The organism is Anaerolineae bacterium (assembly GCA_016931895.1).
Taxonomy (GTDB): Bacteria; Chloroflexota; Anaerolineae; order 4572-78; family J111; genus JAFGNV01.
This window is the reverse complement of record JAFGDY010000214.1, coordinates 1-42126: the sequence shown is the minus strand read 5'-3', so window position 1 is coordinate 42126 and position 42126 is coordinate 1. Positions and strand designations below refer to the sequence as shown.

Sequence of the window (42126 nt, the reverse complement as noted above, 5' to 3'; positions counted from 1 at the left end):
ACCCCTGGAGTGCGGAATTTATTCCGCTTTTTGGCAGAGGCAGAATGAATTCTGCACTCCTTCAACTGATTTGAAACACACCCTATTAAAAAAGGGGAAGATCTATGAAGATCAAAAGAAATTTGAATTTATTTGTTCTAATAGCGGCTTGCTTGGCGGGTGGCTTTTGGCTGGTTACCCAGGCTAAGGCCCAGCAGGGAGGGCGCATTGACGCTTTTACCTTTTTTATTCCGTATCCTGCGGAAATAATGGACGATCAGTTTGATGAAGGATTCGATCAAAGTTTCTTTGGGGAGGCTGCAAGTCAAATTGGTGATGATATTGAAACCACAATTTCCATTGCCGTGTATCGAGACGGTACCGTAGTTTACTACGACCATTGGGAGAACAGCCTGGAACCCGACCTAACATCGCCTATTCAAGTTTCTGGCAATGCCAGAACCCAGATATGGGGAGATAATGACCCGGCCAATGGCATCCCACCGGGTTTTGGCGCTGATGTGCTGAATGCGGGAGCCATCATTACCCTGAACAATGAGGTGGTATTAGATGCCGCCGGCACTCGTGATTCCAACCAGGTATTTTTTGATGGCGGCGATATGCTGACGGCCATTGGCGGCCCCATTTCTTTATCTTTGGCTCTCTGGCCAATTCAATTCCCCGAATATAGTAATCCGAATGGTCGTGACATTCGTATTCTGTACGCCGGTGCCTGGGAATTGTACCCCACCAATCAATGGGGCGCTAACTATATTATCCCTGTTGGAGAAAATCTGGTGGGAAGCCGGGGTGGCTTTGCGGTGGTTGGCTTGAATGTGCAGGCAGCGGTTGACGGTACCCGGGTAACGATTGATCTGGATGGCCCGGGGGGGACGGATTCCTTTGTGGTTACCTTAAATCGGGGCGAGCAGTTTACCCGGGTAGGAGACCAGGCGGGTATAGATTTGACTGATCTTGGCGGCGCAGACCCAACCAAAAGTGTGTTGACCGGCGCGATAGTCAGTTCGCAAGATATAGACCACCCGATCCAGGTGCATGTGCTTACAGCCAACCCCGGTTCTAATTATGAAGCGCGCGCTTACACTATTGTTCCTCTGGACCAATGGCAGAAAAACTATTTGGGCCCCCGCAGTTCTGATGGCGATTATTGGATTTTTAACCCAGATCAGGCCAACCCTCTAACCATAAGCGCCACAAGAGATGACGGCACATCTCAAAATGTGCCCGTATTGCCTTATAGTACAGCCAAGTATCCCCCTGCTGCCCTCATTAATAATCGTACCGGCATGCATTTTACCAATCTTAATGATAATCGTCCTTTTTACATAGTGGCTGCGTTTGATCAAAATCTTGAACAAGACTGGGGATATGCGTTGATGCCGGTTGAACGTTTGACCTCTCAATATTTGATAGCCTGGGGGCCCAGCCGGCGCCCGCCCCCGGCTGGTACTGGTAACGAGTCTCGGGTTTATGTTTCCGCTACCACTACAACTACCGTTTTGGTAGATTACGATAATGACGGCACTCCTGATAGAACTGTGAGTGTTCCGGCCCGGGCGGAAGTGTCCATTACCGATACCGTTGATCTGGATATGACCGGCGCGGTGCTTTATACCACTGATAGGACGCCGTTTGCGGCTGTTTGGGGACAAGACCAGGATGCTGACCGGGCGCTCCCTTCTATTGACGTTGGGACCAGCATTGTGCCCTTAACTTCGCTGAATGTGCAAAAAACCTTTGGCCTGGTTGAAGACACTGACTGTAGCGGTTCCATTACCTTAAATGATACGGTTCGGTTTAGATTATTTTATTTGAACAATGCTGCTTATAATATTAATGAAGTCAGGCTTCAAGATGTTTTGCCCTCTGGTGGACAACTTGCTTATGTGCCTAATTCCATGGTTCTCAATGGCGCGGCGGTGCCAGATGCGCAAGCCAACCAGCTTTTTCTGGCAAGCCTTGATACGGGCCCGCTCAGCGCTCGAGGAACTGGTGAGCTTACCTTTGACGCCGTGGTTAACAGTACCGGTGGAGCGATTACCAATCGCGCTATAGCCAGTTCGCGGGATATATCTTTGGATGACACGGTGACGGTGTTGGTGCCCACCGGCCCAATTACGCCTGTTTTGCTTATTGACAAAACCCTGGTGAACCCGGCTGATGGCATTGTGGCCCCGGGCCAGGCCATCACGTTTAATTTGACCATTACCAATGCCAGTAATATCACCATTACCAAGTTACCCTTACAAGATAATTTCAACGCAACTTACTTGACTTTCCAGAGTGCCTCAGTCGATCCCGATCTGGTAGGCACGGGTGTGATTAGTTGGCATAACCTTATTCCTGCCTTTGGCAACCTCACTCCAGCCAGCACGATTAACTTGCTGGTTGGGTTTACCGTCAACCAGGTTGCCACTTCAACCAACACTACCGTCCGCGTAACGGTTCCCGGCGCAGAACGCAGTGATGGCTTACCTCCTCTGGTCTGTCATAATGATGCTAATTTGAATATTTCTGTGCCACCACCCCCTGCCCCTCCACCACCCCCTGCCCCTCAACCAACACCAGACGACGACGATCCTCCGCCCCCCACCCCAACCCTTACTCCTACTCCTACCCCAACCCCCGCCTCCACGCCTATTGCCGAGGTCGTTCCTACGGCTACTCCCGTTGACCTGCCGGTCATGTTTTTGCCGGAAACAGGCATAACCAACGGGGCCAGAATTAACATGGTTGTTAATGGGGCATTATTAATACTGGGTTTACTGGGTATAGGTACGGCCATACTTTATGTCAGGCAGAGATCAAAAAAAGGTCATTAATCCTGGTTAAAACAAGTTTGACCACAACAACAAACCGCACCCAGGGTGATAAGGTGCGGTTTGTTCATTGATGATGACGGTTCCTGTGTTTCGTTTTTTATTTCAGGGTCAGTTCAATAACCGGCACCACTACGTTGGGTTTTTTAACCGGCAGGGTCAAAATCAGAGTATCATTGGATATTTGCATGTGTTCCAGTTGCCACTCTGGAATGGCGTCCAGCAGCACTTCGCTGCCATCGTGTAGAAATTGAGCGTATTTCACTTTGCCCGCCAATCCTTTTACCAGCAGATGCATGAACGGCCAGGCAAACACATGAATATAGAGTCTCTTGCCATTTTGGGTCAATCGGCAATCCTGCGGCGGGGTGAATTCACTCTGGGTGCAGCCGTAGATAGCGGCGCTGTTGACAGCCATCCAATCTCGGTAAACGGCCAGTGCGTCGAGCGCCCGCCGGTCAAACGTGCCGCGAGCGGTAGGGCCGACGTTCATCAGTAGGTTGCCGCCGCAGGCAACGGTGCTGATCAGCATGCGGATTAACTGGCCGGGACTTTTCCAGGTTTCTTCGTCGCGGTGATAACCCCAGGAACCGCTGAAGGTTTGGCAAGTTTCCCAGAGTACGGGTTGGCCCTTGATGCGAACCCACTTCGGGGGTTGGATTTGCTCCGGGGTGTAAAAGTCGGCGGCTTCAGGCAGGTCAAGCCGGTTGTTGAGCATGACGTTTGGTTGCAACTCACGGATGAGTTTGACCAGTTTCTCGCTTTCCCAATCTTGGCGGCCTTTGCCGGGCAGGCCCTGGTAGGCCCGGTTGGGGTAAGAAAAATCGCAGAAGAGTTCGTCAATCTGGCCAAAATTGGTGAGCAGTTCCCGTATCTGGTTACGCATATATTCGGCATAAACCGACATAGTGCGCGACGTATTCATTTTGGCGGCTGCGGGATGGTTGCGGAGGGGATGGTGGATGTCAATGGGAAAATCCGGGTGATGCCAATCAAGCAGGGAGTAGTAAAAACCAATCCGCAAACCCTCGGCGCGAAAGGCCTCCACAAAGGGCGTGAGCAGGTCTTTGCCGTAGGGCGTGTTGGTCACTTTGTAGTCGGTATATTGGGTATTCCACAAGCAAAAGCCTTCGTGATGCTTGGCAGTGATAACGGCGTATTTCATTCCCGCTTCCCGGGCCGCGCGCGCCCATTGTTGGGGGTGGTACAAAGTGGGGTTGAATTGTTCAAAATATTTTTGGTAATCCGCATCAGAAATCTCCTCACGGCTTTTAACCCATTCGTGCCGGGCGGGCAGGGCGTATAGACCCCAGTGAATGAACATGCCAAAACGGTCGTGGACAAACCACGCGCTGTCTCCGGGGGTGGGTTTGGGTTGTAACACTTTAATCCTCCTTGGATTGCGACTGATGAGGGCTGGATTGCCTCAACCAATTGTTTACCTTACCTTTTGATTGTATAACATTGGAAACCCAAATGCAATGGCTGGATTAGGTTATTTGTCAGGGACATTCGCCAGTATCCCCCCAGATTATTTGACAGAAAGAACATCAGTTCTTATAATTATTTTATGGACCTGCGCCAAAAAGTTGACACACTGGAGCAGGCTGCCGCCCTTGATTGCGAAGGGCCGCCCGCGCTCACGAGTCAAGAAAGAAAAGAACAATTCATTGCCCACAGTCGCGCTTACGTAACCCATCCGCAGCGGGGCAAAATTCCGGTGATGCGCATTATGCAAACCAGCGCCTGCGAGCGCAATTGTTACTATTGTCCCTTTCAGGCAGGCCGTAACTATCAGCGCGTCTCCTTAACGCCGGAGGAATTGGCCGAAGCCTTTGACCAGATGCAGCGCAAAAAGCTGGTGGATGGTCTATTTTTGAGTAGCGGAGTGGCCGGCGGCGGAGCCAGGGTGATGGATAAGATGCTGGCCACCGTGGAACTGGTCCGTCGCAAGTATGAATACATGGGCTATGTGCATCTCAAAATTATGCCTGGCGCAGAAACCGCCCAAATTGAGCAGGCCGCCCGGCTGGCCGACCGCCTCTCCATCAATCTGGAAGGAGCCAATGAAAACCGGCTGGCGCGATTGGCCCCCAAAAAGGATTTTTGGCAAGAACTATTGCCGCCGTTGTACTGGCTGCGCCAAAATCAACATCGCTTGGAGCCGTGGGTCAAGCGGCCCAGCCTGACCACCCAGTTTGTGGTTGGCCCGGCAGGGGAAGCCGACCGGGAATTGTTGACCACGGTCAACACCCTGTACCGGGAGGCCAATCTGGCCCGCGTCTACTATTCAGCTTTTAATCCTGTGTCCAATACCCCGTTTGAAAATATGCCCAAAACGCCGCCGTTGCGAGAGCATCGCCTGTTTCAGGCCGATTGGTTGCTCCGTTTTTACGGCTTTAATTTACAGGAACTCCCCTTTGATGCCCAAGGTAATTTGCCCCTCACCAGTGACCCTAAATTAATCTGGGCGCGGCAGTGTCTCCAGCACCCGGTAGAAATCAACCGGGCCAGTCGGGCCGAACTGCTGCGCGTCCCCGGGATTGGTCCCAAATCGGCGGAGGCCATTATTAATGCCCGGCGAGAAGGTTGCCTGAATGATTTGCAGCAACTCAAACAGATGGGGATATGGACCTCTCGCGCTGCGCCTTACATTTTGCTCAATGGCCGCCAGCCCGGTTATCAATTGCCGCTTTTTTCCTCATAAAACATTGCAGGTATCCCATTTCAGTCGGCAGAGAAATTCTCTGGCTTCACCATGCCCTCCTGTTTCAAAAATATAATCAACCTTCCGGCCCCATAGGAATATTTTTCCATTTCCTTTTAACCTTAACCTGGAGTATACTGATATTTGAGTGCTGACGTTCAGTGACCATCCTTGCGCCTTGTTGGGCGCGATGCTGTTTTACTAAGTGTCTTCAAGGATCATTTGAAATTGGTTTCTTGCCGTATCAGGTGGATAAAGAAATCCATGATGACTTACCTCGGCCGGGACAAACTAAAAAAGTGGACAGAGAACGGCGCAGTCGTCTTGGTGTGGCTGGTGCTTGTTTTTGTTTTGCTGTTCAGCCTGGCCAACTTATTCGTTTATTTGTTGGTGCCGGTTGATGGAAGCACCATCGCTGTACGAGAGGAACCGATCCAGGTTTTGGGTATCGCCTCAATAGAGCCGGGTGGTTTGCGCCAGGGCGATGTAATCCTCGCCATTCAAGATCATGATTTAGACTGGTGGCTGGACCAACGCTGGCGTACCTTGCCCGGCATTATCCAACGCCTCAACCATTCCCGGCCTATCACCGAGATCACCGTGGGCCGCAACGGCGAAACACAACCATTGTTGGTTCCGCTGGGACGGTCGCCTCTGGGACCGCCAGGCCGCCAATTTTTGATCCATTTTGTGGTTGGGGCCGCTTTTCTAATTGCCGGTTGGGTTATTCTTAAGGCGCGGGGCAGGGATTTGGTTGGCCGCGTGGCGGCGCTGGTTATGTTGCTGATGGCCCTGATTGAGCAAAATGAAATCCCCCCCGTATTGGGCGCCGAGTTGGGCTGGAGTTTGTTGTGGCTATTTATCCCTCTGCGCCTGCTGACTCGCTGGTTTACCTATAGCTACGTGCTGGTGTTTAGCTTTAGCTTTCCTCAACCCAAAGCCTGGTTAAAACGCTGGCCCTATGTAACCCTCCCCCTCCATCTCCTGAATCCGGTGGTCACGCTGGCTGTTATAATGAGCGTAGATGGAAACTTGCACCATTGCCATACTGTGGCCTATCCCTGGAGCAAGGCCATTTACAGCGTTTACTTATTGTTGGCCTGCGCCGTGTTGGTGCATACCTATTTCACCACTCGCGGCGTGGTGCCCAAAAATCAACTTCGCTGGATAGCTTGGGGCGCGGTGATGGCTACGCTGCCCAATGTTCTCTTGATGGATCTGCCTTACCTGTTATTTGGCCTGCGCCTGCTCCCCCAAGAAATTTCCAGCCTGTTACTACTTTTTGTTCCCTTTTCTGTGGCGGTGGCTATTTTACGTTACCGGCTGTGGAATATTGAATTAATCATTAAGGCCAGCCTGGTGTATGCCGCCCTGACCATTGTGCTGGGCATAGTTTACCTGGCTCTGGTGTTTACCTTTGTGGGGCTGTTGGGGCAGTCGTCGGTTGTGGCTTCAGGAACAGGTAACGCCAGCGTTTTTTTTGTTTCTGCTCTAGTAGTGGCCTTTTTGTTTACCCCCCTGCGTGATTATGTGCAACGCTTCATTGATCGCCTGTTTTACCGCAACAAGCTCAATTACGCCGCCATCTTGGCCCAACTGAGCCGGGATTTGGCCACCAGTCTGCTGCTCAATGATTGGCTGCAATTGCTCACGCAGACCATTCCGACCCGGCTCAATTTAAAAAGCGGGCGGGTCATTCTTGATGCTTTGCCGCCGCAAAACAGCCCTGAATATCATCGCTTAAAACAAGGGCGGCTGGTTTGGCTGCACGGCAGCGGAAGCGAGAGGCTATACCCCTCACCCCTGCATAGATTGCAGCAGGCCGGGATGTGGTGTTGCGCGCCGCTGCTATCGGGCGACAAATTGGTGGGTTTATACGGTTTGGGGCCAAAAAGATCTGGGGAATATTATCAGCGGGAGGAGATCAATCTGATCGAAACTTTGGCCCGCCAGGCCGGGGTATCCCTGGAGAATGCGCAATTGCACGAAAAATTAGCCACCCAGGCGCGCGCCCAGCGCGATCTGGAGATTGCGCGCCGCATTCAGTTAAGTTTGTTGCCCGCCGCAGACCCGGTGCTGGCGGGGGTGGAGATTGTGGGCTTTTCAATGCCCGCCGAGGAGGTGGGGGGAGATTTTTATCATTACCTCAAGTTTGACGACCGGCGGGTGGGCATTGCCGTGGGCGACGTATCGGGCAAAGGCGTGTCTGCCGCCCTGTTTATGGCGGTGACGGTCAGCTCATTGCAGGCCAAATCGCCCCACCATCTGCGCGCGCCCGAATTGCTGGCCGAGATGAACCGCTTACTCCACGCCCAGTTGAAAGGCGGCGTGAATACCGCCCTGCTTTACACCATTATCCAGCACCAGCCGGGGCAGGGATTGAATTTTAGCGCCAGCAATGCCGGTTTGATTTCGCCGTTATTGCGCCGCCAGGGGGATTGTCAATATATTGACGTAAGCGGTTTACCCCTGGGCGTGTTGGCCGAGGTAAAATATCGCGCTTACCAGTTTGACCTGCAACCCGGCGACCTTATTCTGCTGTGCAGCGACGGAGTGGTTGAGGCCATGAATCCCCGGCGCGAAATGTTTGGATTTGAGCGATTAGAGCAATTTATGGCCGGTTGCGACGGTCTGCCCGCTGCCGAGGTGGTTCTGCAATTGAAAAACGCCGTCACCGCCTTTGTGGGCGGGGCCAAACAGCACGACGATATGACAATGGTGGTGCTGCGAGTAATGTGATTGTGGTTTAATGCTGTACTACAATAGCCTGGCCCCCGCCATCGAAGAACTATTACCTCTGCTTATGGCTGGCGTTAAAACTGCAAAAATAAAGAATCAGTAGATCCAAATTTGGGCTGGTAGTCCGCACTTTAGTGCGTTTTTTTGGCATTAAAATGCCCACTCCAAACAACATTTTGGATCTACTGAGAATAGATGTTTACTTTTCACCATCTACTATTCACTTTTTATGATTAAGGAGGAATTCAATCCCATGACGTTTTCATTTCAACCCTATCTATTTACGCTTGGCGGGTTGGGCTGTTTATTGATTATCAGCGCGTGCGCCCAAGCAACACCGGCGGCCAGCAATTCGGCCTTGTCCCAGGTGACGCTTCCGAACTCGGAGGTCAGAACTCTCAAATCTACAAACACCGGCCGCACCTACGATCTTTACATCCGCCTGCCGGAGGAATACGCGCCGGATGAAGCGCGCCGGTATCCCGTGCTCTACGTGCTTGATGGGCAGTGGGACTTCAAGCTACTTGATTCCATCTACGGCGGTCTTTATTACGACAAGTTCATCCCTGAAATCATTATTGTTGGTATTACCTACTCCGGGGACAATCCGAATTACGAGGCGCTCAGAGCCATGGATTACACCCCGGCAGCGGAAGCCTCGTTGCCGGGTTCCGGCGATGCCGCCCAATTTCTGGCTTTTTTTAAGGAGGAGTTGATGCCCCTGATTGAAACACACTATCGGGCCGACGCCTCTCAAAGAGTGCTGATGGGCAGTTCGTTTGGCGGCCTGTTTGCTTTGTATGCCCTGTTTGCCGAACCGGAGCTATTTAGCGGATACGTATCGGCCAGCCCGGCCGTGCCCTTTGGCAACGGGGCTATCTTTAAGCAGGAAGCCGAGTATGCTGCCCAGCATCAGAACCTGCCGGTCAAACTGTTCTTGAGCGTCGGTGAATTGGAGGAGTTGGCTCCGCCGGTCAAGGCCTTCATAGAGGTTATGAACGAACGTGGCTACCAGGAACTCAAAATGGAGACACGAATAATTGAGGGGGAGCGACATTCGGGTAATAAACCGGAAGCCTTTAACCGGGGGTTGCGGTTTGTTCTGCAAGGCGAAAGATGAATGAAAATGAGAAGGAGGCCATAACATCATCCTAATTAACGTTTGGAATTTTTTCCAAAGCGGGATCAGAATATTGTTCTGATGCCGCTTTGGCTTTTACAGAAATCATGAAGACACCTGCGACGCGGCCTGGCTTTCTCTTTTGGGTTTATGTTCCCACTTTTTCCACAGCCCCACCGCCGAAATGCCGGCGGCCACAAACATCATCATTCCCACCAGAATGGCGGCATCGTGCAGACCCCGCACCAGGGCCGGGGCGCTCACGGCGTCAATTTCGGCGCTAATGGCCTGCCCGTCGTACATGGCGGCGCGGGCGGCAAAAATGGTCCCAATCACGGCCACGCCGGCGGTCTGGCCCAGGGTGCGGGTCATGGCCAGAAAGCCGGAGCCAACCCCCAGCCGCTGCTTGCCCACCGCGCCCATGATGGCGCTGTTATTGGGTGATTGAAACATGCCCATCCCAATCCCCAGCGGCGCAACGCGCAAAATATAGCCCAGAGTAGAGGTGTCTGTTTTCAGCGTACTTAGCAACAAAAAGGTGGAGGCAATAATTAACAGCCCGGTTGTGGCCAGGCCTCGCGTGCCAAAACGATCAGACAACGCGCCGCTCAAGGGTGAGGTGATAGACAACGCCAGCGGCAGTACCGTTAAAAGCAGGCCCACCTGGATGGCCTCATAGCCTAATACGTTTTGCAGATAAAAGGGCAAAATAAAAGACCCGCCCAGGGCAATGAAGGTCATAAAGCCGGTCAAGAGGCTAAAACTAAAGAGCGGATTGCGAAACATGGTCAAATTGATAATGGGCTGGACCACTTTACTTTCAACCCACAGAAAGAGAGCCAGGCAAAAAACAAAATTGACCAGTAAGGCCAGGATAACCGGCGCGGTGAACCCCAACCGTTGGCCCAGCGTCAGCGCCAGCAATAGGCTTAAAAGGCTGACAAATAGCGTGCCCGCCCCGGCAAAATCAAATCGTTGTTGGCCGGATGGTACATCCTCAGGCACAAAAGCCCGCACCATTAACACGCCAATAAAGCCAACCGGCACGTTGACAAAAAAGATGGCCCGCCAGCCAATAGTGCCAATCAACAGGCCGCCCAAGGCCGGGCCGGTGGCAATACCCACCGAGACGATGGTGCCCATAATGCCCAGGGCTTTGCCCCGTTCTTGAGGGGGAAAGGCGGCGGTGACAATACCCATCCCCAGCCCCGTCACCATTGCCGCGCCGATGGCCTGCACAATGCGAAAGCCTACCAGCCAACCCGCGCCGGGCGCAAGGCCGCACAGCATTGAACTGAGCGTAAAAATAACAAAGCCCAGGAGATAGATTTTCTTTTTGCCCCGGATGTCGGCCAGCCGGCCCATACTGAGCAGCAAACAGGTGATGGTGAGCAGATACCCCAAAATAACCCATTGAATGGTGGGAAAATCTGTTTGCAGCACTTGCATCATGGTGGGCAGAGAAACATTGATGATGCTGCCGTCAATGGTGCCCAAAAAAACGCCGGTGGCCACTGCGGCCATAGCCAGCCACTTGCGGGAGTAGTCGGGTTGAGGGGGCGCCTTTGCGGCACGGGTATGATTTGACATTCTTTAAGGTTTGCAGAATCGCACAACGATTTTCGAGAATCATTATACCATCCTGTGTGCCTGAGGGCTAAAATACATCTAAGGAAAAGGGGTTGATCTTGTCTCCTGGCAAACGAGATGGGTTCATATCAGCGATTCCCGGTTTGGCAGAAAGCCCCCCTCAATTTCCCCCAGCAGGGGGACGTTGGCCGGTTTCCCCCCCTGAGGGAGGAGTTAGAGGAGGACCACTAACTCGTAACGGGAATTATTGGTCAAACGACATCCTATCGTCATTGAACAAAAGGAGGGAACGATGTATTATAACAATGCAGCCAAAGGAATGATGAACCTTGCCATGGATTTTTGGAGAAACTAATGAGCAAAATTCGCCGGGCAACGCTGAAGGATATAGATGGCCTTGCCGCCGTGGTGCAAGCGGTATGGGGAGAAGCCCTTGATTTTGGCCTTTGTCGTGCGCATCTTAAAAGCGATACCACCACCGTTTGGGTGGCCGCGGCAGACAAAAAAATCGTTGGTTTTGTTTCGGCTTTTCTAACAAGGGGCCAGCATAACGTTCGCCGCTGGGAGGTTGATTTGTTGGCGGTCAGACCGGCCAGCAGGGGCCGGCAGATAGGGCAAAAGTTGGTTGAAGCCACCTGGCAGGATGCGCGGCAGCGGCAAGTCAACCTGGCCCGGGCCGTGGTGCGGATTGACAATATTGCCAGCCAGCGGACATTTGAACGGGCCGGTTATCTTACCGACGGCCAGGTATATAAATTGTTCTTGTGGTCGCCTGAAGCGGGTGATGGGGTAAACACGTATTTAAAAAATGTCACGCTGGTACCCGTAGACACCCTCACCTATCGCGGTTTGTGGATTGAGGGGCTGGCCGGTGGCGGAGTATCGGCAGACGAACAACGCCAGGCTGTAAAAACAGCCCAAATCCTGCTTGCGCAACAAGGTCGTTTGACTACCGGCGCGCTGATTGCCGCCGCTGATGAAGTACATTTAGCCGCTGATTTACGCGCCACCGCTATCCTGCATGGCGAGTTCCACTGGTGGCAAAAATCCGGGACGTTTATATGAACCTTAAAATTGTTAGTGTGCTATTGACAAAAACGGTTTTTAGGAGTATATTTAGTGTGAAATTAACACTAAGTTGTTGATTTATTTTTTAACAATAAATAGTGTAAAAGATACACTTTCGGGGTCGCCGTCACACCTGAAATGACTGCCGCCCGCACAAGACAATAGGTTAAGGAGGCGCAAGAGATGTACGTAATCATTTTGGCCATAACGTTTCTGATTTTGCTGGCTATCGGCGTGGCTGCGTTTCGCCGGGTAAAAACGCAGATTGTGCCGGAGGATAGCGTGGGCATTACCGTTGATCGAGACGGCTTTATTGAGCGGGTGCTGCCGGCCGGTCGGCACGTCCTTCGCCCTTTTGAAAAAATGGATTTTGTGGTTGAAACTAAGGCCAAGTTGGCGGCCGGTCAAACTACCGCTATTGCCGCCAGCGACGGCTTGTTGCTCAACGTCAATTGGTCCGGGGTGTATGCGTTGTCGCCTGAACTCATTACCGAGAAGGTCAGCCAGCGTTTGCGCGGTTTATCTAACGCCAACAGGGCGATTGCCCGCAACGTTGATATTTGTTTGCGCAAGTTGGTGGGCCACTACGCTGTGAAAGATATATTCAAACCTGCTATCCGTGACCGGATCGAACGCCAATTGGGTCAATTAGTTGCCGAACGGGTCAGGGGGTTGGGCATTGTCTTATCCAGCCTCAACCTGCAAGCCATTGAACTGCCCGCCGAAGTAGCCGAAGCTCTGAACAAGGCCAAGGCTATTGAAGCCCTGGATGAAGCCATTCGCCAGATTGACCCGACCACGCGTGAAGTGGTGCGGGGGGTCTACCAACTTGACGAAGTGCTCCGCTGGGACGCCTACCTGCCAACGCCTTCCCGGCTTACGGTCAAACGATTGGAGGCCATTGCCCGGTGAAATCTGGCGGCCGGCTTGAGAATGAACAAAAAAACCGATGCCGGAATGGACATCGGTTTTTGATTTGTCGGGGTAGGGCACTACGTTTCAGGGCGGTTGCGTCGGATCTTAAGGATGCCGGCCGCCGGCAAGATAACCAACATTACAGCGGCCAAAATGATGATCACCGCCGGCCTATCTGGCGACAAAGCACCACCTACGTTGGGCATACCTAAAATATTGCCGTATTCGTCCGTGTCCAATATTGTATCACCTGGGATCAATGTGCTAATTGGATGGTCGCCAGGCAGACGCAACTCTTCAACATCATCAGGGGGTACGTCGCCCCGATAAAACCCAAGATCAATATTTGGCCAGGTTTCAGCAAAGCCCCTTGACATAACCGTAATATTTGGATTAATGGGATAAGCATCAGGAGGTAATCGTAAATTGAGGGTGACAGGGCCTTCTCCCAGGTTGTTAAAAAAATAAAATCCATCTTTTTCAGAACCCCAGAATATTTCAAACCCGGGGCCTGAGGCCACAACGGGGACATCGCGGGAGCGAACGGCCGTCCACCCGCCCGGCCCATTAGGATCTGGATGAAATTCAAAAACATGTCCTTCGATACGAGTCTGCCGAAAATAATCAACGGTAAAGTCAGCACTAGGGTCGAACAACCTTTCAAAATCTTCAGCCGCTTCGCAGTCCTTTTCAAGTTGTTTAACGTCAACTTCAATCTCAGGGTCAAAAAAGCCTATTGTCTCAGATCCCTCAAAGGCATCACTATCTAAATCTACAATTAAAAGACTGTTTTTATCTATACAAACAAGATGATTTTGATTAGGTGGCCCAATGGTATCATCAGGGTCTCCAGCTTGAGCCGGGGCAACGTTAAAGAATCCTGGCCAGAGCAAAAAGACCAGAAAAAAGGATAGCCTCAATAGTTTGGATTTCATTATGGTCACTCCCGCCCAATAAGACTTTCCATAATATTCACTACTTCATTGTATCACAGGTAGGCAATAGAATCAATAACCCGCCTGATTTTAAGTTACATAATGTTTTACCTGGCCGCAGGGTGCGTCCAAAATTTTTGGAAGGTACAGGGGGGAATTGGGGGGACACCGTCTGTGTATAGCACAGATTCACACCCACCGGTCTCCTAAAATGTCGGACAGGCCCTGCCGCGAGGGGTAATTTTCTTTCATTTTTATGATGCTGGTATAATAAAAACAAATCCCGGAAAGCAACATTGATCATTCACATTTTTTTGGGGAGGTAAAACCATGCTTATTGTGCACGTATTTGTCCATGTTAAGCCGGACCAGGTGGAAGCTTTTAAGGAGGCTACTCTGGAAAACGCCCGCCGGAGTGTGGAGGAACCCGGCATTGCCCGCTTTGACGTTATCCAGCAGCAAGATGATCCGGCTCGCTTTGTTTTGGTTGAAGTTTACCGCGCGCCGGACGACCCGGCCCGGCACAAAGAAACCGCTCACTATCAAAAATGGCGCGATGCCGTAGCGCCTATGATGGCCGCGCCGCGCCGCAGCATCAAGTACGCCAATCTTTATCCTGACGATGAAGGGTGGTAGCCATGCAGTTTGAATTTGCTACGGCTACCCATATCGTTTTTGGCCCGGGTACGCTCCAAAAAATTGGCCCATGGGCCGCCGAGATGGGCCGGCGCGCCCTGGTTGTGGTCGGAAGCACTACCCGGCGGGCCGCCCCCTTGTTAGACCAACTCAAACAACAAAACGTAGCCGCCTTAACCTTTAACGTATCCGGCGAGCCAACCGCTACGTTGGTTCTGGACGGTGTAAAACAAGCCCGCGCCGCCGGGTGTGATCTGGTAATTGGCCTGGGCGGGGGCAGCGTGTTGGATACAGGCAAAGCCATTGCCGCCCTCATCACCAACACCGGCGATTTGTTTGACTACCTGGAAGTTATTGGCCGGGGGCAACCCCTTACCCAGGCGTCTGTCCCCTACATTGCCCTGCCCACCACCGCCGGCACCGGCGCCGAGGTCACGCGCAATGCGGTGTTGGCCTCTAAAGAGCATCAGGTGAAGGTGAGTTTGCGCAGCCCGTTGATGCTGCCGCGCCTGGCCGTGATTGACCCCGAACTGACCTACTCTATGCCGCCTGCGGTCACTGCCAGCACGGGCCTGGACGCGCTGACCCAGGTGATAGAGCCGTATGTGTGTAATACCCCTAACCCCATTACCGATGCCCTATGCCGCGCCGGCATTCAGCGGGCCGCTCATTCCCTGCAACGCGCCTACGAGGTTGGGCACGACGCGGCCGCGCGAGAAGACATGTGTGTCACGAGTCTGTTTGGCGGTTTTGCCCTGGCCAATGCCAAATTGGGCGCGGTGCATGGTTTTGCCGGCCCGCTGGGGGGGATGTTTCCCGCCCCCCACGGCGTTATCTGCGCCCGGCTGCTGCCTTACGTAATGGAGGCTAATGTCCGGGCCTTGCAAACTCGCGAGCCAGGCTCGCCCGCCTTGAGCCGTTACAATGAAATTGCCCAATTGCTTACCGGCCAGGCTACGGCCACAGCCGCCGACGGGGTGGCCTGGGTGCAAAAATTGAGCCAAATCCTGCAAGTGCCGCCTTTAGACAATTATGGATTTACCAGAGCCGACTTCCCGGCCGCCGTCGCCAAAGCCCAAAAAGCCAGCAGCATGAAAGGCAATCCCATTTTGCTGACCGAGGCGGAATTAACCGCCATTCTTGAAGCAGAAATGGCAAATTAACGGATCCAGACCGATCTGGGGGATCATAACGGTAATGCCGGTCTATAAACATGGCTCCCATTAGCCTAATTTCACACCCTGTGCTAAACTTACCCCTGAAAATTTAATTATCACCGCTGATAATCAAGGGCGAAGCAAGCCGGATTGATTCCGCTAATAAGCTTCGCCCTTGCTGTACCTGATTAACTTAAGACCGACCAATGACGAACGACGAACGACCGGTTTTCGTCATTGGCTGTTGGTCGTTCGTCATTGGTCGTTGGTCGTTCGCTGCAAATGCAACCCGGCCTGAGTAACGCTAGATAAAGGTAGTAAGATAGATGCCAACCAAGGGACACCCCCAGACCCTCTTTGAAAAAATTTGGAATGATCATATTGTGGCGGCCGAACCGGGCAACCCCGTGGTGCTTTATATTGACCTGCACCTTGTTCACGAGGTTACCTCACCCCAGGCTTTCACCGGCTTGCGGGAAAAGGGCCTCACGGTGCGCCGGCCCGATAAAACCGTGGCTACCATGGATCACGGTATTCCGACCACTCCGCCAGACGTCCCCATCTCGGACCAGATGGTCATTCGCCAGATCGGCCAGCTTGAAAAAAACTGCGCGGAATTTGGCCTCCCGCTGCATGGCATGCACAGCCCCACCCGGGGCATTGTTCACGTGATTGGGCCGGAATTGGGCCTGACCCAGCCGGGCATGATCATTGTTTGCGGCGACAGCCACACCAGCACCCATGGCGCGTTTGGCGCGCTGGCCTTTGGCATTGGCACCAGCGAAATTGAGCACGTGCTGGCTACTCAATGTTTGCTGCAAGTGAAACCCAAAACCTGCGCCGTAAAAGTCGAAGGAACCTTAAGCCGGGGCGTTTCGGCCAAAGACATTATTCTCAACCTCATCTCCCGCATTGGCATTGGCGGCGGCACCGGCTACGTATTTGAATATATGGGCAGCGCCATTCGCAACCTGTCCATGGAAGAGCGGATGACCGTTTGCAATATGTCCATTGAGGGTGGCGCCAGGGCCGGCATGGTGGCGCCGGACGATGCCACGTTTGACTACCTGGCCGGGCGCCCGCATGCGCCTCAGGGCAAAGCCTGGGAAACCGCGGTAGCCCACTGGCGCACCCTGCCCACCGACGAAGGAGCGATCTTTGACAAAGAAATTGTTATTGACGCCAATGCCCTGGAGCCGATGATCACCTACGGCACCAACCCCGGCATGAGCATACCCGTCAGCGGCGTTATTCCCGACCCGCAGAGCCTTAAAGACGTAAGCGAGCGGCAAACCCTGGAAAAAGCATTAGCCTACATGGACTTGCGACCCGGCCAACCATTGTTGGGCCACAGGGTTGACGTTGTTTTCCTGGGCAGTTGCACCAACTCCCGTTTAAGCGACCTGCGCCGGGCGGCGTCGCTCATCAAGGGACGCAAGGTTGATGAGAAAGTAAGAATGTTGGTGGTGCCCGGCTCGCAGCAGGTCAAACAGCAGGCCGAGGCCGAAGGGCTGGACAAGATTTTTAAAGAAGCGGGGGCGGAATGGCGCGAGTCCGGCTGCTCGATGTGCATTGCCATGAACGGCGACGAATTGGAGCCGGGGCAATACGCGGTGAGCACCAGCAATCGCAATTTTGAGGGTCGCCAGGGCAAGGGCGGGCGGACGTTTTTGGCCAGCCCCTTGACCGCGGTAGCGGCGGCGGTTGCGGGCAAGATTACGGATGTCAGAACGATGGGCTAAGGGCCACGTCAACATAGGCCACATTTTACGAGGTTAGCCAATGGAAAAATTCACTAAACTCACCGCCACTATGATCGTCATCCCCACCGAAAACATTGATACCGACCAAATTATCCCGGCCCGCTTTTTGAAGGTGACGGATAAACAGGGCCTGGGCGACGCTCTGTTTTTTGACTGGCGCTACCACGCCGATGGTTCGCCCAGAGCGGATTTTATCTTAAACACCGACCACGGCCGCCAGGCCAAAATTTTGGTGGCGGGCGATAATTTTGGTTGTGGCTCCAGCCGAGAACACGCGCCCTGGGCCATTATGGGCTACGGCTTTCGGGCGGTGATTTCAACCAGTTTTGCCGACATCTTCCGCAACAACTCCCTTAAGTTGGGGCTGCTGCCGGTGATAGTGGATGATGAAACTCACTGGCAGTTAAAAAGCCTGATAGAAGAAGAACCCAACACTACCGTATCTATTGATCTGGAACGGCAAAAACTAATCTTACCCGATGGCCGCCAGGTGGAATTTCCCATTGATCCCTTTAGCAAAACCTGCATTCTCAACGGCCTTGACCAACTTGGTTATTTACAAGGCCACGCCCCAAGCATTGCCGCCTACGAAACAACCCACCCGGAGCGGGTCAATACGCTAAAATGACATTTCACCCAAAGGTGACATCTGCCACTCTTAAATTCTTATAAAACGCCTAAGATAAAAAGAGATAGACAATACTCTTTGCTTCAAATTAAAAAATTTTACATAACAATAGTTGTTATTTGAAAGGAAGTAAAATCATGGCAACCGATATAGTAAAACTGCTTGGCGATAAAGCAGATGATTTGTTAGGCCACGTTTGTAAAGGTATTTCCAAGGAATCCCTGCATGTCCCTGGCCCTGATTTTATTGACCGCGTTTGGGCGCAGTCGGATCGTAACCCGCAAGTGTTGCGTAGCCTGCAAATGTTGTATAACACCGGGCGGTTGGCGGGCACAGGTTATTTGTCCATTTTGCCCGTTGACCAGGGCATCGAGCACACCGCCGGGGCTTCTTTTGCCCCTAACCCGGCCTATTTTGATCCCGAAAACATTGTTAAGTTGGCCCTGGCCGGCGGCTGCAATGCCGTGGCTTCTACTTTTGGCGTGCTTGGTTCGGTGGCGCGCAAATATGCCCACAAAATCCCTTTCCTGGTCAAGTTCAATCACAACGAGTTGATGACGTATCCGGCCAAATACGACCAGATTTTTTTTGGCAGCATCAGAGAAGCCTGGAATATGGGGGCTGTAGCCGTTGGCGCAACCATTTACTTTGGTTCCCAGGAGTCCAGCCGCCAGATTGTGGAAGTGAGCGAAGCCTTTGAATACGCCCATGAACTGGGAATGGCCACCGTGTTGTGGTGCTACCTGCGTAACTCAGAATTCAAAAAAGAGGGCGTGGATTACCACGACGCCGCCGATACCACCGGCCAGGGCAATTACCTGGGCGCTACCATCCAGGCCGACATCATCAAACAAAAACTGCCTACCAAAAACGGCGGTTTTAAGGCCATTGGCTTTGGCAAAAGCCATCCCAAAATGTACGGCGACCTCTGCACCGACCACCCCATTGACCTGGTGCGCTGGCAAGTGGCCAACAACTACATGGGCCGGGTGGGCCTGATTAACTCCGGCGGGCCTTCCGGGGCCGACGATTTTGCCGAGGCCGTTTACACTGCCGTAGTCAATAAACGCGGCGGCGGGATGGGCTTGATTTCCGGTCGCAAGGCGTTCCAACGCCCCATGGCCGAAGGCGCCAAATTGCTGAATCACATCCAGGATGTTTATCTGGATGAAAGTATTACCATTGCCTAGTATCACATCTAAATATTGATAGGAGACATCAAAATGCCAAAACTCAAAGACATTCTGGCGCCAGGCGTGGTTACTGGCGACAAAGTGCAACAACTCTTTGCCGTTGCCAAAAAGAACGAATTTGCCTTGCCTGCGGCCAACGTGGTGGGCACCGAAAGCGTCAATGGTGTGCTGGAATCGGCGGTTAAGGCCAACGCGCCGGTTATTTTGCAGTTTTCTAACGGCGGCGGCGTTTTTTTTGCCGGTAAAGGGTTGAGTAATGAAAATCAGCAGGCGGCCATTGCTGGATCAGTTTCTGGGGCGCGCCACGTGCACGAAGTGGCCGCGCTTTATGGCGCTCGCGTGCTCTTGCACACCGACCATGCCGCCCGCAAACTGCTGCCCTGGATTGACGGTTTGCTGGACGCCGGCGAAGAATTTTACAAAGTGTATGGCGTGCCGCTGTATAGTATGCACATGCTTGATCTGTCGGAAGAACCCATCAAAGACAATGTCGAAACTTCCAAACGCTACCTGGAACGAATGAGCAAAATGGGCATGACCCTGGAAATTGAACTGGGCGTAACCGGCGGGGAAGAGGATGGGGTGGACCACACCGGCATTGACAGCGCCCGGCTCTACACCCAGCCCGAAGAAGTGGCTTACGCCTACGAAGAGCTGATGAAAGTAAGCGATAAGTTCACCATTGCCGCCGCCTTTGGCAATGTGCACGGTGTTTACAAACCCGGTAACGTTCACCTGACCCCCAAGATTCTGCTTAACTCCAATAATTACGTGCAAGAAAAATTCAACACCGGGCCAAAGCCGGTCAGTTTTGTGTTCCACGGCGGCTCCGGCTCCAGCCCCGAAGAAATCCGCGAAGCTATTGCCTACGGCGTGGTGAAAATGAACATTGACACCGACCTGCAATGGGCTTTCTGGGATGGCGTTCACCGTTATTACCAGGAAAAGAAGGATTATTTGCAAGGCCAGATCGGCAATCCCGAAGGGCCGGATAAGCCCAATAAAAAAATGTACGATCCCCGGGTTTGGCTGCGTAAAGGCCAGGAGTCTTTTGTAGACCGGATGTTAAAAGCCTTTGCCGAACTGAACGACCTCAATACCCTTGAGCTTGAGGTTGCTTGACAAAGGACGAACGACGACCAACGATGAACGACGAACGACCACCGACGAAGGATGAAGTACGACCGACGAACAGTGGGACTGGTCGTCGGTCGGTGGTCGGTGGTCGTTCGTATTAAATCCACTTTACAGAAAGTTTATAGTCTTATGGAATTGCACCAAGCAACTATTGGTGTTCCCAGAGGTGTCAAACGGGCGAGGGTCAACTCAATGACCGTCGCCCGTCGCATTGGGCCGCTCTAAAAATTAGAGATAAAAAATGAGAAATTAGAGGAGTCCCATATCCATCTAATTTCTAGATTCTATTTTCTATATTTTATTGCGGAGGTTCCAATGACAACTCAAATACTTTTGTACGATACCACCCTGCGGGATGGCACCCAGGGTGAAGGGGTTTCCCTATCTTGCCATGATAAATTAAAAATTGCCCGAAAGTTGGACGAGTTTGGCGTTCACTACATCGAAGGCGGCTGGCCCGGTTCCAATCCCAAAGACGCCGAATTTTTTGCGCGGCAACATGAGTTAAATTTAAAGCATGCTAAAATTGCCGCCTTTGGCAGCACTCGCTATAAAGGCACCACTTGCGATGCCGACGCCAACATCCAGGCCCTGGTTGCCGCCAACACCCCGGTGGTCACCCTGGTGGGCAAAGGCTGGAATTTGCACGTGCATCACGTGTTGGAGACAACGCTGGAAGAAAACCTGGCCATGATTTCCGAAAGCGTGCGGTATTTCAAAGAGCGGGCTAAAGAAGTTATTTTTGACGCCGAGCACTTCTTTGACGGCTACAAGGCCGATCCTGAATACGCCATGCTCACCCTGCAAGCCGCCATGCAAAGCGGCGCCGACTGCCTGGTATTGTGCGAAACAAACGGCGGCGCCACTCCCTGGGAAATTGAGGAAATCACCAAACGGGTGGCCGAACGTTTTCCCCAAGCCCAATTGGGCATCCACGCCCACAACGACATTGAACTGGGCGTGGCCAATAGCCTGGCCGGCGTGCGCGGCGGAGCGGCGCACGTGCAAGGCACCATCAACGGCTACGGCGAGCGAGTAGGCAACGCCAATCTTATTAGCGTTATTCCCAATTTACAGCTCAAAATGGGGTATCGGTGTGTTGGCCCGGAGCAACTGGCCACTTTAACCCAACTCTCCCGCTACGTGGACGAATTAGCCAATATGGCGCCCAATACGCGCCAGGCTTTTGTGGGCCATAGCGCTTTTGCCCATAAGGGCGGCATCCACATGGCCGCTATCCGCAAAATTGAAGAGAGCTACCAGCACATGGATCCCACCCTGGTGGGCAATGAGAAACGCAACCTTATTTCTGAACTTTCCGGCCGGGGCAACATTTTGCACAAAGCCGAAGAGCTGGGCCTGGATACCAGCCGCGACGAGGCAAAGCAGGTGCTGGAACAAGTCAAAGAGCTGGAAAACCAGGGCTATACCTTTGAGGGCGCTTCGGCCTCTATAGACATCATGCTGCGCCGGGTGGCCAACGGTTATCAACCCCTTTTTGAGGTGGTTGACTTTATGGTCATTACCGAAAACCGGCAGGGCCGCGGTCTTTTTACCGAAGCAACGGTAAAAATAAAAGTTGGCAATGAAGTGCGGCACACGGTGGCCGAAGGGAACGGGCCGGTGAATGCCTTGAACGTGGCCCTGCGCCGGGCGCTGTACCAGGATTTTCCGCAGCTCAGAAACCTTCACCTGACCGATTACAAGGTCCGTATTCTTGACAGCGACTCCGGCACCGCCGCCCACACCCGGGTGATGATTGATTTTCACGACGACGCTTCGGGGCATATCTGGACCACGGTGGGCGCTCATACCAACATCATCGAGGCCAGTTGGCGGGCCTTGATTGATAGCATGGAATACGCGCTGCTAAATAACAAAAGGATGGGATAGTTTATAATTTTGCCGGGATTTTTTTACCTGATGTACCACAAAGGACATTGGTCAATGGTCGTTGGTCGTTGGTCGCCAAAGGGTAAATCTCCGTACCGGATGAACTATCTCTAGAGGGTTAAGTATGCATCCAACTGCCCAAAAAGTGGTTGCTGTGGCCCAAGCGTTGGGGTTAAATATTACCGTTAAAGAGTTTGCCGTTCCTACCCGCACGGCGGACGACGCGGCCCGGGCCATTGGTTGTGCCCCGGCCCAGATTGTCAAATCTTTGTTGTTTGTGGTTGACGGCCGGCCAACCCTGGCCCTGGTCAGCGGCCCTAACCGGCTGGACGAAAAGAAGCTGGCGGCTCTGTGCGGCGTGGGCCGGAAAAAAGTGAAACGAGGCGATGCGGACACGGTGCGGGCGGCCACCGGCTTTGCCATTGGCGGCGTGCCCCCCTTTGGTCATCAAACCAGGCTGCCCGTTTACATTGACCAGGACTTCTGGCAATTCAACGTTATCTGGGCCGCGGCCGGCACGCCCAACGCCGTTTTCGCCGTTTCGCCGGATGATCTGGCGCGGGTCACGGCAGGCGTGGCTGCGGATTTGAAGGCGGAGGAATAAGCTCTCCTGGCTCTTACCCAGCTTTTGAATTTTGGCCGAACAACTATAAAAGAGGGGCAGATTGTGTCTGCCCCTCTTTCTTTTGCCGGCAAAAATAGCTTCCGGCTACTGCTTGACGATGATAGGCAGGTATATCCCGCCGGATACCTCCTGGATGAGCAGGGTGGATCTCAGCGGGATGGAAACCGAAACTCCGCCGGTCTCCAGCCAGGCCACGTTCTCAATCCTATCTCCATTGGTTACGGCCGTGGACACCGTCACCTCAAACCTCAGGGTTTCGCTGCGGTTAGCTCCCACGGTGGCCGTCCAGGTAAAGACCCGGCTGCCGCCGCCGGGAGGGGTCACACTGCCGGCGCTGGGGTTAAAGGCGCTGGGCAGCGTCACCGAGGGCGGCAGGGAGTCGGTGACGGTAATGGCGCCAGCAGCGCTGCCGCTGTTGGAAATGGTAAGGGTATACTCCACCTGGCCGCCCCTGGCCACGGGGTTGGGAGTGACCGTTTTGCTGGAGTTGGCAAAAACGCCCCCGGCCACGGTCACGTCAACCCGGCGATTGATTTTGACTCCTCCGGCAGTGGCAATATTGGCCGTATTGGAGATAACGTCTCCCGTTACAGCCGTTTCTGTTATCCTGGCCCTAAATTTGAGTTCTACCTGACTGTTTTCATTGATAGAACCGGCCCAGGTAATATTGCCCCCGGCTGTACCCGGTGGCGGTGTCGTGGCCGGTTGTGGGTCACTACTGGAAACATAGGTCAACTCTGGCGGCAGCGTGTCAATAACCGTATAAGTAGTAGCCGCCCCCGTATTGCTGATCAAAATGGTATATTCAACCTCGCTGCCGGCGGAAGGGGTGGGATTGTTCACCAATTTCTGGGAGCCGTTAAAGTCGGAAGCTACTTCAATAGTGAAAACGTCCGTGTCATCGTCGGTGGTGGAGGGGGTAAAAGTGCCGGTGTAAGTGGCGACGATGGTATTGGCCAATTCGGTGCCGGGGGGCACGTCGCTGTCAAGGTCAACCATGATCATGACTTCCCCCATGGCCCCGGCGGGCAAAGTAGAGGTATACCAACTGATGACCGTTTGCCCGGAAACGGCGCTGATAAACGGCCCGGTCAAATAATCGCCCGGCGAGGCGCTGACCAGGGTGACGGAAGCGGGCAGGGTATCGGAGATGATGAAGTTGGTGGCTTGGGTGAGCACGCTGCGATTGCCGTACGTGATCCAGTAGGTGTAACTTTTGCCCGGTTCCGGCTGAACAATATTGCCATCATAGTCCGGGGTTGGCCCTTTATCCACAAAGGGGTCAATGTAATTGCTGCCTATGATCACGGTTTCTGTGGCCGAGGGGCCATTTTGAACGGTTGCCGTGTTGGTCAAGTACGTGCCAACCGGGATGGTGGGGGGAATACTGATCCACACGATCAGGTGTAGCTCATTCCAGTAGCCGTTGTCTACCTTCGGAACGGTGAAGGTCAATGTTCTGCTCATTGGCCCGCTGATGGTGGGCGCTATTGACCCTTCCGGACTCAGCGCCGGTCCCTCGTAGTATAATTCTGCCCGGTCAAAGGTTGTGTCTTCCGGCAGCACGTCCACTACTACCACATTATCAACCGGCACATTGCCTGAATGGCCGGTTGAGCCATCATTGTACAGGTCAATGTCAAACGGAATTGACTGGCCGGCGGCCACGTAATCGTTATTGTACCAATAATGTTTTTCAATATGTAAATCCTGCTGTGGGTCGGCTGCGTTGATGGGGGCGCTGCTGTCATGGTTATTGGGGCCGTCACCCAATTCAATCCCATCCGTCAAGGTGATGTGGGCGGTATTATTGATTGGTCGAAAGGCCCCGTTATCCCGCAATTCCAGGTAGATGGTTCGGGTTTCATCAATATTCATATCGCCAACGGTCAAGGTAAAAACTGTTCCTCCGGCCACGGTGCTGGTGGCTGCTGCACCGCCGCAGCTTTGATAGTAGGGTTGCCTGCGACAATCTTCGTAAGCCACACCCGTCTGGAGCAGGTCTGTCACCACCACGCTGCGGGCGATGGCGGCCCGGTCGCTGTTGTTGTAATCGGTGTTGGTAATGATCAGGCGGTAGCGGAAGGCGCCGCCGCTGGCTGGCCAGATATTAGGGTTGAGGTCTTTTTGGATTTGCAGATCGCGGTGGGCGGGACCGTAGACAACGGTAAAGGTATCTGTAGTGGGTGGAGATTCAACAGATTCAGCCACAAAGGTGGCGGTGGCTACGTCCCAAAAGTTGGCGCCAACGGGGACCGTCAGCACAAATTGCACGGTGGCGCTATACGTGCCGCTGAACACCGGCACAAAGGTGGTATGGGTGATGTTGTCGGCCCAAGTACTTGCGGGCAGAATCGAGCTGACGACCAACGAACTGGTCATGATGTTGAAACTGCGGGTGACGGTTTCGGGGGCGGCCAGGTAGAGATTGGCCGAGACATTGATGGGATGGCCGGGGTCGTCCCAGATGCGCTCGCTATCCGGCCAAAAGATGACGTGGGGAGCGGTGAATTCGGCGTTGTAATAAACGTCCAGGCTGTCTTGTAAATAGGCCGGCACGGCGGCATCAATATCGTTAAAGAGACCCTGGTTATAAACATCACCCTCTGTACCTTCCAGGTTTTCCAGCCCCAGCCGCACGGTTTGCCCGTCGTCCAGGTTGCCGGAAAAATTGGTGATTTTGCGATATTGCACGTCAATATCGCCGCTGGGATAAAGAATAATTTGAAACGTGCGGGGGTTGTACGGCCCGCAACACCAGACTACATTCTCGAACTCGATGATGGCGCGCCGGGGGCTGGTGTCGTTTCTGATATAAACGCGAGAAATGCCGGGATAACCAAATAGGTCGCCGGCGAAGGGGGCAATGAAGTTATCCGTATCATTGGGAATACCACCAGGAGTTTGATCGGCAATTATATCAGGTAACGCAGTGCCGGGGCCAACATCTACATTTGGGTGCTCAAAAAAGATAAAGCCTTTTTCGCTCACCCGAAATTGGGTGTAAAAATCATTGTAAAAAGGGAAGATAAAACCAATGGGAAAATTGGGAGAGACGTTGTTTTCTTCATCAGGGTCGCCCAAATCCCAGGCATAATCGGCGCTGTTGTTGATTTCAACCCACTCGTAGTGGGCCGGCGGGTCTTCACTGGGTATCCACAGGTTGTCGTAGAGGGTGTATACGCTGCTGCCTGGATTGGCTGGCCGGGCAGGAGGGGCAGCCGGTGGGGCGGCGGCCACTTCGGTGGGGGTCAAAGAAATAATGCTGGCCAGGGCCAGGCTCAACAGGATAAAGGCGCCGATAACGGCGATGATAACTTTAAGGCTGCGGTTCATAGGATTCCCTCCTTTGGTAATAGTAAATGGACAAAGGCAAGCAAAGGTTGCCCGCAAATTAGTAAATCAGCAAATCATCGTCAATCGTTTTAGTTCTAAAAATAGGAGTCCAGAACTGGCAAAAAAGGTTTCGGGGTTGGCCCAGAGAATAGAAAATTTTAAGCTTGGGCAGAGAGTAAAATCTCAAAAATTCAGCTTTTGGGGCAAGCTTTTTACTTTTAAGGTTCTGCGCCTTGTCCGGGACTTGGCCCGAAAAATGTTGCCTAATAGAGAATTTTTAGAGCCTGTCTGAAAAGCCTGACGTAGGCTCCATGTCATTTCGAGCGTAGCGAGAAATCCCTACGGCGTAATGTTTTTGAGCTAGATTCCGGGGATTTCTCGGCCTATGGCCTCGAAATGACATGCTTTATTCCGGGTTGGCGGACGTTACCTCGATGGTGAAGGTGGCTACTGCTTCTAACTCGGTTATGGCGTCGGGCAGAGCGCGGAAGGTGATCACGGCTACGTCGCCCGCTTGCGCAGTTTGAGGAATGATGATCTCAACCGCCAGCGGCCCGGCCTCGGTATGGTTAACCTGACCGGGTTCAGTTAGGGTTTTTATGCCCCAGGTTGCCGGTGGTTCAGCCGTTCCTTCCGGCCCGGTAGACTCATCCGGTGCATCTGCCTCTTGACTTTCCTCTGCGGCCACAGGATGCAGGGGAACGTCAACGCCGTTGACTTGTAGGGTGTGGGTAATGGTGAAGGTACTGTCAACCCCACTCAGGTTAAGCAAGTCTGTGTTGAAAGTGGCGCTTTGTCCCGGCGCGGCCTGGGCATGGCCGGTTTCAGGCATAAAAAGCAACCGGCCCAATACGGTGTCGCCGGGGTTGTACAACACGGCTAATTCACTCTTAAAAACATCGGTTTTGTTTAACAGGCCGGTGTAAAAACTTTGCCCCCGCGAGCCGTCCTCATTTTCCAGACCAACCGTAACGTAAGCGTGGGCCGGGTCTTGACTTTGCACGGATTGGTATTGCGTCAGAATCCGGCCGTCGGGATACAGTATAACCTGAAAATTATTGGCCGCTTCCAGGTTGCAGCACCAATAAGCGTTTTCAAACTGAACCACCAACCGGCGGTCCGGCTCTGTTTGCCGGGCAATATAAACCACCGAGTCGGCCGGGTTACGGAACAGGTCTGCGCCTAACGGCGCAATGAGATTATGAATAAGGTCCTCTTGAGAAGGCACGGCCTGGGGGGTGGAACCGCCGTCGGTCTGTTCGCCGCCAAAATAGAGATAGCCGTTGTCGCTCACCCGCACTTGCCGATAAACATGGTCAAAGAAGGGGAAATAAAAACCAAGGTCAATGGCGGCTGACCCCACGTTATCTTCAAAGTCGGCCGGTTTGATTTGTTCATCGCTGCTGTCGCTAAGGTCAATCCAGGCGTAGTCAGGTTGAGAAACCTGGTAGTCAACCAGTTGGGGGTCAAAATCAAATGAGACGGCCACCACAGGTTGGGAGACATCGGCCACGGCGGCCAGGTTATTACTCTGCCCCAGGCCAGGACGGGCGATAACGATAAAGGCAACCAGGCCAAAGAGGACCAGGGTGGTCAGGGTCAAGCTGGATAGAAAGACTTTTTTCATCTGATACACTCCTCAATCACCGCTTTTGAGCCAACGTCGCGCCAGGTAACCTGCGCCTAATAAAGCCAGGCTGATAATCCCTACCGTAAACACCAAGGGAGACGAGTGCGGGGAGGCAGGCTCGGCTAATAAGCCGGTTTCAGGTAGATATACCGGGCCGGCAGGCGTGGCGGTTGGAGTTGGCGTTGGCGTGGCTGTGGCGGTTGGGGTTGGCAATACATCGTCATCATCATCGTCAGAAGAGGGTGGGGGAGCTATAGGGGTATTGGTAGGCGTGGCGGTGGGTTGGGGCTGCACCTCATAAATTAAAGAAACCGGGGCCGAAGGGCAGCCAAAACGGTCGGTCATGGTGAGGACAACGGTATAGGTGCCGGGTGTCGCATAGGCTTTTACCGGCGCGGCTGCGGTGCTGGTGGTGCCATCGCCAAAGTTCCATTCAAAGGTAAAGGGGCCATCCCCGCTCAAACCGTTGTTATTCTGGCTAAAAGTGATGGCGGTGTTGGCGGTGGTAGGACTGGGGGGATTGCTATTTATGGTCAGGGCGGCAGGGTCAATATTATAGTTGAATTGCAGTTGATAGGCTACCCCGGCGCTGGTGTCGGCCAAATCATCCCGCACCCGCATGGCCAGGGTATTGCGGCCAATGCGCCGCACCGAGTTGACCAGACCGGGCAACAGGTTCAGGTTATAAAAAGCTCCTGTTTCATCGCCGGGCAAGCCCGTTACCAAAGCAGTGCCATTATAGTAAACAGAAGCATTGCCGGGTGAAGCAGCTACTTGCAGGCGCAACGGGTTGACTACCGCAACTGAATTAAGGCTGGCGTTGATGGGAATACAAAAATTTTTGCGCAAAAAAAGATATTGGCGTGGGTTAGGCGTATTGGGAATCTGATAACGGCCGTTGGCATCGGGGCCAACTCCGGGTGAGCCGCCCCAGATGAAATCGGCCGGGGAAGCAGGGTTGCCCAGCGGGTCTCCCCAGGCCGGAAGTCTCACCACCGGGTAAGAGTTTAGCCAACTACTGTCATCAAAGGTAGGGAAACGCCATTGCGTGGTTCCGCCAGGGTCAAGCAGATTGTTCTGTAGGATGGTTCGCTCGACAAATTGGCCGGGGAAATTGGGATCGGGGGGGGGAGGGTCGCTGATAAGGGTGACCGAATTAATGGGAAATTGCGACGGAGGGGCGGCAGCAACGTATAATAAACCTGAACCCAAAATCAGGGCCAAACCAAAACTTACAACAAGCCCAATCCTTGCCAGAGAATGTAGTTTGAAAGGCAGCATAAACATTCTCCCTCCAAAATAGAATGTACGGTTACATTGTGACACATTGTGCTGAATTTGGCAACTTATGCCTACTCCATCTCAACCGGCCCCAGAATCACGGCCTCCACCACGGCCCCGGCGGCAAAATCTCCCTGGCCGTGTGGCAACACAATCAACCCGTTGGCCCCCACCATTGACAATAAACGGCCTGAACCCTGGAAGCCGGTGGTGGCGGCGATGAGCGCGCCATGGGGTTGGCGCGCAAGCGCGACCCGCTGAAACTCGGTGCGACTGGCATCGTGTTTTATGGCGTGGGCCAGGATTGCCTTTTCGCGGGGACGGTAAAGTTGGGGATGGCCGGCCATTTTCAGCAGGGCGGGCCGGACAAAAATTTCAAAACTGACCAGGGCGCTGGCCGGAAAGCCGGGCAGGGCAAAACAGGGCTTACCCTCAACGGTGGCAAACGTGACCGGCTTGCCCGGTTTGGTTCTGACCCGGCCAAAGTGAAGGGTTCCCCGCGCGGCCAGGTAGGGTTTCACCAGGTCAAGCTGGCCCATCGAAACCCCACCAGAAGTGATCAGGACATTGGCTGCGGCCAGGCCGCGCTCGATTGTTTCTTGCAAGTGCTGCGTCTGGTCCTCCACAATGCCCAAATCAAGCGCTTCTGCCCCGGCCTGTTCAACCGCGCCTATCAAGGTAAACCGATTGGCGTCTCGAATCTGGCCGGGTTGGGGATTTTGGTGAGGCTCCACAATTTCGTTGCCGGTAGACATAACGGCCACCACTGGCCGGCGGTGGACAGAGATTTGGGTTTTACCCACCGTGCCCAACAGTCCCAACTCCGGCGGGCCTAAAACCGCGCCTTTGGCTAACACCAACTGTCCGGCTTCAATGTCTTCACCCACCGGCCGGATGTTGGCCCCTGCTTGAATGTCGCCGGGCAGAATATCAATCTGGCCCTCTTTCTCCTCGGTTTGCTCAACCATCACCACCGCGTCTGCGCCGGGCGGAACGGGCGCGCCGGTAGTGACGCGGGCGGCAGCACCCGGTTCAACGTGCACATCGGCCACGTAGCCGGCGGTTTGATCGCCCACAATCCGGCGCGGTCCGGGGCCGTCGGCTGCAACAACGGCAAAACCGTCCATGCCGGCTGCCGCAAAGGGCGGCATCGGCTCATCGGCAAAAATATCTTCGGCTAAAACTAAACCCAAAGCCTTATGAAAAGGCATGGTTATGGCCGGCAAAGTCTGTATTTCGCGCTGAATGATGGCCAGCGCTTCCTCGAGGGGGATCATGGGGTAGGGTGATTCAGGCATGGTCTCATCCTTCTATTATTTTCTGATCACCCGGATGCCATCCTCCCCGGCAATAATGGCTTCGGTGGCCATGTTCAAAAAGAGGCCATGGCCTACCAGCCCGGGCCGGTTGTTGAGCATCACGTCCAATTCAGCGGGGTTATCCAGGCCGTGGGGAAACGTGCAATCAAGAATGTAGTGGTGATTATTGGTGACGTAAGGGTTCTTTTCGCTGCCGCGTAAAACAGCCGTGCAACCCAGGCTGGCCAGCCAGCCAGCCTGAGCTTTCCAGGCAAATTGGAGCACTTCCACGGGTAACGGGCTGCGTGTGCCTAACTTTTTGACCTGCTTGCGGCTATCCGCCACAATAATCAAAGATTTGGCGGCGATCTCAATGATTTTTTCCCGAACCAGCGCGCCGCCCAAACCTTTGATCAGGTCAAGGTTAGGGTCAATCTCATCGGCCCCGTCAATGGCCAAGTCAATCACCGGCTGCTTGTCAAGGGTGGTTAAGGGAATGTCGTACTCTTTGGCCAGGGCCTCGGTTTCTTGCGAGGTGGGGATGCCCACGATGTCGGTTAAGGCTCCCGCCTGCCACAATTGCCCAATTTTGATGATGGCGTATTTGGTGCTGGTGCCGGTGCCCAGCCCCAGCACCATGCCATCTCTGACTCGCTCAACTGCCTTTTCAGCGGCTTGTTTTTTGAACTGTTCTACAGGCGACATTTTGCTACCGTTTAGATTTGTCAATAGCCTCCAGGGCGCGCAACACCACGTTTTCCGTGGTAAAGCCCCACTGCTGGTAAAGGGTTTTGTATGGGGCCGAAGCGCCAAAACGATTCAGCCCAATCACTATCCCTTGCGGCCCAACCCACTGTCCCCAGCCCATGGTCACCCCGGCTTCTATCCCCACCCTGGCTTTAACCGAAGCGGGTAGCACCGAGTTTTGGTACTCCTCCGCTTGTTGCTTGAACAATTCCCAACAAGGCATGCTCACTACCCGCGCCCCAATGCCCTGCTCGGCCAGTTTATGGTAGGCTTCCACGGCCAGTTGTACTTCTGAGCCGTCGCCAATCAGGATAACGTCCGGGTACACTTTGTCGGTGTCCAGCAGCACGTAGGCTCCTTTGGCCAGGTTGGCGGCGTCGCCCATTTTAGAACGGTCGAAAACGGGCAAGCTCTGGCGGGTCAGGAGCAAAGCCACCGGCCCATCTCGTTTTTCCAGGGCCACTTTCCAGGCATGGATGGTTTCGTTGGCATCGGCGGGCCGGATGACGAGCAGGTTGGGAATGGCCCGGAGCGAGGCTATTTGTTCGACCGGCTGGTGGGTGGGGCCGTCTTCGCCCAGCCCAATGCTGTCGTGGGTAAATACAAAGATAGAAGGGATGTGGGATAACGCGGCCAGGCGAATAGCCGGGCGGCAATAATCGGCAAAAACCAAAAACGTGCCGCCGTAGGGGATCACCCCGCCGTGCAAAGCCATCCCGTTGAGAATGGAGCCCATACCATGTTCGCGCACGCCAAAGTGAAAGTTACGACCGGCAAAAGTGTCGTTGCCAAAAACGGGATAATCTTTCAAATAAGTGTTATTGCTGGGGGCCAGGTCTGCCGAGCCGCCGATGAGGTTGGGGATGACCGGGGCAATGGCGTTAAGCGTTTGGCCCGAAGCCTTGCGAGTGGCCACACTTTCACCGGCGGCAAAAACGGGCAACGCCTTTTCCCAATTTTCGGGCAGTTCGCCGGAAATGGCGCGGCGGAACTGCTCAAATTCGGTGGGATAGGCTTTGGCGTATGCGGCCAGCTTGGCTTCCCATTCCGCTTGCCGTTTGGCTCCCTGGTCCACCGCCTGGCGGAATTGGGCCAGGGCTTCATCGGGAATGTAGAATGTTTTATCGGGGTCCCACCCGTAGGCTTCTTTGGTCTGCCGGACCTCGTCCGCGCCCAGGGGAGCGCCATGCACCCCGGCGGTATTGGCCTTGTTGGGGCTGCCGTAGCCAATGGTGGTGCGGCAGGCGATGATCGAAGGTTTATCGGCAACTGCCTGGGCCGCTTTAATGGCCTGGGCTACAGCCGCCCGGTCATGGCCGTCAATCTGCTGGGTATGCCAATGGTAAGCCTCAAACCGTTTCAGCCGGTCTTCGGTAAAGGATAAATCGGTGCGGCCGTCAATGGAAATGTGGTTGTCGTCGTACAGGTAAATTATTTTGCCCAATTTCAGGTGACCGGCCAGGGAAGCCGCTTCATGAGACACGCCTTCCATCAAGTCGCCATCGCTGACAATGGCATAAATATAATGGTCAATAATTTTATGGCCGGGGCGGTTGAAGGTTTCGGCTAAAAACGCCTCGGCAATGGCCATGCCCACGCCGTTGGCAAAACCCTGGCCTAACGGGCCGGTAGTAGTTTCCACGCCAGGGGTGAGGCCATATTCAGGGTGGCCGGGCGTTTTGCTGTTCCATTGGCGAAATTGCTTTAGTTCGGCCAGGGGCAAGTCGTAGCCGGTCAGGTGCAGCAGGGCGTATAGCAGCATTGAGCCGTGCCCGGCCGACAGCACAAACCGGTCCCGGTTGAACCAATCAGGATTTTTGGGATTATGCTGTAAAAATTGACTCCAGAGCACGTAAGCCATATCGGCTGCGCCCATTGGCATGCCGGGATGGCCGGAATTGGCTTTTTGCACGCCGTCAATGGCCAGGGTACGAAGAGTGTTAACACAAAGTTGTTCGAGTTCTGTCTGGGGCATTCTTTACTCCTTTTGCTGATAAAGACCTTTAGGGTCAGCAAAACCCTAAAGGTCTAAAGTGTTTTAAAAGGGTCACGCGGCTTATTTTTGGGGAACGTTGGTTTTAGGCGGCTGCTCAAAACGGGGGGTGAATTCCCGGCCGGCAATAAAGGCTTCGGTACGTTCGCGGGCTTCGTCGTCGTGGTATTGCACCGGCGGCGACTTCATAAAGTAGGCCGATGGAGCCATTACCGCGCCGGAGATGCCTCTATCCAGGGCCAGCTTGGCGCAGCGCACGGCGTCAATGGTCACTCCTGCCGAATTAGGGCTGTCCCAAACTTCTAATTTGACTTCCGCCTTCAGCGGCACGTCGCCAAAGGTGGTCCCCTCCATCTGGATGTAGCAAAACTTCCGGTCGGTCAACCACGGCACATAATCCGACGGCCCCACATGCACATCATCGGCGGGCATTTCATAATCCAACTGGCTGGTTACGGCGTTGGTTTTGGATATTTTTTTAGATTCCAGCCGTTCTCGTTCCAGCATGTTGAAAAAGTCCATATTGCCGCCAAAGTTGAGCTGGTAGGTGTGATCAAGCCTTACGCCTCGTTCCCGGAACAGGCGGGTGAGCACCCGATGGGTGATGGTGGCTCCCACCTGGCTTTTGATGTCGTCGCCGATAACGGGCAGATTTTTCTCTTCAAAGCGGCGTTGCCAGTAGCCCTCGCGGGCAATAAAAACCGGCACGCAGTTAACAAAGGCGCAGCCGGCGTCTAATATCTGTTCAACGTACCATTTGGTAGCCATTTCTGAGCCAACGGGCAAAAAGCTGATCACCACGTCGGTTTTGGTGTCTTTGAGAATGCCTACCACGTCGTCGGTTGGGCCGCCGGCCTTTTTTATTCTTTGGGCCAAATATTTGCCGATTCCATCGTGGGTCATCCCCCGGTATACCGGCACGCCCAGTTGAGGCACATCGGAGAATTTTATGGTATTATTTGGCTCCACCCAAATGGCTTCCGCAAGGTCTTTTCCCACTTTGTTGGCGTCTACGTCAAAACCGGCTGTAAACTCAATATCACCTACATGATAACCCCCCAGGTTAACGTGCATTAAGCCCGGCACAAATTCATCCGCTGCGGCGTTGCGGTAATATTGTACCCCTTGCACCAGAGCGCAAGCGCAGTTTCCCACGCCAATAATAGCCACCCGCACTTTACCCATAGTAAATTATCTCCTTACGTTATAGAATTTTAAAGGTTTGGGGAATAAATTATATTTTATCCTGTATGAGGACATGAAACCATGAAACTGGTTTGTGCGCAAATTAGCCGGTGGTCAAAGCAATTGGCCATTGAAGAATTTGGATTCACAAGGGTTTATCCGGCTATCCGCATCGCCAATGGTCAACTTGAAAGAAGATCCGGTTACTCTTCACACAGAACTACGTTGTCGGTAGTGTCTGTATGGTATTCATACTGCCGGCCCTGGGTTTCCAGCACTATCAGGTAGCCGGGGGTAATCACCTGGGCATACATAAACCCTTCCTGGGGACAGCCCAGGCTGGCGTCGCTCCACTGCCTTTCTTCCATTGAAACTAGGGTGATTTTGGCGGGGGGAACGCCGGCGTGTTGGGCCAGGTGGTCTATTGCCGCAGCCAGGGCAGTTTCGCTGCCTTTAATGGGTTCAACTTTTTCAAAGGCCATCGCGGGGGGAACCGGCGATAAGGGAGAAACGGGGGAAATAGGCTCGATCATCTCTTTGAGCAGCGTGGGGCTGGGTTGAGGTGTAGCCGTCGGGGCCGCCTGCGCTTCGATGGTTGTTTCCGCCGGAATATCTTGGCCGGCCCGGGAACCACATCCCCCAACGGCCATAGCCACCCAAATCATAATCATTAAAAAACAAATTTTGTTGTTTAAATATCGCATCAAAAACCACCTCCAACCTGTTTGTCTTACCGGATAAGACGTTGGTTGGGGCGTAAAGGTTCCCCATTACCCTGTTCAACCCAACAAGCGCGCTTCCACCTCAACCGGGGTGAGGCCCACCACAATAACCATTTTTTCGGTTGAAGTTTGGCCGGCGGCCACCTCAACGTCTTTGCGGTCAACTTTGAGCTTGTCGGCCAAAAAGTTGATCAGCGTACTATTGGCAATGCCGCTGGCAGAGTTGGCCTTCAACCGGATTTTGAGGGCGTCGCCATGTTTGCCCACCACTTCGTTTTTCATTGATTTAGGCACTACGTGCACGGCAAAGGCCGCGCCTTCTTCGGCTTTGGTGATCTTAAATTGGATTTCTCGCATGGTCCATTCTCCTAGTCTGCTTTATGGAATTGGCCCTGTAATACTCCATTTGAATAGATATGCCATATTTCGTATGCCGTTTACGCAATACGCAATACGCCTTGCTACCTCAAATTACGTAGAGTTGGTTCATATTAAAAGAGAAATTAAAAGCCTTCTCAAAATATCCAGCCCGATCAAAGCCACTAAAGGGCTTAGGTCAATCATGCCAATGGTGGTGAATTTGCGTAGCGGTTCTAAAATAGGGTCGGTAATGGCATAAAGAAATCTGATGGCCGGGTTGTAGGGGTCTATCCGCACGCCGGCCATGGGCAACCAAGAGAGTAATACTCTAATCAGAATGGCCCACCACAGGGCTTGAAACACTATGTTTATCAGCAGCACCAAAAAGTCAGCCATTGTTATCCAGTCCTCCCAGGTAGCGAGATTTTTTGTAAGCGGCCCAGATGGCTTTTGATAGAACGGTTCTAAACGCGCCTTTTTCCAATTGGTAAAGGGCGTCGGCGGTGGTACCGCCCGGTGAGGTGACCATATTGCGCAGCTCAGCCGCGTGGCGGCCGCTATCGCGGGCAAAAGCCACCGAACCTTCTATGGTCTGGAAAACCAACTGTTCGGCCACCCGTCGAGAAAACCCCATGTGCACCCCGGCGTCAATCATCGCCTCCATAAACAAAAATACGTAAGCCGGCCCGGTGCCGGAGAGGGCCGTGGCCATATCCAGGTAATCTTCCTTATCCACGTAAATTTCTTCGCCCAAAGCGGCCAGGATGGCCTGGGATTGTTGTCGTTGGGTTTCGGTGACTTCGTCTGTAGCCATCCACACCGATATGCCTTTACCCACTCGCGCCGGCGTGTTGGGCATCACCCGCACCACCCGGTAGTGGTGGAGGGCCTGACTGATTTTGGCAATGTTGGCGCCGGCAATGATAGATAGCACCAGTGCTTTCGAAGGGATGTGTCCCCGCAGTTCTTGCCCAATTTCAGCTAAATTTTGCGGTTTGACTGCCAAAATCACAATGTCTTGGTCCTTAACGGCCTCCAGGTTGTCCTGGGTAGTGTTGATCTGGTAACGTTGGGCCAATTTTTCAAGCTGGGCCGGGTAGGGGTCGCTGGCGATAATGTTTTTTGGCTCAATTAAGCCTTTTTTGGTTACCCCGGCGATCATGGCGGTGGCCATAGCCCCGGCCCCAATAAAACAAATTTTGGTGTTTTTTAGCATGTTAACCTTTCTCCAAAAAGGGCGCGACCAACTCTAATGATTGTGGCCCCTTCTTCAATTGCCACTTCAAAATCATCCGTCATGCCCATAGACAAATGTTGCCAGGCAATTTCCGGCATTTCTTTTTGCAACCTGGCCCTTAAGCCGGCCAGGCTTTGAAAAACCGGACGGGTTTCCTCCGGGTGGTCGCCCAAGGGAGCCATGGTCATCAGCCCCCGGATTACGACTCTGTCAAGCTTAGCCATGTGGGCGATGGATTCCAGGAAAGTGTTTAATTGCCCGCTGTCCGAAGTCCAGGCGTCAAGGGCAAAACCATATTTGCTGGCCTCGCCCGAAACGTTACATTCCAGCAGTATCTCCACTGGCGGGTAATCGTCGCGTTCGGCCAGACGGTTGAGGCGTTGGGCCAGCTTCAAACTATCCACGGCATGCATCAAGCTAAATTGGCCCAACGCGGCTCCTACCTGGCGGCTTTGCAAATGGCCGATCAGGTGCCAGGTTGGCGCTTCATGTTCCGGCAAATTACACGCCAGCCATCCGGCCATTTCCATCACTTTGGTCCGCCCCTCCTGAACCCGGTTTTCGCCAAAATGGCGCAGCCCGGCCCGGTAAGCGGCAATGACCGTTTCCAGGGAGTGGGTTTTGGTGACCGCCACCAGCGTTATCTCAGCGGGGTTTCGCCCGGCTCGTTTGACCGCGGCGTTAATCCGTTGATAAACCGTTTCAACGTTTACCGTGATATTAGGCACCGGCCGCTCCTCTTAGCCCAATGACGACCCCAAATCGCCCGGTTCGACCCTGTTCAGCCCGGTGCGAGAAGAATTCAGCCGTATGGCAGGCCGTGCAGATTTCCGATTGAATGATCTGTTTAACCCCGCTGGCGGCCAATTGCCGCCGGTTAGCTTCCCACATGTCAAATTTAACGTTTCCATTGCCGCCAATGAACAGCCCGGCCGAGTTGGAAAAACTTTTTTCAGCCGCCGCTATCACATCGGGGCCTACCTCATAACAACACGGGCCAATGGCCGGCCCAATCACGGCCATGATATTTTCCGGTTGACATCCCAGGCGGCCAACCATAGCCGATACCGTGGCTCCGGCCGCGTTTTGCATGGTGCCACGCCAACCGGCGTGGGTTAACCCAACCGCCCCGCCCAGCGGGTCAAAAAAAATAAGCGGCGTGCAGTCGGCAAAACGCATAAATAGATAAACGTCTGGTTCATTTGTGATCAGACCATCGGCTTTACCCATAAACTGCTGCCGCCGGCTCTGAGTGGCGGTTAAAATATCAACGCCATGCACCAGGTGACACGAAACGGCCTGCTCAGGCAACACCTCAAGGGCGGCGCAGGCCTGCTGAAAATTCTTTTCCACGGCGTTGGGGTCATCGCCAACGGCCGAACCCAGGTTCAACCAATGATAAGGCTCCTGGCTAACCCCTCCTCTGCGGCTGAAGATAGCGTGGGTCAAACGGGGATAAGCAGCGAAGGCGCGGATACGATACAGCCCCAGATTTTGGATCGTAACCGCATACACGCTATCGGATGTTGTCCGGGCCATAACCAAATGAGTGTATCACATTCACCAATGGGCGTCAATTCAATTTTAATTTTTCCTCAACCACGCCAACCCGCCCATTCTTTTACCATTATACCAGACCACCAGACATTATGGAAACCGCAGCCAAATCTTTTTGCTTATTTTATCAACTACGCTTATATTCATAACCAAAATATATTTGCCCAGAGGCAGAAGTGATGACCGAATATAAAGAATTCAACGGACACGTTTTTTACCGGCGCATGGCCCATCCTCGGCCAATGATAGCGCACGGCGAAGGTATCTATCTGTTTGACGTTGAGGGCAAGCGTTACCTTGACGCTTCCGGGGGTCCCATTTTGGTGAATGTTGGCCACGCTGTGCCGGAGATTGTCCGGGCGCTGGCCGAACAGGCTCAAGCCGTGGCTTACGTTCACGCCACCATGTTCACCAGCCAGGCCCTTGAAGATTACAGCGCCGCCCTGGCTAAGGTGACACCCCTGGAAAATCCTCGTTTTTTCTATTTGGGCAGCGGCTCCGAGGCTGTGGAGACGGCGCTCAAATTTGTGCGGCAGGTGCAGGTTGAGCGCGGCCAGGCCAACCGCTATCTGGTGATCTCTCGCTGGCACAGTTATCATGGCACCACTCTGGGCGCGCTGGCCGTGAGCGGGCGAGCCGGTTTGCGCCAACTCTACCAACCAATGATGTGGCAAACGCCCCACATCGAGCCGCCCTATTGTTATCGTTGCCCGTTTAGCTTAGAATATCCCGCTTGCGGCTTGCGTTGCGCCCACGCTTTGGAAGACGCCATCAAAATAAACGGCCCGGAAACAATTGCCGCCTTCATCGCCGAGCCGATTAGCGGGGCCAGTCTGGTCGCAGCCGTGCCTCCGGCCGAATACTGGCCCCTCGTCCGCCAAATCTGCGATCACTATGGTCTTTTGCTCATTGTTGACGAGGTAATGACCGGGTTGGGCCGGACCGGGCAGTGGTTTGCCATTCAAAGCTGGGGTGTTGAGCCAGACCTGATTACCATGGCCAAAGGCGTTGGCGGGGGCTATTTCCCGCTCTCTATTACGGCGGTCAAGAGCGCGGATGTTCAGACTATTTGGGCCGGGCGTGGTGATTTTTCGCACGGCGGCACCTTTTCCCATCATCCGGTGGGGGCGGCAGTGGGCTTGGCCGTGCTGCGTTATTTGCAAGAACATAACCTGGTTGAAGCGGCTCGCCAGCAGGGAGAAAAATTAGGTCAAAAATTAAGGGCCGTTTTTGGCGACCATCCCTATGTGGGAGATATTCGCGGCCAGGGTTTGATGTGGGGGCTGGAATTTGTGGCAGACCGCGCCACCAAAATGCCGTTCCCTGCGGAGCGCAAAGTTGCCCCAAAAATAGCCGATGCCGCCTTTAACCTGGGGCTGATCCTTTATCCCGTCCGCGGCAACATTGACGGCCTGCAAGGCGACCAGGTGATGGTTGCCCCGCCTTTTATTGTTACCGAGGAGCAATTGGACGAAATTGTTGGGTTGTTGCACGAGGCAATAGCAGCGGTGCTATAATGTCGGCTACGTGTTTACATAATTTGGTTGACATATTATTTGAGGTGAGGTATGATGATAACGTCCACGCAGAGTGGTGATGATCATTCTCATTTGGGAGAGAAGTAGTGACTAAGAAAAGGCAAAGCGCCAAAGTGCCGGTGGCCCAATTTGTGGCCATTATTGCTTTGTCTATTTCTGTTTTTTTGATCATTGACCTGGGCCGCCGGGCCGCAGCCAATTATCGGGTGCAGCGGGAAGCCGAACGCCTGGGCCAGGAAGTTGCTATAGCCCATAGTTATCAACAGACATTACTGGCTCGGCGGAGTTATGTAGCCAGCGACCTTTACATTGAAGAAGTGGCGCGCCGGGAGTTAAAGTGGGCGCGTCCGGGCGAAACCGTGGTGGTAGTAATGCCCACCCCGGAAGCCGTCGCCCAATCACCCAAGCAACATGTGCAGGTTGTCAGTATTGGTCCTTCGGCCCAAACCCCGGTAGAGGCCTGGTGGTTACTGTTTTTTGGCCATGATTCTTTTCCTCGTTATACCAGGGCCACGCCCTGATTTGACACACATCGCCTTTTGACTAAAATTTACACGTGGATAGGCTGATGTAGCTCAGTGGTTAGAGCACGAAACTCATAATTTCGGGGTCGGTGGTTCAAATCCACCCATCAGCATTTGGGCTAACGCGACACTCACAAGATCATTTCCGTAGGTGCCGGGGGGGGCTTTTTGCAGAAGCCATTTTTAGCCGCTGGCCTGGTTGGGTCGGCGGTTTTGTTTTTTGGGGTAAAAATGAACAAAGACACTTTTGATATTCTTATGCTTATTGCCCGGCCCGCTGCCGGTAAAAGTGAAATTATTGATTATCTGAAGCGCACCGATCTTGATTCTCGCCGCCAACGTTTTCACGTTGGTGAGTTTCAGGAAATTGACGATTTTCCGATGCTGTGGGCCTGGTTTGAGGAAGACCATATCTTGAGCCGGTTTGGCCACCCCCGGCTGCATACTACCGCAGACAATTATTTCAAGTGGCCTTATTTGTGGGACGTGCTCATCCACCGAATTTGCCTGGAATACAGTAAACGCCTGCGCGATAACCCTCACTATCATGATCGGTTCACTACCATCATCGAGTTTGCCCGGGGCAGGGAGCACGGCGGTTTTGCCCGCGCGTTTGCCCATTTAAGTGAAGAAGTATTGTCACGAGCGACGATTTTGTACCTTAACGTGTCTTTTGCAGAGTCGCTGCGTAAAAACCGCAGGCGGTTCAACCCCAACCGGCCTGATAGTATTTTGGAGCATGGCCTGCCGGACGAGAAGCTAAAGCGTCTTTACAAAGAAAGCGATTGGGAGGAGGTCAGCGCCGCCGATCCCGAATTTATCACCCTCCAGGGCCGGCGAGTACCCTATGTGGTTTTTGAAAATGAGGATGATGTGACAACGGGGCCGGGCGAGGCATTGGGGAGGCGATTAGAGGAAACGCTAGGCCGGTTATGGAAGTTATATCGAGCCGGTTTATATTAGATGATAGGCCCAACTCACCGGCTGGCCACCATCATAGGGCATCACGCCGTGAAATTGGCGAGGGTCATCACTAAAGACCAGCGGCAAAAAATAACGGTCGCCGGCCCATAGGGGGAGTTCCAGGATTTTTTTCACCGGCACCCAAGCTAACGTGCCTTCCGGGTTTTCAGGGTAAGGCGTGCCGCTAAAGCGGTCAATCCGAAAAATAAAGCCAAACCAGTCTTCGCCACCCTGGCCAAAACCGGGCCAACTGATGGTGCCGCGCAGGACAAGGTCTTCGCACTCAATCCCCGCCTCCTCGCGGATTTCTCGTTTTAGCCCGGCGATAATGTCCTCGTCCGGTTCCAGCTTGCCGCCAAGTCCGTTGTATTTGCCCAGGTGCAGGTCGCCCGCCCGGCTGTTCCGATGAATCAGTAAAACCTCCGCGCCATCCGCCGACATAACGTAGCCGAGCGTGGCCAGGATAGGGGTATAGGGCATAAGGTTTTTCCTCCGTTGAGAGTGTTGGGTATTGAGCCTACTGAATCCCTGGAATATCTGTCAATTCAGTGGTGCGGCACCGCAACCAGCCAACCAAGGTTACAACGCCTGTAGACCCTACAGGCTGGGGAGTAGTATAAAGCGGAAGCTGGAAAATGGAAAACGTATGATGCAATTTCCCAACCAAAGGAGTCCGGCCCACGCCGGACTCCTTTGATTAAACTATTACCGCCTTAAGGGGTGCGGAATTATGAATTTTTAGAAATTAATGATACTGTTGGTGAATTTATGTTAAGTAGCAGGCGCCAGAGCCAGAAACTTGGAGCGGCGTGTTCGTGCCTTTGGCCTTT

Annotated in this window: 34 protein-coding genes, 1 tRNA gene and 1 pseudogene; 19 read left to right on the top strand and 17 right to left on the bottom strand. The window is 53.6% G+C overall.

Going from position 1 to position 42126, the window contains the following annotated elements:
* Nucleotides 1–104: 104 nt before the first annotated feature.
* Complete coding sequence (locus JW953_16120; protein MBN1994224.1) at nucleotides 105–2822, top strand: IgGFc-binding protein; 2718 nt, start codon at nucleotides 105–107, stop codon at nucleotides 2820–2822.
* A gap of 97 nt (nucleotides 2823–2919) precedes the next feature.
* On the opposite strand, the gene JW953_16115 is transcribed toward JW953_16120, so the two are convergent.
* Nucleotides 2920–4203 (bottom strand): alpha-L-fucosidase, encoded by a 1284-nt coding sequence (locus JW953_16115; GenBank protein ID MBN1994223.1) that lies wholly within the window; start codon nucleotides 4201–4203, stop codon nucleotides 2920–2922.
* Nucleotides 4204–4389: 186 nt separating this feature from the next.
* Between JW953_16115 and JW953_16110 the strand changes: the two genes are divergently transcribed.
* From JW953_16110 to JW953_16100, 3 genes are all read left to right on the top strand, one after another.
* Nucleotides 4390–5526, top strand: coding sequence for a radical SAM protein (locus JW953_16110; protein ID MBN1994222.1), 1137 nt, complete (start codon nucleotides 4390–4392; stop codon nucleotides 5524–5526).
* Between the two features lie 264 nt (nucleotides 5527–5790).
* A complete protein-coding gene (locus JW953_16105) occupies nucleotides 5791–8265 on the top strand; it encodes a SpoIIE family protein phosphatase (GenBank protein MBN1994221.1) in 2475 nt (824 codons plus the stop codon).
* A gap of 253 nt (nucleotides 8266–8518) precedes the next feature.
* Nucleotides 8519–9385, top strand: coding sequence for an alpha/beta hydrolase (locus JW953_16100; protein ID MBN1994220.1), 867 nt, complete (start codon nucleotides 8519–8521; stop codon nucleotides 9383–9385).
* A gap of 105 nt (nucleotides 9386–9490) precedes the next feature.
* On the opposite strand, the gene JW953_16095 is transcribed toward JW953_16100, so the two are convergent.
* Nucleotides 9491–10975 (bottom strand): MFS transporter, encoded by a 1485-nt coding sequence (locus JW953_16095; GenBank protein ID MBN1994219.1) that lies wholly within the window; start codon nucleotides 10973–10975, stop codon nucleotides 9491–9493.
* A gap of 354 nt (nucleotides 10976–11329) precedes the next feature.
* Between JW953_16095 and JW953_16090 the strand changes: the two genes are divergently transcribed.
* Both JW953_16090 and JW953_16085 read left to right on the top strand, forming a co-directional pair.
* Nucleotides 11330–12040: a GNAT family N-acetyltransferase gene (locus tag JW953_16090; protein ID MBN1994218.1), complete on the top strand. Its 711-nt coding sequence runs from the start codon at nucleotides 11330–11332 to the stop codon at nucleotides 12038–12040.
* A gap of 186 nt (nucleotides 12041–12226) precedes the next feature.
* Nucleotides 12227–12955, top strand: a complete 729-nt coding sequence (locus JW953_16085) for an SPFH domain-containing protein (protein ID MBN1994217.1) — start codon at nucleotides 12227–12229, stop codon at nucleotides 12953–12955.
* 80 nt (nucleotides 12956–13035) lie between these two features.
* Here JW953_16085 and JW953_16080 read toward each other — a convergent pair whose 3' ends face one another.
* Nucleotides 13036–13893, bottom strand: coding sequence for a hypothetical protein (locus tag JW953_16080; protein ID MBN1994216.1), 858 nt, complete (start codon nucleotides 13891–13893; stop codon nucleotides 13036–13038).
* Nucleotides 13894–14223: 330 nt separating this feature from the next.
* Here JW953_16080 and JW953_16075 point away from each other — a divergent pair, with 330 nt between their 5' ends.
* The 8 genes from JW953_16075 (at nucleotide 14224) to JW953_16040 (ending at nucleotide 22904) form a co-directional block, all read left to right on the top strand.
* Nucleotides 14224–14529, top strand: coding sequence for an antibiotic biosynthesis monooxygenase (locus JW953_16075; GenBank protein ID MBN1994215.1), 306 nt, complete (start codon nucleotides 14224–14226; stop codon nucleotides 14527–14529).
* A 2-nt stretch (nucleotides 14530–14531) separates the two neighbouring features.
* Nucleotides 14532–15692: an iron-containing alcohol dehydrogenase gene (locus tag JW953_16070; protein ID MBN1994214.1), complete on the top strand. Its 1161-nt coding sequence runs from the start codon at nucleotides 14532–14534 to the stop codon at nucleotides 15690–15692.
* A gap of 320 nt (nucleotides 15693–16012) precedes the next feature.
* Nucleotides 16013–17428 (top strand): 3-isopropylmalate dehydratase large subunit, encoded by a 1416-nt coding sequence (gene leuC, locus JW953_16065; protein MBN1994213.1) that lies wholly within the window; start codon nucleotides 16013–16015, stop codon nucleotides 17426–17428.
* A 40-nt stretch (nucleotides 17429–17468) separates the two neighbouring features.
* Nucleotides 17469–18077: a 3-isopropylmalate dehydratase small subunit gene (gene leuD / locus JW953_16060; GenBank protein ID MBN1994212.1), complete on the top strand. Its 609-nt coding sequence runs from the start codon at nucleotides 17469–17471 to the stop codon at nucleotides 18075–18077.
* Between the two features lie 137 nt (nucleotides 18078–18214).
* Nucleotides 18215–19267: a class I fructose-bisphosphate aldolase gene (locus tag JW953_16055; GenBank protein MBN1994211.1), complete on the top strand. Its 1053-nt coding sequence runs from the start codon at nucleotides 18215–18217 to the stop codon at nucleotides 19265–19267.
* Between the two features lie 33 nt (nucleotides 19268–19300).
* A complete protein-coding gene (gene fbaA / locus JW953_16050) occupies nucleotides 19301–20392 on the top strand; it encodes a class II fructose-bisphosphate aldolase (protein ID MBN1994210.1) in 1092 nt (363 codons plus the stop codon).
* 330 nt (nucleotides 20393–20722) lie between these two features.
* Entirely contained in the window at nucleotides 20723–22300 is a 1578-nt protein-coding gene (locus JW953_16045) for a citramalate synthase (protein MBN1994209.1), read from the top strand.
* Between the two features lie 124 nt (nucleotides 22301–22424).
* On the top strand, nucleotides 22425–22904 hold the full coding sequence (locus tag JW953_16040) for a YbaK/EbsC family protein (protein MBN1994208.1): 480 nt from the start codon (nucleotides 22425–22427) through the stop codon (nucleotides 22902–22904).
* A 105-nt stretch (nucleotides 22905–23009) separates the two neighbouring features.
* On the opposite strand, the gene JW953_16035 is transcribed toward JW953_16040, so the two are convergent.
* The gene (locus tag JW953_16035; GenBank protein MBN1994207.1) at nucleotides 23010–26261 is read right to left on the bottom strand and encodes a DUF11 domain-containing protein; all 3252 of its coding nucleotides are present in this window, start codon (nucleotides 26259–26261) and stop codon (nucleotides 23010–23012) included.
* A gap of 13 nt (nucleotides 26262–26274) precedes the next feature.
* Here JW953_16035 and JW953_16030 point away from each other — a divergent pair, with 13 nt between their 5' ends.
* Entirely contained in the window at nucleotides 26275–26553 is a 279-nt protein-coding gene (locus JW953_16030) for a hypothetical protein (protein MBN1994206.1), read from the top strand.
* A gap of 114 nt (nucleotides 26554–26667) precedes the next feature.
* Here JW953_16030 and JW953_16025 read toward each other — a convergent pair whose 3' ends face one another.
* From JW953_16025 to pgeF, 12 genes and pseudogenes are all read right to left on the bottom strand, one after another.
* A complete protein-coding gene (locus tag JW953_16025) occupies nucleotides 26668–27888 on the bottom strand; it encodes a hypothetical protein (protein MBN1994205.1) in 1221 nt (406 codons plus the stop codon).
* Nucleotides 27889–28227: 339 nt separating this feature from the next.
* Nucleotides 28228–29178, bottom strand: a pseudogene (locus JW953_16020) (PKD domain-containing protein).
* Nucleotides 29179–29243: 65 nt separating this feature from the next.
* On the bottom strand, nucleotides 29244–30470 hold the full coding sequence (locus JW953_16015) for a molybdopterin molybdotransferase MoeA (protein MBN1994204.1): 1227 nt from the start codon (nucleotides 30468–30470) through the stop codon (nucleotides 29244–29246).
* A gap of 15 nt (nucleotides 30471–30485) precedes the next feature.
* The gene (gene rpiA / locus JW953_16010) at nucleotides 30486–31175 is read right to left on the bottom strand and encodes a ribose 5-phosphate isomerase A (GenBank protein ID MBN1994203.1); all 690 of its coding nucleotides are present in this window, start codon (nucleotides 31173–31175) and stop codon (nucleotides 30486–30488) included.
* Nucleotides 31176–31179: 4 nt separating this feature from the next.
* Nucleotides 31180–33192, bottom strand: coding sequence for a transketolase (gene tkt / locus JW953_16005; protein MBN1994202.1), 2013 nt, complete (start codon nucleotides 33190–33192; stop codon nucleotides 31180–31182).
* An 81-nt stretch (nucleotides 33193–33273) separates the two neighbouring features.
* On the bottom strand, nucleotides 33274–34395 hold the full coding sequence (locus JW953_16000; protein ID MBN1994201.1) for an inositol-3-phosphate synthase: 1122 nt from the start codon (nucleotides 34393–34395) through the stop codon (nucleotides 33274–33276).
* A gap of 203 nt (nucleotides 34396–34598) precedes the next feature.
* Complete coding sequence (locus tag JW953_15995) at nucleotides 34599–35099, bottom strand: hypothetical protein (protein ID MBN1994200.1); 501 nt, start codon at nucleotides 35097–35099, stop codon at nucleotides 34599–34601.
* 75 nt (nucleotides 35100–35174) lie between these two features.
* On the bottom strand, nucleotides 35175–35474 hold the full coding sequence (locus JW953_15990; protein MBN1994199.1) for a DUF167 domain-containing protein: 300 nt from the start codon (nucleotides 35472–35474) through the stop codon (nucleotides 35175–35177).
* Nucleotides 35475–35603: 129 nt separating this feature from the next.
* Entirely contained in the window at nucleotides 35604–35873 is a 270-nt protein-coding gene (locus tag JW953_15985; protein MBN1994198.1) for a YggT family protein, read from the bottom strand.
* Nucleotides 35866–36693, bottom strand: coding sequence for a pyrroline-5-carboxylate reductase (locus JW953_15980; protein MBN1994197.1), 828 nt, complete (start codon nucleotides 36691–36693; stop codon nucleotides 35866–35868). The genes JW953_15985 and JW953_15980 overlap by 8 nt, the downstream gene beginning before the upstream one ends.
* Complete coding sequence (locus tag JW953_15975; GenBank protein ID MBN1994196.1) at nucleotides 36687–37442, bottom strand: YggS family pyridoxal phosphate-dependent enzyme; 756 nt, start codon at nucleotides 37440–37442, stop codon at nucleotides 36687–36689. Before JW953_15975 ends, JW953_15980 begins: the two co-directional genes overlap by 7 nt.
* The gene (pgeF, locus tag JW953_15970; protein ID MBN1994195.1) at nucleotides 37435–38253 is read right to left on the bottom strand and encodes a peptidoglycan editing factor PgeF; all 819 of its coding nucleotides are present in this window, start codon (nucleotides 38251–38253) and stop codon (nucleotides 37435–37437) included. Before pgeF ends, JW953_15975 begins: the two co-directional genes overlap by 8 nt.
* Nucleotides 38254–38450: 197 nt before the next feature.
* Here pgeF and JW953_15965 point away from each other — a divergent pair, with 197 nt between their 5' ends.
* The 4 genes from JW953_15965 to JW953_15950 all read left to right on the top strand — a co-directional run bounded on the left by JW953_15965 (nucleotide 38451) and on the right by JW953_15950 (nucleotide 41296).
* Entirely contained in the window at nucleotides 38451–39788 is a 1338-nt protein-coding gene (locus JW953_15965) for an aspartate aminotransferase family protein (GenBank protein ID MBN1994194.1), read from the top strand.
* Nucleotides 39789–39895: 107 nt separating this feature from the next.
* Nucleotides 39896–40330, top strand: a complete 435-nt coding sequence (locus JW953_15960; protein ID MBN1994193.1) for a septum formation initiator family protein — start codon at nucleotides 39896–39898, stop codon at nucleotides 40328–40330.
* 43 nt (nucleotides 40331–40373) lie between these two features.
* A tRNA-Met gene (locus tag JW953_15955) sits at nucleotides 40374–40446 on the top strand.
* 118 nt (nucleotides 40447–40564) lie between these two features.
* Entirely contained in the window at nucleotides 40565–41296 is a 732-nt protein-coding gene (locus tag JW953_15950) for a hypothetical protein (protein ID MBN1994192.1), read from the top strand.
* Here the strand turns inward: JW953_15950 and JW953_15945 are convergent.
* Nucleotides 41288–41776: an 8-oxo-dGTP diphosphatase gene (locus JW953_15945; protein ID MBN1994191.1), complete on the bottom strand. Its 489-nt coding sequence runs from the start codon at nucleotides 41774–41776 to the stop codon at nucleotides 41288–41290. The two genes, JW953_15950 and JW953_15945, sit on opposite strands and share 9 nt — an antisense overlap.
* Nucleotides 41777–42126 lie beyond the last annotated feature (350 nt).

Coding starts and splice junctions, on each gene's coding strand:
- pgeF (MBN1994195.1), bottom strand. CDS start 38,253: ATGGCCCGGACAACATCCGATAGCGTGTATGCGGTTACGATCCAAAAT.
- leuC (MBN1994213.1), top strand. CDS start 16,013: ATGCCAACCAAGGGACACCCCCAGACCCTCTTTGAAAAAATTTGGAAT.
- JW953_15990 (MBN1994199.1), bottom strand. CDS start 35,474: ATGCGAGAAATCCAATTTAAGATCACCAAAGCCGAAGAAGGCGCGGCC.
- tkt (MBN1994202.1), bottom strand. CDS start 33,192: ATGCCCCAGACAGAACTCGAACAACTTTGTGTTAACACTCTTCGTACC.
- JW953_16040 (MBN1994208.1), top strand. CDS start 22,425: ATGCATCCAACTGCCCAAAAAGTGGTTGCTGTGGCCCAAGCGTTGGGG.
- JW953_16045 (MBN1994209.1), top strand. CDS start 20,723: ATGACAACTCAAATACTTTTGTACGATACCACCCTGCGGGATGGCACC.
- JW953_15965 (MBN1994194.1), top strand. CDS start 38,451: ATGACCGAATATAAAGAATTCAACGGACACGTTTTTTACCGGCGCATG.
- JW953_15980 (MBN1994197.1), bottom strand. CDS start 36,693: ATGCTAAAAAACACCAAAATTTGTTTTATTGGGGCCGGGGCTATGGCC.
- JW953_16055 (MBN1994211.1), top strand. CDS start 18,215: ATGGCAACCGATATAGTAAAACTGCTTGGCGATAAAGCAGATGATTTG.
- rpiA (MBN1994203.1), bottom strand. CDS start 31,175: ATGTCGCCTGTAGAACAGTTCAAAAAACAAGCCGCTGAAAAGGCAGTT.
- JW953_15995 (MBN1994200.1), bottom strand. CDS start 35,099: ATGCGATATTTAAACAACAAAATTTGTTTTTTAATGATTATGATTTGG.
- JW953_16085 (MBN1994217.1), top strand. CDS start 12,227: ATGTACGTAATCATTTTGGCCATAACGTTTCTGATTTTGCTGGCTATC.
- JW953_16015 (MBN1994204.1), bottom strand. CDS start 30,470: ATGCCTGAATCACCCTACCCCATGATCCCCCTCGAGGAAGCGCTGGCC.
- leuD (MBN1994212.1), top strand. CDS start 17,469: ATGGAAAAATTCACTAAACTCACCGCCACTATGATCGTCATCCCCACC.
- JW953_15985 (MBN1994198.1), bottom strand. CDS start 35,873: ATGGCTGACTTTTTGGTGCTGCTGATAAACATAGTGTTTCAAGCCCTG.
- JW953_16070 (MBN1994214.1), top strand. CDS start 14,532: ATGCAGTTTGAATTTGCTACGGCTACCCATATCGTTTTTGGCCCGGGT.
- JW953_16095 (MBN1994219.1), bottom strand. CDS start 10,975: ATGTCAAATCATACCCGTGCCGCAAAGGCGCCCCCTCAACCCGACTAC.
- JW953_16120 (MBN1994224.1), top strand. CDS start 105: ATGAAGATCAAAAGAAATTTGAATTTATTTGTTCTAATAGCGGCTTGC.
- JW953_16090 (MBN1994218.1), top strand. CDS start 11,330: ATGAGCAAAATTCGCCGGGCAACGCTGAAGGATATAGATGGCCTTGCC.
- JW953_16025 (MBN1994205.1), bottom strand. CDS start 27,888: ATGAAAAAAGTCTTTCTATCCAGCTTGACCCTGACCACCCTGGTCCTC.
- JW953_16080 (MBN1994216.1), bottom strand. CDS start 13,893: ATGAAATCCAAACTATTGAGGCTATCCTTTTTTCTGGTCTTTTTGCTC.
- JW953_16000 (MBN1994201.1), bottom strand. CDS start 34,395: ATGGGTAAAGTGCGGGTGGCTATTATTGGCGTGGGAAACTGCGCTTGC.
- JW953_15950 (MBN1994192.1), top strand. CDS start 40,565: ATGAACAAAGACACTTTTGATATTCTTATGCTTATTGCCCGGCCCGCT.
- JW953_16105 (MBN1994221.1), top strand. CDS start 5,791: ATGATGACTTACCTCGGCCGGGACAAACTAAAAAAGTGGACAGAGAAC.
- JW953_15945 (MBN1994191.1), bottom strand. CDS start 41,776: ATGCCCTATACCCCTATCCTGGCCACGCTCGGCTACGTTATGTCGGCG.
- JW953_16075 (MBN1994215.1), top strand. CDS start 14,224: ATGCTTATTGTGCACGTATTTGTCCATGTTAAGCCGGACCAGGTGGAA.
- JW953_16110 (MBN1994222.1), top strand. CDS start 4,390: ATGGACCTGCGCCAAAAAGTTGACACACTGGAGCAGGCTGCCGCCCTT.
- JW953_16100 (MBN1994220.1), top strand. CDS start 8,519: ATGACGTTTTCATTTCAACCCTATCTATTTACGCTTGGCGGGTTGGGC.
- JW953_16035 (MBN1994207.1), bottom strand. CDS start 26,261: ATGAACCGCAGCCTTAAAGTTATCATCGCCGTTATCGGCGCCTTTATC.
- fbaA (MBN1994210.1), top strand. CDS start 19,301: ATGCCAAAACTCAAAGACATTCTGGCGCCAGGCGTGGTTACTGGCGAC.